This is a genomic window from Bradyrhizobium sp. 157, from assembly GCF_023073815.1.
GTDB lineage: Bacteria > Pseudomonadota > Alphaproteobacteria > Rhizobiales > Xanthobacteraceae > Bradyrhizobium.
Genome location: NZ_JADPKF010000089.1, coordinates 1 through 57,671, shown reverse-complemented (window position 1 = coordinate 57,671; position 57,671 = coordinate 1). Strand labels below are relative to the sequence as shown.

The 57,671-nt window shown below is 60.8% G+C and carries 51 protein-coding genes (1 of these 51 running past the window's edge); 23 read left to right on the top strand and 28 right to left on the bottom strand.

Annotation, left to right across the window (positions count from 1 at the left end; genetic code table 11):
* From IVA95_RS25360 to IVA95_RS25335, 6 genes are all read right to left on the bottom strand, one after another.
* Positions 1 to 478, bottom strand: partial view of a glycosyltransferase gene (locus IVA95_RS25360; protein WP_247512986.1) — the 5' end (the start) only. Its footprint begins 716 nt before the window's first position; the window shows 478 of its 1,194 coding nt (coding positions 1-478); it begins with the start codon at positions 476 to 478; its stop codon lies off the left edge, out of view.
* Between the two features lie 6 nt (positions 479 to 484).
* On the bottom strand, positions 485 to 1,597 hold the full coding sequence (gene rfbB / locus IVA95_RS25355; protein WP_247512985.1) for a dTDP-glucose 4,6-dehydratase: 1,113 nt from the start codon (positions 1,595 to 1,597) through the stop codon (positions 485 to 487).
* A 12-nt stretch (positions 1,598 to 1,609) separates the two neighbouring features.
* Complete coding sequence (locus IVA95_RS25350; RefSeq protein WP_247512984.1) at positions 1,610 to 2,785, bottom strand: hypothetical protein; 1,176 nt, start codon at positions 2,783 to 2,785, stop codon at positions 1,610 to 1,612.
* Positions 2,786 to 2,991: 206 nt separating this feature from the next.
* Positions 2,992 to 3,957, bottom strand: coding sequence for a UDP-glucuronic acid decarboxylase family protein (locus tag IVA95_RS25345; RefSeq protein ID WP_247512983.1), 966 nt, complete (start codon positions 3,955 to 3,957; stop codon positions 2,992 to 2,994).
* Positions 3,958 to 4,142: 185 nt separating this feature from the next.
* Positions 4,143 to 4,892 carry a glycosyltransferase family 2 protein gene (locus IVA95_RS25340; RefSeq protein ID WP_247512982.1) on the bottom strand — a complete coding sequence of 250 codons (750 nt, stop codon included), beginning with the start codon at positions 4,890 to 4,892 and terminating at the stop codon, positions 4,143 to 4,145.
* Between the two features lie 12 nt (positions 4,893 to 4,904).
* Positions 4,905 to 6,311 carry a capsule biosynthesis protein gene (locus IVA95_RS25335; protein WP_247512981.1) on the bottom strand — a complete coding sequence of 469 codons (1,407 nt, stop codon included), beginning with the start codon at positions 6,309 to 6,311 and terminating at the stop codon, positions 4,905 to 4,907.
* A 189-nt stretch (positions 6,312 to 6,500) separates the two neighbouring features.
* Between IVA95_RS25335 and pseG the strand changes: the two genes are divergently transcribed.
* From pseG to IVA95_RS25290, 9 genes are all read left to right on the top strand, one after another.
* Entirely contained in the window at positions 6,501 to 7,613 is a 1,113-nt protein-coding gene (gene pseG, locus IVA95_RS25330; protein WP_247512980.1) for a UDP-2,4-diacetamido-2,4,6-trideoxy-beta-L-altropyranose hydrolase, read from the top strand.
* 186 nt (positions 7,614 to 7,799) lie between these two features.
* Positions 7,800 to 8,450, top strand: coding sequence for a formyltransferase family protein (locus IVA95_RS25325; protein ID WP_247512979.1), 651 nt, complete (start codon positions 7,800 to 7,802; stop codon positions 8,448 to 8,450).
* Positions 8,443 to 9,555 carry a pseudaminic acid synthase gene (pseI, locus tag IVA95_RS25320; protein WP_247512978.1) on the top strand — a complete coding sequence of 371 codons (1,113 nt, stop codon included), beginning with the start codon at positions 8,443 to 8,445 and terminating at the stop codon, positions 9,553 to 9,555. The genes IVA95_RS25325 and pseI overlap by 8 nt, the downstream gene beginning before the upstream one ends.
* Complete coding sequence (locus tag IVA95_RS25315; protein ID WP_247512977.1) at positions 9,548 to 10,954, top strand: surface carbohydrate biosynthesis protein; 1,407 nt, start codon at positions 9,548 to 9,550, stop codon at positions 10,952 to 10,954. Before pseI ends, IVA95_RS25315 begins: the two co-directional genes overlap by 8 nt.
* Positions 10,955 to 10,956: 2 nt before the next feature.
* A complete protein-coding gene (locus IVA95_RS25310) occupies positions 10,957 to 12,468 on the top strand; it encodes an oligosaccharide flippase family protein (RefSeq protein WP_247512976.1) in 1,512 nt (503 codons plus the stop codon).
* 176 nt (positions 12,469 to 12,644) lie between these two features.
* Positions 12,645 to 13,520, top strand: coding sequence for a hypothetical protein (locus IVA95_RS25305; RefSeq protein WP_247512975.1), 876 nt, complete (start codon positions 12,645 to 12,647; stop codon positions 13,518 to 13,520).
* Positions 13,521 to 13,626: 106 nt separating this feature from the next.
* Positions 13,627 to 14,475 carry a class I SAM-dependent methyltransferase gene (locus IVA95_RS25300; RefSeq protein ID WP_247512974.1) on the top strand — a complete coding sequence of 283 codons (849 nt, stop codon included), beginning with the start codon at positions 13,627 to 13,629 and terminating at the stop codon, positions 14,473 to 14,475.
* 84 nt (positions 14,476 to 14,559) lie between these two features.
* Positions 14,560 to 15,981: a DUF6418 domain-containing protein gene (locus IVA95_RS39080; RefSeq protein WP_247512973.1), complete on the top strand. Its 1,422-nt coding sequence runs from the start codon at positions 14,560 to 14,562 to the stop codon at positions 15,979 to 15,981.
* Positions 15,918 to 16,832, top strand: coding sequence for a hypothetical protein (locus IVA95_RS25290; protein WP_247512972.1), 915 nt, complete (start codon positions 15,918 to 15,920; stop codon positions 16,830 to 16,832). Before IVA95_RS39080 ends, IVA95_RS25290 begins: the two co-directional genes overlap by 64 nt.
* Positions 16,833 to 16,932: 100 nt before the next feature.
* Here the strand turns inward: IVA95_RS25290 and IVA95_RS25285 are convergent, their stop codons facing one another.
* Positions 16,933 to 17,619: a class I SAM-dependent methyltransferase gene (locus IVA95_RS25285; RefSeq protein ID WP_247512971.1), complete on the bottom strand. Its 687-nt coding sequence runs from the start codon at positions 17,617 to 17,619 to the stop codon at positions 16,933 to 16,935.
* Between the two features lie 401 nt (positions 17,620 to 18,020).
* Here IVA95_RS25285 and IVA95_RS25280 point away from each other — a divergent pair, with 401 nt between their 5' ends.
* Together IVA95_RS25280 and IVA95_RS25275 are read left to right on the top strand one after the other, a co-directional pair.
* Positions 18,021 to 18,614: an SIS domain-containing protein gene (locus IVA95_RS25280; protein WP_247512970.1), complete on the top strand. Its 594-nt coding sequence runs from the start codon at positions 18,021 to 18,023 to the stop codon at positions 18,612 to 18,614.
* Positions 18,608 to 19,813 carry an HAD-IIIA family hydrolase gene (locus IVA95_RS25275; RefSeq protein ID WP_247512969.1) on the top strand — a complete coding sequence of 402 codons (1,206 nt, stop codon included), beginning with the start codon at positions 18,608 to 18,610 and terminating at the stop codon, positions 19,811 to 19,813. The genes IVA95_RS25280 and IVA95_RS25275 overlap by 7 nt, the downstream gene beginning before the upstream one ends.
* A 7-nt stretch (positions 19,814 to 19,820) precedes the next feature.
* Here the strand turns inward: IVA95_RS25275 and pseF are convergent, their stop codons facing one another.
* Genes pseF through IVA95_RS25225 form a run of 10 tightly spaced genes read right to left on the bottom strand, consistent with a single transcriptional unit; the run spans position 19,821 to position 30,009 of the window.
* Entirely contained in the window at positions 19,821 to 20,513 is a 693-nt protein-coding gene (pseF, locus tag IVA95_RS25270; protein ID WP_247512968.1) for a pseudaminic acid cytidylyltransferase, read from the bottom strand.
* Positions 20,510 to 21,712: a UDP-4-amino-4,6-dideoxy-N-acetyl-beta-L-altrosamine transaminase gene (gene pseC, locus IVA95_RS25265; RefSeq protein WP_247512967.1), complete on the bottom strand. Its 1,203-nt coding sequence runs from the start codon at positions 21,710 to 21,712 to the stop codon at positions 20,510 to 20,512. Before pseC ends, pseF begins: the two co-directional genes overlap by 4 nt.
* Positions 21,709 to 22,710, bottom strand: coding sequence for a UDP-N-acetylglucosamine 4,6-dehydratase (inverting) (gene pseB, locus IVA95_RS25260; protein ID WP_247512966.1), 1,002 nt, complete (start codon positions 22,708 to 22,710; stop codon positions 21,709 to 21,711). Before pseB ends, pseC begins: the two co-directional genes overlap by 4 nt.
* A gap of 55 nt (positions 22,711 to 22,765) precedes the next feature.
* Positions 22,766 to 23,605, bottom strand: a complete 840-nt coding sequence (locus IVA95_RS25255; RefSeq protein ID WP_247512965.1) for an SDR family oxidoreductase — start codon at positions 23,603 to 23,605, stop codon at positions 22,766 to 22,768.
* Between the two features lie 13 nt (positions 23,606 to 23,618).
* Positions 23,619 to 24,380, bottom strand: a complete 762-nt coding sequence (locus IVA95_RS25250; RefSeq protein ID WP_247512964.1) for an SDR family NAD(P)-dependent oxidoreductase — start codon at positions 24,378 to 24,380, stop codon at positions 23,619 to 23,621.
* A complete protein-coding gene (locus IVA95_RS25245; protein ID WP_247512963.1) occupies positions 24,380 to 25,225 on the bottom strand; it encodes a TIM barrel protein in 846 nt (281 codons plus the stop codon). The genes IVA95_RS25250 and IVA95_RS25245 overlap by 1 nt, the downstream gene beginning before the upstream one ends.
* On the bottom strand, positions 25,222 to 25,986 hold the full coding sequence (locus IVA95_RS25240) for an SDR family oxidoreductase (RefSeq protein WP_247512962.1): 765 nt from the start codon (positions 25,984 to 25,986) through the stop codon (positions 25,222 to 25,224). Before IVA95_RS25240 ends, IVA95_RS25245 begins: the two co-directional genes overlap by 4 nt.
* Entirely contained in the window at positions 25,979 to 26,680 is a 702-nt protein-coding gene (locus tag IVA95_RS25235; protein WP_247512961.1) for an acylneuraminate cytidylyltransferase family protein, read from the bottom strand. The genes IVA95_RS25240 and IVA95_RS25235 overlap by 8 nt, the downstream gene beginning before the upstream one ends.
* Positions 26,677 to 28,596, bottom strand: coding sequence for an N-acetylneuraminate synthase family protein (locus IVA95_RS25230; RefSeq protein ID WP_247512960.1), 1,920 nt, complete (start codon positions 28,594 to 28,596; stop codon positions 26,677 to 26,679). The genes IVA95_RS25235 and IVA95_RS25230 overlap by 4 nt, the downstream gene beginning before the upstream one ends.
* A gap of 21 nt (positions 28,597 to 28,617) precedes the next feature.
* On the bottom strand, positions 28,618 to 30,009 hold the full coding sequence (locus IVA95_RS25225; protein WP_247512959.1) for a CBS domain-containing protein: 1,392 nt from the start codon (positions 30,007 to 30,009) through the stop codon (positions 28,618 to 28,620).
* Between the two features lie 244 nt (positions 30,010 to 30,253).
* On the opposite strand from IVA95_RS25225, the gene IVA95_RS25220 reads away from it, so the two are divergent.
* A complete protein-coding gene (locus IVA95_RS25220) occupies positions 30,254 to 32,317 on the top strand; it encodes a hypothetical protein (protein ID WP_247512958.1) in 2,064 nt (687 codons plus the stop codon).
* A 28-nt stretch (positions 32,318 to 32,345) separates the two neighbouring features.
* Here IVA95_RS25220 and IVA95_RS25215 read toward each other — a convergent pair whose 3' ends face one another.
* A complete protein-coding gene (locus tag IVA95_RS25215; protein ID WP_247512957.1) occupies positions 32,346 to 33,299 on the bottom strand; it encodes an NAD-dependent epimerase/dehydratase family protein in 954 nt (317 codons plus the stop codon).
* Positions 33,300 to 33,722: 423 nt separating this feature from the next.
* Here IVA95_RS25215 and IVA95_RS25210 point away from each other — a divergent pair, with 423 nt between their 5' ends.
* The 3 genes from IVA95_RS25210 to IVA95_RS25200 are packed head-to-tail and all read left to right on the top strand — an operon-like array spanning position 33,723 to position 36,358.
* Complete coding sequence (locus IVA95_RS25210; protein ID WP_247512956.1) at positions 33,723 to 34,784, top strand: Gfo/Idh/MocA family oxidoreductase; 1,062 nt, start codon at positions 33,723 to 33,725, stop codon at positions 34,782 to 34,784.
* Positions 34,781 to 35,248, top strand: coding sequence for an acyltransferase (locus tag IVA95_RS25205; RefSeq protein ID WP_247512955.1), 468 nt, complete (start codon positions 34,781 to 34,783; stop codon positions 35,246 to 35,248). Before IVA95_RS25210 ends, IVA95_RS25205 begins: the two co-directional genes overlap by 4 nt.
* Before the next feature lie 12 nt (positions 35,249 to 35,260).
* Positions 35,261 to 36,358, top strand: a complete 1,098-nt coding sequence (locus tag IVA95_RS25200) for a DegT/DnrJ/EryC1/StrS family aminotransferase (protein WP_247512954.1) — start codon at positions 35,261 to 35,263, stop codon at positions 36,356 to 36,358.
* Between the two features lie 4 nt (positions 36,359 to 36,362).
* On the opposite strand, the gene IVA95_RS25195 is transcribed toward IVA95_RS25200, so the two are convergent.
* On the bottom strand, positions 36,363 to 37,586 hold the full coding sequence (locus IVA95_RS25195) for an AMP-binding protein (protein WP_247512953.1): 1,224 nt from the start codon (positions 37,584 to 37,586) through the stop codon (positions 36,363 to 36,365).
* Positions 37,587 to 37,675: 89 nt separating this feature from the next.
* Between IVA95_RS25195 and IVA95_RS25190 the strand changes: the two genes are divergently transcribed.
* A complete protein-coding gene (locus tag IVA95_RS25190) occupies positions 37,676 to 38,836 on the top strand; it encodes an AGE family epimerase/isomerase (RefSeq protein ID WP_247512952.1) in 1,161 nt (386 codons plus the stop codon).
* A gap of 98 nt (positions 38,837 to 38,934) precedes the next feature.
* On the opposite strand, the gene IVA95_RS25185 is transcribed toward IVA95_RS25190, so the two are convergent.
* The 7 genes from IVA95_RS25185 to IVA95_RS25155 all read right to left on the bottom strand — a co-directional run bounded on the left by IVA95_RS25185 (position 38,935) and on the right by IVA95_RS25155 (position 46,110).
* Positions 38,935 to 39,768 carry an ABC transporter ATP-binding protein gene (locus IVA95_RS25185; protein ID WP_247512951.1) on the bottom strand — a complete coding sequence of 278 codons (834 nt, stop codon included), beginning with the start codon at positions 39,766 to 39,768 and terminating at the stop codon, positions 38,935 to 38,937.
* A 134-nt stretch (positions 39,769 to 39,902) separates the two neighbouring features.
* Entirely contained in the window at positions 39,903 to 41,183 is a 1,281-nt protein-coding gene (locus IVA95_RS25180) for an ABC transporter substrate-binding protein (protein WP_247512950.1), read from the bottom strand.
* Between the two features lie 58 nt (positions 41,184 to 41,241).
* Positions 41,242 to 42,315: a branched-chain amino acid ABC transporter permease gene (locus tag IVA95_RS25175; protein ID WP_247512949.1), complete on the bottom strand. Its 1,074-nt coding sequence runs from the start codon at positions 42,313 to 42,315 to the stop codon at positions 41,242 to 41,244.
* Between the two features lie 6 nt (positions 42,316 to 42,321).
* Entirely contained in the window at positions 42,322 to 43,215 is an 894-nt protein-coding gene (locus IVA95_RS25170) for a branched-chain amino acid ABC transporter permease (RefSeq protein WP_247512948.1), read from the bottom strand.
* The gene (locus IVA95_RS25165) at positions 43,212 to 43,364 is read right to left on the bottom strand and encodes a hypothetical protein (RefSeq protein ID WP_247512947.1); all 153 of its coding nucleotides are present in this window, start codon (positions 43,362 to 43,364) and stop codon (positions 43,212 to 43,214) included. Before IVA95_RS25165 ends, IVA95_RS25170 begins: the two co-directional genes overlap by 4 nt.
* On the bottom strand, positions 43,361 to 45,292 hold the full coding sequence (locus IVA95_RS25160; RefSeq protein WP_247512946.1) for a long-chain fatty acid--CoA ligase: 1,932 nt from the start codon (positions 45,290 to 45,292) through the stop codon (positions 43,361 to 43,363). The genes IVA95_RS25165 and IVA95_RS25160 overlap by 4 nt, the downstream gene beginning before the upstream one ends.
* A complete protein-coding gene (locus IVA95_RS25155) occupies positions 45,289 to 46,110 on the bottom strand; it encodes an ABC transporter ATP-binding protein (protein WP_247512945.1) in 822 nt (273 codons plus the stop codon). The genes IVA95_RS25160 and IVA95_RS25155 overlap by 4 nt, the downstream gene beginning before the upstream one ends.
* A gap of 300 nt (positions 46,111 to 46,410) precedes the next feature.
* Here IVA95_RS25155 and IVA95_RS25150 point away from each other — a divergent pair, with 300 nt between their 5' ends.
* Entirely contained in the window at positions 46,411 to 47,085 is a 675-nt protein-coding gene (locus tag IVA95_RS25150; RefSeq protein WP_247512944.1) for a Crp/Fnr family transcriptional regulator, read from the top strand.
* An 89-nt stretch (positions 47,086 to 47,174) separates the two neighbouring features.
* Here IVA95_RS25150 and IVA95_RS25145 read toward each other — a convergent pair whose 3' ends face one another.
* Positions 47,175 to 49,310: a hypothetical protein gene (locus tag IVA95_RS25145; protein WP_247512943.1), complete on the bottom strand. Its 2,136-nt coding sequence runs from the start codon at positions 49,308 to 49,310 to the stop codon at positions 47,175 to 47,177.
* A gap of 312 nt (positions 49,311 to 49,622) precedes the next feature.
* Here IVA95_RS25145 and IVA95_RS25140 point away from each other — a divergent pair, with 312 nt between their 5' ends.
* From IVA95_RS25140 to IVA95_RS25115, 6 genes are all read left to right on the top strand, one after another.
* The gene (locus tag IVA95_RS25140) at positions 49,623 to 50,465 is read left to right on the top strand and encodes an FkbM family methyltransferase (protein WP_247512942.1); all 843 of its coding nucleotides are present in this window, start codon (positions 49,623 to 49,625) and stop codon (positions 50,463 to 50,465) included.
* Positions 50,466 to 50,536: 71 nt separating this feature from the next.
* Entirely contained in the window at positions 50,537 to 52,000 is a 1,464-nt protein-coding gene (locus tag IVA95_RS25135) for a bifunctional class I SAM-dependent methyltransferase/glycosyltransferase family 2 protein (protein ID WP_247512941.1), read from the top strand.
* 5 nt (positions 52,001 to 52,005) lie between these two features.
* The gene (locus tag IVA95_RS25130; RefSeq protein WP_247512940.1) at positions 52,006 to 52,755 is read left to right on the top strand and encodes a class I SAM-dependent methyltransferase; all 750 of its coding nucleotides are present in this window, start codon (positions 52,006 to 52,008) and stop codon (positions 52,753 to 52,755) included.
* Between the two features lie 569 nt (positions 52,756 to 53,324).
* Positions 53,325 to 54,410, top strand: a complete 1,086-nt coding sequence (gene gmd / locus IVA95_RS25125; RefSeq protein WP_247512939.1) for a GDP-mannose 4,6-dehydratase — start codon at positions 53,325 to 53,327, stop codon at positions 54,408 to 54,410.
* Positions 54,391 to 55,344 carry a GDP-L-fucose synthase gene (locus IVA95_RS25120; protein ID WP_276577715.1) on the top strand — a complete coding sequence of 318 codons (954 nt, stop codon included), beginning with the start codon at positions 54,391 to 54,393 and terminating at the stop codon, positions 55,342 to 55,344. Before gmd ends, IVA95_RS25120 begins: the two co-directional genes overlap by 20 nt.
* A 155-nt stretch (positions 55,345 to 55,499) precedes the next feature.
* Positions 55,500 to 56,477, top strand: coding sequence for a tripartite tricarboxylate transporter substrate binding protein (locus IVA95_RS25115; RefSeq protein WP_247512938.1), 978 nt, complete (start codon positions 55,500 to 55,502; stop codon positions 56,475 to 56,477).
* 415 nt (positions 56,478 to 56,892) lie between these two features.
* On the opposite strand, the gene IVA95_RS25110 is transcribed toward IVA95_RS25115, so the two are convergent.
* On the bottom strand, positions 56,893 to 57,486 hold the full coding sequence (locus IVA95_RS25110; protein ID WP_346658043.1) for an anthrone oxygenase family protein: 594 nt from the start codon (positions 57,484 to 57,486) through the stop codon (positions 56,893 to 56,895).
* Positions 57,487 to 57,671: the final 185 nt, after the last annotated feature.

The window sequence follows — 57,671 nt, the reverse complement described above, 5'->3', positions numbered from 1 at the left end:
CCTTGATGCGCCGCATCAGCCCGACATCGACGTGAAAGGTGTCCTGGTTCAGCACCACGTCGGGTTTGAAATCCTCGATCTGGGCCAGCAGGATTGCCTCGGCCTGTGCGTCGAGGCTGGGACTGAGGCCGAACTTGCGGGCCAATGGCCGCAGCATCGGCTTCAACGGCGTCACGGCACGTTGCAGCCAGGCCGGCAGCGAGGTGCTTCCGCTCGTGGTGGTGAGCCCCGCCGTCTTGACCGCCATCCCGTGCTCGCGCGCCCAGGCCGTCTGCAGCCAGGCATTATTGACGTGTATCTCTGCCGCCGAGTGGCCGAGTGCGGAAAAATTCCGCGAGTAGAAATCGGCGACGCCGAACAGGCTGGTGTTTCGCGCCGACATCTGGGCCGCGTAACCGGCGCTTCCTAACCCCGGCTGGCGGCGATACAGCCAACTGAGGAAGCGCGGGTAGTCCGCATTGAGCACGAGGATGCGCATAAATGGCTAGACCGCGCGCCGGAAGCCGTAGTTCTGGTCGATCCATGCCTTGTAGGCGCCGCTCATGACGTCGCGCCACCATGGCTCGTGATCGAGGTACCACTGCACGGTCTGCATCAGTCCGCGCTCGAATCCGACGCTGCAGCGGCTGCCGAGTTCGGTCGCCAGCTTGGAGGCGTCGATCGCATAACGGTGATCGTGGCCGGGACGATCCGTCACGTACGTAATGAGCGTACGGCAGGAGCCGGCGGTTCCGGCCGGACAGGACGGAAAGCGCGAAGCGAGGCGGGAATCGGCCGCGAAGGCGGCATCGATTGTGTCGCAGATCAGGCCAACCACCTCGCGATTGTTGCGCTCGTTGCCGCCGCCGACATTGTAGGTTTCGCCGGTGCGGCCGCGCTCGATCACGTTGATCAAGGCCTCGCAATGGTCGGAAACGTGCAGCCAGTCGCGGACATTGGAGCCGTCGCCATAGACCGGCAGCGGCTTGCCTTCCAGCGCATGGATGATCATCAGCGGGATGAGCTTTTCCGGATGCTGATAGGGGCCGTAATTATTGGAGCAGTTCGTGATCAGCGCCGGCATGCCATAGGTCGCGACGAAGGCGCGGACCAGGTGGTCGCTCGCCGCCTTGCTCGCCGCGTAAGGCGAATTCGGACGGTAGGGCGAGGATTCCGTGAAGGCGGGATCGGTCGAACCGAGCGAGCCGTAGACTTCATCGGTCGAGACGTGAAGAAATCGCGCGGTATCGAGCATCGCCCCCGCGCGCCAGCAATCGAGCGCGGTTTTCAGAAGCGTGAACGTGCCGAGCACGTTGGTTTGCAGAAAGGCTTCCGGATCGCTGATCGAGCGGTCGACATGCGACTCGGCAGCGAGATGCGCGACGCGGGAAAACCTGTGTTCGTCGAACAGGCGCTGCATCAGCGCCGCATCGCCGATATTGCCCTTCACTAACTGGACACTGCGATCGGCAATCAGCGGCTCCAGGCTGCGGACATTGGCCGCATAGGTCATGGCATCGAGGACGGTCAGGCGGTCGGTCGGGCGTGCCGCGCGCCAGGCATGCACCAGGTTTTGGCCGATGAACCCAGCGCCGCCCGTGATCAGAACGCTTTGCATCGAACCCTCCGGTCACGAAGCCGCCGGTTCGATCTTCCGATCGAACATCGTGCGCGGCAGGATGTACCACAGCAGAAACAGGAGCCCGGCACCATGTGTCAATAATGCCGTTGTAAAAGGCACGTTGAGAAAAGTGTGAGGAAGCAGCGCGCTCGAGATCAGCACAAATCTTGGCGGCAATCCGGCAGACACGCGATTGCCGAGCGCGATGACAAGCCCGCACACCAGCGCCACCAGCGGTGCCAGATAGGGGCCGACCGAGGCGACACCTTCCGTCGCAAACAGGGACGCGTTGATGTTGCCGAACCGGTAAGTCTCTTGCATCACGAGCGATAGCTGCTCCTGATAGGGACAATTCATCATCGGCTTCAGGAAGGCTATCTGGCAGAACCACGTCAGCGGATGACTTGCGAAGAAGTCGTTGTAGATATCCATGGCGCTGGATGGAGTCGCCATCATTCGAATATTGACGAGATTGAAATAATACAGCGTATGCTCGTTAAGGAAGCCTCCCATCAGGATCACGCCGAGAAGCATCGGCAGCAAGATCGAAAGGATGGTTGCAGCCCTGGCCTCGAAGATCCTCGAAAGCACCAGGACGACAACGATCCACGCCGTCGAAAACAGCGCAAACTTGCTCAGCGTGATCGGGTAGAACAGCAGCATCAGAATGAGAGGCACCGCAGCCCACCAAGGGCGATTGAGCGCAAGATAACACGCGCAGGCGAACGGCAGCAGCACGCTCGACACAATTCCGGTCAGGTAGCGTATCGGCGCCGGAAAATACAGTTCGTTGCGAAAATCGTAGATCTGCCTGATCGATACCAGCCTGAAATTGTAGAACGACGCAGCGACGATGGTGCCCAGCGCCAGCACCAGAATGAATTTCAGAGAGTACTCGAGGGCGCGAGGCGATAGAGCAAATCTCTGTTTGACGGGCGCATTGATGAGCACGGCCGGAAGCAGAAACAGCACCGCCGAAGCCGCGGCCGAAAGGCCCGCCAGCCGGTGATCGTAATTGAAATTGGAGAAGTTATTGAGCCAGATGAACCCGAGTATCATCGAGAACAGGCTGAAGCCGACGAAGTAACCAAAGCTGAAGCGGCCGAATATGAAAAACAGCGAGACGGTCGAAAAAGCTCCAACCGAAGCGATGGCACAATTTGCCAGCGCAGCGTCGTACGGCATGTACGTCTGCCAACGGGCAACCTCGACAAGCGAAATACAGCAAACGAGGATATGAAGGCATGTCAGCACGTACAGACTGAAGCGCGAGCCTGAAGCCAGCCGAATGCGTTCCATGACGGTGGGAGCAGAACTGCCTTCCGACGAGTGCATCATGGACATCGCGCCGCCACGCGGTGTGATTAAGACAGAAGCCAGCTCTGGCCGACCTACGACAGGTCGAGCGAACGCCTGAAATAAGCGATGGTCTCCTTCAGGCCATCGGCAAGCGCGACCTTCGGTTCCCAATTCAGCAGCGCCTTCGCCTTAGAGAGCTCGGGCTGGCGCTGCCGCGGATCGTCCTGCGGCAGCGGTTTGAAAATGAGTTTGGAACGCGAGTTCGTGTAGCTGATTACCTTCTCGGCCAGTTCCAGAATGGTGAATTCCGAATTGTTGCCGAGATTGATCGGTCCCGTGCATCCTTCGTCCGTCAGCATCAGCCGGGCAATCGCCTCGACGAGATCGTCGACGTAGCAGAACGACCGGCTTTGACCGCCGTCGCCGAACACGGTGATCGGGTCGCCCTTCAGCGCCTGGACGATGAATGATGAAACGACCCGGCCGTCATTGGGCTGCATCCGCGGACCATAGGTATTGAAGATCCGCGCAACCTTGATCGGCAAGGCATGTTGCCGCCAATAGTCGAAAAACAGGGTTTCGGCGCAGCGCTTGCCCTCGTCATAGCACGAGCGAATCCCGATCGGATTGACGTTGCCCCAGTAATCCTCGGTCTGCGGATGGATCAGGGGATCGCCATAGACCTCGCTGGTCGAGGCCTGAAAGATCGGGGCCCGCAGACGCTTGGCAAGGCCGAGCATGTTGATCGCGCCATGCACGCTGGTCTTGGTGGTCTGTACCGGATCGCGCTGATAGTGGATCGGGGAGGCCGGGCAGGCGAGGTTGAAGATCGCGTCGACCTCGATGTAGAGCGGGAACGTCACGTCGTGCCGGATCGCTTCGAACATCGGGTTCGACAGCAAGTGGGCAATGTTCTTGCGGCTGCCGGTGAAGTAATTGTCCGCGCACACCACTTCCGCGCCCGCGGCAAGCAGCCGTTCACTGAGGTGGGATCCGATGAAGCCGGCGCCGCCGGTGACGAGGATGCGGCTGTCTTTGTAGTTGCGGTCAAACGACATCATGGTTCCCGGGTTGCTTCACGTCCTGTGACAGGCTGGCGGAGTGGTATCGGCAACGGCAAAGTTCGCCAATAGCGTTGTCCGGGATCGTGGTATTAAAATACCTTATACCCTAGTAAGTGCTTGAAGGCATCGCTTAGGCAAGAACGACCCCAGGCTGTCCCAGAAAACCCCTTTGACGCTCATCAGAACTCTCGCCGCTTCACCCAAGCGCGGGCGCCCCAATGCGCGAAGCACCAGGCGGATTTGACCGGCGAAAGCTGTTCGACGTTGCGGTAGATATGCCAGACCCAGCCGGCGGAGCGCAGCGGGCGGCTAGAAACCGATGAACCCCGCACGCGGTAGCGGGCAAGATCTTCGTTGAGCCCGTGGGCGACATGTCCGGGCTTGAGGATGCTCAGCCAGAGGCAGAAATCGTCATATGGTTCGTTCTTCATGGCGATGTTGCCGGCAACGTCGCGGTCGACGAGCGCGGTCAACGTGGCGATCGACGTGTTCTTGAGCAACTGCCGATAATTCAGCGAGGCGGGCACCTCGATCAGGCGGCCTGTGACTGATCCCGTCTCATTGATGCGGCGAAACGCCGTGTAGCTCAGTGCCGCTCGTTTCGCCTGCGCGAAGGCGATCTGCCGCTCGAGCTTGGCGGGCAGCCACAGATCGTCGCTGTCGAGAAATGCGATGAAGCGGCCCTGCGCCCGGTCGATTGCCGCCTGGCGGGCGAGCGCCGGGCCTCCGTTGCGGGGCTGACGGATCAGCTTGACGCGGGGGTCGCTCGCCGCATGGTTCTCCACGATGGCCGCCGTCTGGTCCGTCGAGCAGTCGTCGGCGATCAATAGCTCCCAATCCGTCATCGTCTGTGCTTGGACCGATGCAATGGTTTCGCCGATCAGCGGGGCCACGTTCCACGAGGGGGTGATGATCGAAACGAGCGGCATGGAAGGAGCCTTTCAATCCGCGCGGCGCGGTTCGGCGATCGCCGACAGCAACGAAGTGGCAAACGTGTCGAGCTGCTTGGGATCGCTGATATAGAGTTCGCCGGGAAACGATTGCCGCCAGGCGGTTTCGAAATAGGGCGCAGTATCGGCCGGATCGAACGCCGGCGCAGCCAGCGCGTCGCGAAGCCGCTGCGGAACGTCGGCAAGACGATCGACGGCGAACACCAGCGGGCAGGAGCGATAGAACGCATCGCCCATCACCACGACCGGCTTGCCGAGCAGCACCGCTTCGGCACCCGACTTGCTGTTGACCGAGACGATCGCGTCGGCGCGGCCAAGCACCGTGTAGTTGTTGGTCTGCGGCGGCAGCAGAACGAAATTATCGAATCGGCGAGCAAGCGCGAACAGGCGGCCGGCCGGGATCGCGCCGATCTGGGCCGGATGCTCCTTGACGACGAGGGTGTGCGTATCCGGAATGGTGCGCAGCAGGAAATCGATGGTCGCGACCTGGTCCAGATATTCCGGCGAGCGAAGCGTCAGCGCCATGTCGGCCGGTACGTGCAGGGGATAGTAGACGAACGGTCTGTCCGGCATCTCCCGATAGAGTGTGCGAAGCCGCGTCGCGCCAACCGCCATCGTGGCATGGGCGCGGGCATGGCGGAGATTGTGCCCGAACTCCTGATGCTTGCCGAGCGCGAACTGGTCCCAGAGCTTCTCGACCAGGCGGCGTGCGTTGCGCGCGTTGGCGATCTTGTTGAACGCCGCCGAATATTGGTGACGGTCTTTTTGCGGAATCACGATGGATTGCTGCCGCAAGGTTTCGTCGAGATAGGCACGCACTTCGGCGGAGACCGCATCCGCCGGCGTTCGCATTGTATCGGGGGCGGCAAGGCTGTCCGGCGTATAGTAAAGCCTGCCGCGAAAGAACGACGGCTCGATGAACCAGTTGCGGACACCGCGCCTCTTCGCAGCGTAGAAGCAGGCAATGACTGAAAGGAACCCGCCGAGCTCCTGGATCGCAACCGCCTGCCGCCCAGCGGCCGCCAAGCGATCGAGCACGACTTCCATCGCGTTGGTGTAGATCATGAACCGCTTGCGTAAGGCGGCGGTGTCGCGAATACCAAACGTGACGCGCTCGTGGCTGAACAGGAAGTTCGTTCCATTGAGGCCGTAGTCGCCGACCCGCGCAGCGAAGGCGCGCTGGTCCTCGATCGGCGCGCCGCCCTGCAGGCCCGTGCGGTACATGTTGACGACCGAGACGCCCTGTGCCTCCGCCATCTCGGCGCTGCGATCGTCGAATGCGAGCAGTTGCACCTCGTGTCCGGCAGTGCGCAACCGCTGCGCGACCGGAATCCAGAATCGGGTCTGGTATTCGGCCAGCGTCGTGATCAGGATAATGCTGTCGTTATGCGGGGGCATGCCTTGCCGGAATGTTGCTTTGCTGGCGTCCGGGATTATAGAGTGTGGCGCAATGGTTCAAGTGGCGCTTCGGCGCGGCTTGGACCGGACATTGGCCGCTCGTTCGGGAATCGGCGGATAGCACGGCCATCGTGACGCGTCGACCTCTCCCTGCAACCAGACGATCCCAAGATATTCAAGGCCAGTTTGATGAACGCGGTGCAACGGGTCGTAGTCCGCGTCGATGCTTCCATCGAAATGGGTATGGGGCATCTCGTGAGATGCCTCAGTCTAGCCCGCGCTTTGGCCGATAATGGCGCGAGCGTATGCTTCCTGTTGCGCGGTCATGCCGCTGGCCTGGCGCGCCTGATCGAGGATGGCGGACATTCGGTGCGGCTGCTGGCCGATCCCGACCGGCGTCCGGATGCTCCGGCGGCGGACGGAACCGCGCATGCGCACTGGCTGCCGACGAGCTGGCAGAGAGATGCCGAGCAGACATTGGAGGCGATCGATCGCATCGGTCCGATCGATTGGCTCATCGTCGACCACTATGCACTCGACGCGCGGTGGGAGCGCATCCAGCGCAAGGGGGCGCCTCGCATTCTTGCGATCGATGATCTTGCTGATCGGGACCACGATTGCGACATCCTGCTCGATCAGAATCTGGTTCTGAACATGGAGCGCCGTTACCGCGGTCGCTTGCCTCAGACATGCCGGTCGTTGCTGGGGCCGTCCTTTGCCTTGCTGCGCCCGGAATTCGCCGAGCAGCGCAAAGCGCTGATGGAACGCAGCGGCAGGGTGGGCCGCATCCTCGTGTGCTACGGCGGCTCCGATCCCGGCAATGAGACCGCGAAGGCGTTGTCGGCCATCAAAAGCCTGTCGCTCCCTTGGCTTGCCGTCGATGCCGCGATCGGCCTGAGCAATCCGCACACCGAGTCAATTTCGGCTGTTTGCCGGGAAATGCCGCTCTCCGAGTTGCATCATGGTGCGGACAATATGGCCGAACTGATGGCACGCGCGGACCTCGCGATCGGGGCAGGCGGTGTGATGAGCTGGGAGCGCTGCTGTCTCGGGCTGCCGACTATCGCGGTGCATATTGCCGACAATCAAATCGGCGCGTTGACCGCACTCGCCAGTTCCGGCGCGGTCGCCTATCTCGGTTCAGCGTTCTCGGTCGCGGCGGATCAGATGGCGGAAACCATCCGCTCCATGCTGGACGACCCGGCGCGGGTCCGCGCGATGGGAGAGGCGGCACGGGCGCTTGTCGACGGGCTGGGCACCTCCAGGGTGCTGGAGGCGATGAGATCGCTCGACAGCATCTAAAACCGGCCGGTGCCCAAGGCTGGCGGGCGAGGAAAACGTGGCCTTGGGTGATTCGGCAGCGGTCTATAAAGGCCAATTCCAGCGGCGACCGCAGGCGTTCTTAATTGGTGTTTGACCGCATTTTCTATGCTAATTGCGCTCCGGCAGGGTTCCACAATTCCGCGGAATCGCCAGTGATGGTCGATAATGAAGGTTTCAGTTCTCTGCTCGAGCGCGACGCACCCGGTCTATCCGCACCTGGAGCGGTGGGTAAGGCGCGCTGCGGCCAACCATAACGTCGAACTGGTCCGGCAAAAGGGGGAACTGACCGGCGGGGACCTCCTCTTTCTCATCTCTTGCCATGAGATCATCTCGCCTGAGGATCGGCAGAAATACACAGCGACCCTTATCATTCACGCGAGCGATCTTCCGGAAGGGCGTGGCTGGTCCCCGCACATTTGGCAGATACTCGAGGGAAAGAATCGGATCGTCGTGTCCCTGATAGAGGCACAGGACCCGGTCGACACCGGCGCCATCTGGGCGCAGCAGCACCTGGTGCTCGAAGGGCATGAGCTGAGCGATGAGATCAACGAGAGGCTGTTCGCCATAGAGCTTGAATTGATGGACCATGCGCTCGAGATCGTCGGGGCCGGAAAGCCGACGCCGCAGGACGACCGGCCGCCAAGCTATTATCGTCGCCGCACGCCCGAGGACTCCCGGCTCGATCCGTCGCGATCGATCGCCGAGCAATTCGACTTGTTGAGGGTAGCCGATCCGCAGCGCTTTCCGGCATTCTTCGACCTGCGCGGCCATCGCTATCTCTTACGTATTGAAAAAGCCGGAGCATCCGATGAGTGAGACCATCATGATTGCAGGCCGCGCGATCGGCCGTTCGCACCAGCCGTTTATCATCGCGGAAATGTCGGGCAATCACAATCAATCGCTCGACCGCGCGCTGGCAATCGTCGATGCGGCGGCGAAGGCGGGAGCGCATGCGCTGAAACTGCAGACCTATACCGCCGATACGATGACGTTGAACCTCAGCCGCGATGAGTTCTTCATCGATGATCCCAACAGCCTTTGGAAGGGAAGATCGCTCCACAAGCTCTACGAGGAAGCGCACACGCCGTGGGAGTGGCACGCCCCGATCTTCGAACGCGCGCGGTCGCTCGGCATGATTCCGTTTTCGACCCCCTTTGATGCGTCAGCAGTCGATTTTCTCGAGCAGCTTGGCGTGGCCTGTTACAAGATCGCGTCGTTCGAGAACACGGACCTGCCACTTATTCGCAAGGTCGCTGCAACCGGCAAGCCGATGATCATCTCGACCGGCATGGCGACCGTAGCCGACATCGACGAAGCCGTTCGCTGCGCGAGGGAGGCCGGCTGCAAGGACCTGGTGCTGCTCAAGTGCACGAGCACCTATCCGGCCGCGGCCGCCGACACCAACCTGCTGACGATCCCTCATATGCGTGAACTGTTTGGGTGTGAGGTAGGACTGTCGGACCACACTTTCGGCATCGGAGCGGGCGTGGCGAGCATCGCGCTCGGCGCCAGTGTCATCGAGAAGCATTTTACGTTATCGCGCGCCGATGGCGGCGTCGATTCGACGTTCTCGATGGAGCCTGACGAAATGGCGGCGCTGGTGGTCGAGACCGAACGCGCCTGGATGGCGCTGGGCCACGTCTTTTATGGGCTGACTGAGAAGGAGCAGAAGTCGCAAATCTTCCGCCGTTCGCTTTATATAGCCGAGGACCTCGCAGCCGGTGAGGCTCTGACCGAACGCAATTTGCGAATCATTCGTCCGGGCCTGGGCCTGCCGTCGAAATATTTCGAGAGCCTGATTGGCATGCGCGTCGGCCGTGCAGTGCGCCGCGGCACGCCAATGAGTTGGGAGCTTCTGACGGCGGTCGACGATAATGCGGCGCCTTCGCCGCAGGAATTGCCGAGGGGCGCTCGTGCCTGACAAGCCACATGTCTGCCTGATCGTCGATAACCCGCTTCGCGATCTAGAAGGACTGGTCTTGCTTGGTCGGCAGCTCGCTGCCAAGGGAGCGGCTGTCACCCTGGTACCCATGTATGAGCAGGGATTTGACGTACCGGCGCTGCGTCCGGATCTGGTGCTGGTGAACTATACCCGCCCCAACAACGCAGATCTGATCAAGTCCTACAAGCGCGCGGGAATCCTGGTCGGCGTGCTCGATACCGAAGGTATCGGTGGCAAAAATCCGGACCAGTTTGCCGAGATGGTCAAGAGCGTCGGCTGCACCGATCTCGTCGACCTGTATTGCGTCTGGGGACGGGCGCAGCATGCGGCATTCCTGCGTCATGGCACAGTGCCGGCGGCGCTGCTGCACGCGACCGGATGCCCCCGCTACGATTTCTGTGCAGAGCCCTGGCGTGCGGCGCTTCCAAAGCCGTCGATCGAGCCTGGCTACGTGCTCATCAACACCAATTTTCCGGTCGCCAACCCACGCTTCTCCGATAGCTCCTCGGACGAGGAGAACGCGATGGTGCAAGCGGGCTTTTCGCGGGAGTTCGCGCGCCAGTTCATTGTGGATGCCGGCAAGGCCTACCGGTCGGTGCTGGAGACATCGACCAGGCTCGCGAAGCATTTCAAGGACGTCCAGTTCGTGCTGCGGCCGCATCCGTTCGAGAACATCGATTCCTACGATGCGCTCGCCGCGCTACCGAATTTTCACGTACGGCAGGACGGCACGTCGCTGGAGTGGATCAGCGGCGCGCGCCTTTTGGTTCACCAGAATTGCTCCACCGCGATCGAGGCGACAATGCTGAAGGTGGAACCCCTGAGCATGGAGTGGTTCAACACGCCATCCTTGCGGCTCGAAGCCGCGACACGGGTCAGCCGCGGCGCCGGCTCCGAATCCGACCTTATTGAACTGGTACAGCAGGGGCTCGACGGCCGGCTGCCGCCGGTTGCCAGGGACACCGAACAATTTCGGCAACAGATCATCGGCGAACTCTTTACCGCGGTCGATGGCGCGAACTCGTTACGTGTCACGGAGGCGGTTCTCGACGCGATCGCCGCCGCACGTGACGGAAAACGCGGCAAGGGCTCGGCGCTGCCGCAGCCATCGCTTCGTGGCGCTGCGGCGGAAGCGGTGCGGCGCGCCCTCGGCTACAAGGCAAGTTCGGCGCTCCGCCGCAGCTATAGCGCCCCGGAAAACGAGCGCCGCCGCCTCGGCAAGGCATTTGCGCCCGAGATGGTGAATTCGGTGCTGCGGCGCATCTGCGCCGCTTCGGGAGACGGCCGGAATTTCGTCGCACAACGGGTGACGGGTGAGACGCGCCGGATATCGAGGGCGCTGAGCGGCGCAAGTCTGCAGCTAACGGAAGCGGTCTGATCGTGCTCCGGCGATTCGTGCAAAACACAGCTATCTCGGCCGTTGCCTACGCGCTGGCTGGCGTGCTCGGCCTGTTTGCAGTCGGCTTGATTGCAAGGTCGTACGGCTTAGCCGTGCTTGGCCTGATCGTACTTGTGCGTGCGTTCCTGCCGACCGGGTTCTTGGCATTGTTCGATCTCGGCGTGTCGGAGACCACGACCCAGGAGGTGGCCCGAGGGCGCGTTGGCGACTGGGGCGCTGCAAGTGAAAAGGTATCGCTGCTCACGCTAATTGCGGCCGCCGTAGGGATCTTCTCAGGTATCGCAGTTTGGATCGCCGCGGGGTTGCTAGCGACGATTTTCAAGGTTCCCCCCGATCAGGCTGCAGCGTTTGTTGCCATACTTTACGCCACCGCTCTGGTGCTGCCGATTTCTTTCATGGGCCTTATCGCGGAAGGTGCGCTCAAGGGATTTGAGCAGTACGGCTGGTTGCGTCTGACCGAGGTGGGCGGCAACGTAGTGTATGTCGTGACGGTGTATGCGCTGGTATGGAAGGCGGCGCCGTTCGAGTGGATTGCCTATTCCTATCTCGCGGTGACGGTGACCAAATATCTCGTGTTGGCGATCGTCACTTATCGCGCCGCGTTCGATACACCACTCCGGTTTTGTTCATGGACTGCGTCGAGCAGCAAGGATGTCTTTCATCGTTGCTGGCTTATGTTCAGTAACCGGATCGCCGGTACATTTCAGCAAACCCTGGTTCCTCTCGCAATCGGCGTACTTTACGGCCCGGCAGAGGTGGGCACCTTCGACCTGATTACCCGGCTGCCGCGTTTCCTGAAAACGACGATGACGCCGCTTCATTCGGCAATTCTTCCGATTTCTACCCACATCGATGAAGCCTCCGATACTCGGCGACTGCAGATGCTTGGCCGCAACGGCCTGGTGTTGCCGGCAGCGATCGTCGTTCCAGTTCTGGTTGTGGCGGCGCTTTTTTCCGAAGAGATACTGAAGGTGTGGGTTGGGCCGCAGCATAGCAATCAGTGGCCTTGGCTTGCCCTCTCCATGCTGGTTCCAGCCACGACGGTAATGCTGGGCGCAGGGCAGGCGGCGCTGATAGTGAGGTCCGATTTTCTTCGCTTGAATACGCGACTGCTCTATTTGCAGGTCGCATTGCAGTATTTGATAACCGGGCTGGGCCTCGTCTGGTTTCGCGAGCGCGCGTTCATCTTGGGTTGGGTTCTCTCCTACGTCGCTTTTGCACCGCCGATCGCTCACCACATGCTTTCGCATATGAAACTTCCAAGCTCTCTGTTTTGGAAACAGCTTGGAAGACACATTCTGGTGGCTTCAATACTTGCAGGCCTCGTCATCGCTATCAAGGTGTTCGTTGATCCCAGCACTTTGATTTCCCTCGTCATCGTCGGGGGGCTTAGTTGCGTTGTCGCCTGGATGTTGAGCGGGGCCATCATCTTGTCGGGGAGTGATCGCGCGATGTTCGGCAGGTTTGCCCGAGCGATCGATCCGCGCTCCTGACTGCAGAACTCATTGTGTCTCTTGACCGAATCAAGGGGAGGTCCCCGTGTAACGGAGTGGGCTGCTTGCCCGTGCTGGTTGTTTTTGCTATGGAAATGCCCGCATGTCCGGGCCGATAGAGGTCGAACGATGTGTCTTGATCTTCTGGAAAAATTGGGTGCGCCAAGATGGGATTGATGTCCAGAGCGTTGTGGCATGTGAACCGTTCGCCGCTCCGTTATGCGGTCAAATCCGGCGTCAGCGCATGGCATCTCGGCAAGAAGCTCGAACGAAGGCGGCAAGCGCAGCTCCTGAATGTTACCGCGGCCGAAAGCATCAAGGCCGAGGAATTGAATCGCAATGGTTATGCGGTCGTCACCGAGTTGATGGATCCTGCCGTGCAGCAGAAATTCGCCGAAGCCGGCATGACGAGGCTTGGCGACATCGAGAACGCCGAGGCCAAGCAAGCGTCGAACTGGAAGAAATTCTGGGTTCGGCTGCTCGATGCCGAGATGAAGGACGGTAAGCTCAGCGCCGACAATATTTTCGTTCAGTACGCGTTACAGCCCGCAGTGATCAATATTGTCGCAACGGCGCTCGGTGAAATACCCTGGCTCGATTATGTGTTGCTGTCGTATTCGCGTCATACCGGCGAGGAACTGGCGTCCTCGCAACTCTGGCATCGCGACCACGATGACGTCAGGGTGATCAAGCTCTTCAGCTATCTCACCGATGTCGAGGAAGACGGCGATGGACCATTCACGTTCTTGCCGCGGCAGTCGACCGACAAGTTCGGCTTTCCGCTCCTCGGCAGCCATTTCCCCGATGATCGGGTCTTCGACAAGGTTCCGCGAAGCGACATCAAGGTGATGAAGGCGCCTCGGCTTGCGTCGTTCATGGTGGATACCGCGAAATGCCTGCACATGGGGAGCCGGATGGCGCCAGGGCACGGCAGGCTGCTTTACACGGCCACCTTCTTTGCTTTCCCGCGCATGTACCCGGGTGCAAAGAACCGGCCGTTTTCTTCTGCGCCGGATACGTCCGCATTGCAGAAATTGATCTTGGGCCTTTGATCGGCTATCCACGCCGGATCGCCGCCGACAGCGGCCGTCAGCATGCCGATCACCACTTGGGCGTCGGCAATTGCCGAGGGGAAGTTCCGTGAAATTCGAACCTGACGTGACGCCGGCGTCCAGATTGGATTTGTCGCGGGCCTACACCATCGATCTTGCGCGCAGCCTTGGCCGGTTGGCATTAAAGAACGTGCGACGGACAAATGAGGTCGTCGATTCCGAGTACAATTCAGGCGAATGGGACCGGGTGCTCAATCAGCGGGCGTGGCTCGGCGGCCGAACGCTTGAAGAGTTCCTGATTGGGCAGAGCACGGCGCCGCGCCTTGCGAAGGTGGACGGCCGGATCGTCCGGATAGCCACGAAGGATTACTATCGATACCGGATCGGCGCGTTGTCGGAGCTGATCGCCAGACACGCCGGCGAAACGACGTCACTGCTCGAGCTTGGCGCAGGCTATGGCGCAAACCTGTTCTCGTTGAGCCTTGATCCGCATTGGAGCAGGCTGCGTGGTTTCGATATTGCTCCGAATGGCATCGAGGCCGGACGGCAGATCGCGGGTCATTTCCATCTCGACGACCGCGTCAGTTTCGATCGGATCGACCTCACCGACGCCAGCGACCCACATTTCGGCGAACTGGCAGGTGGCACCGTTTTCACGTATTTCTGCATCGAGCAGATTCCCTATGCCGTGGAAGCGGTCATCGAAAACATCATTCGGGCAAGGCCGGCTCGCGTGATCAATATCGAGCCGGGCGTGGACATGCTCAAGCTGTCCAGGCCGCGCGATTTCACCAGCCGGATTTACATTCGATCGATGGACTATCAGACTCGTCTCTTCAAGCTGCTCGATGCACTGGATGCGCAGGGGCGCATCCGCGTTCTGGCCCGGGAGCGCATGGCATTTGCACCCACCTTGCATAATGATGGGCTTTTGTATGCTTGGGAGCCTCGTTGACAGTTTCCTCGGCCCGGACTGAAAAGCAGCAGGCGTGTGGCGCATTGACTTAAGCTGGATCCGTGAATCGGATGGGGTGACGGCGTGACAGCTTCCTGGTGGGCTTCTGGTTCCCCGTTCGCGGCTCTGCTGAGCGTGACTGCGGTTGCCATCTTCCTGACTGCATGTGTGTTCATTGCAGCAAGGCGTCCCGGCCTTGCCCTGATCTTCTTCTTCTTTCTGTTTGCATTTGCCTGGAGGCTCGTCTCCGTCCTCTACATCGATCTGTCCGGGCCGTTATTCTCCGATCAGTTGGTGCGGGATATCGGTCCCGGCACGGCAGCCCTGCCGATGGCAGTATCCCAAGGCCTGGTCGTCATCGCGTTGCTGTTTTCGTTTCGACGCAAGCGGGTGCGGCAACGCGTCGGAGTAGATACGTTAGGGCTGGCGAGCCGCTTACCCCCCGGACGATTTTCGCTCTCTGATCTTGCGTTTTGGCTGGTAACGCTTTTTGTCGCTGCTCTCTGTATGGAGCTGTTGGTGAGCGGTCCGATCCCGCTGTTTGCGGGCCTCGAGCGCTTCGACTACACGCGGCTGCACGGCGGTCCGCTGCATGCCCGTCTGCTGGAATGGGGGCCGATGCTCACGTTCCAGCTTGGGGTCTTCTTTGCGGTTCCCTTGTTGCACGAAAAGTCTGCGGATCGGCGGTTCGGCGTGCTGTTCGGCTCGCTGATCCTGTACCTGTTCCTGGCAGGTCACCGATTCTCGTCTTTTTACGCGTATACCTCGTTCTTCGTCATGCCAATCGGCGTCATCATGGTCGTGCAGGAAGCAAGGTCGCCCTCACAGGGGGGAATGCTCTCAGGCAAAATCCTGCGTTGGCTCGCGGTCGCGGGAACTGCGCTGTCAGTCCTGACCGCCGCCGCTGTAGTTTACTCCTATATCGTCGTGCGCGGTGAGGGAGGAGAGCTGCTCGCGAAACTAACCCAGCGTATTCTGGTCCAGCAGGGCGAGATGTGGTGGATGACCTATGAGCGGGTGTTCCTGCAGGATGACTGGAGCGGACGATTCGCGGCCTACAAATTGTTCGTCGATCCGTTCGATCCGTCCCGCAATTCGACGATGCAACTTTTGATGGAACTTGCCTTGCCTCTCCAGCGCGCTCATTACATCATTGCGCAGGGATCGGCTTACACCGGCGGATGGCCGGAAGTCTTTTTCGAGCTGGGTGGACCGGTCGGCGGATTTGCCCTGGTCGCACTTTCCGCAATCTTATTCTCTGAGTTCATGTTCCTGATGACGCGGTGCATCGTTCAGGAGCGTTTTGCAACGTGCTTTTTCTTGACGCCGATATTGTTCGCGCTGTCGATCATGATTGTTTCGGGGATGGTCAATTCGTTGATCCAGATAACTTTCCTGGTCAAAGTTGTTAGCGCAGTGGTAGTATACGTGACAGAAGACAAGTGGAGGTCGAGCGTGTTATTCTCACGTCCGTCTATCGGCTCGGAAGACAAGGCATTTTCATGAGCGTCTCGCCAAGCAATGTACCCGGCGATCAATACCTTGGTGGGCTGTTCATGTATCTATGGCGGACGATCCGCGAGCACCTGTTTTTGACGGTGCTGCTGCCGCTGGTGGCGATGGCCATCGCATATGTAGCCGCCCTGCAGCTCCCGACGGTCTACACAGCGCAGGGAAGCATTCGGATTGGAAAAGTGGATGGAGTGGAAGCCGTAAGCCCTACGGGCGCGGTTTCCCGGATGAACTCCCTCTCGTTCAAGCAGCGCGTAGTCCAGGCGACGAACTCCGCCGGCGACGCCAATCGACCTGCGCAGTTGATTCTTGGTAACCTGATCGCAAGGCAGGAGACTGCTGATACTGTTGCCGTGAGCGTGCGCGCAGCCACCGCCCGGCAGGCGCGCGACGCCATAGCCGCCGCAGTCAATCTGCTGAATGAGGAGCAGCGCAGAACCCTCGGTCCGCTGGAGGCTGATATCAAGGAGCAGCTTGCGGCCAGTGATACGACCATCGCCAGTCTGGTGCAGACGAGAGATTCGCTATTGGCCCTGGCGAGGGAAGATTCGAGGGGGGCGTCCGGCGATCCGGCCTTCGCAACGCTGCTGAGGGTGTGGTTGTCCGATCTTGCCTCGCGCAACGAGCAGAGGCTGGCTGCCGCGAAGGCCGAGCAACGTGCATTGTCGGCAAGACTTGGCGCATGGAGAAACTATCCTACGGCTCTCCTCGACGAGCCCTACACATCGCCGGGATTTGCGCTCGTCCGCCCCATTACGATCGCGATTCTTGCCGGCGCGGCCGTGTTCCTGATATCTCTACTCGGCGTAATGTTTCGCGGATCAAAAGCTGTTCGTCCGGATTAAAGACCCGTCGCCGATTTGTCCGTCACAACCCTTGAAAGTCATCAAGGACGTTCATCGGGTTTTGCGCCCGAACAACGCTTTGGCTCGGTGACTCGTCGATCTATCCCTGCGGCGCTTGATGAGCCTTAACGGCATACACATTATGGCCAAATATCGAGAGGCCGATCGTTTCAGCCATTGCGCGGGGATAGAATTTCAAGTCCTGAAGTGAAAGAGGAGTAAACTTGAATCGCCTTGGCGACATTCCGGCACGAGCGAACATCGCGGCGATATCGGTTGCCGAGAAGAAATTGATGTGATCTGGCGGCACCCACAGGTGGCGCTTTCTCCAGCTTGGGGAAAGCGCGCGTATATCATTCACATTCGGTGTGATCACCACGAGTATTCCACCTGGATTTAGCGCGGCAGAAGCGATCTCCAGCATGTCGGCGGGCTCCGCTACGTGTTCCAACACATTGTCAATCACGACGGCATCTGCACGTTCATTGCCCTCAAATGTAGTCTGGATGATAGGCACGCCCGCGCGAATGCCAAAATCTGAAAGCCCTCTGGCGGGCTCGTAGCCGATGTACTCAACGGGATCTTCCCGCATGAGGAAGCCGACTTCGCCACGTCCGCAGCCAATTTCGATGACCTTGTTCCCGGGCGAAAGTCGAGACAGCAACAGCCGGCGTATTTGCGAATGACGAGGTCTGAACGCCCAGTCAATTTTGTCGATGTCGATATGATTGGCGGTATCGGCCTCGGGATCGGCCACGAAAATGAAGCTGCAATCACGACAGGTCACGATCTCAAATCTCTCGCCCAGCCGAGTCAGGCTTAGCTTCGGATCGAATTGCGTTCCTTTACAAATCGGACATCGCGAACGGGGATTGCGGAGGGACGGCACGAGAAACTCCCTTAGACCAGCCCGTTCCTATCGGTGTACCGCGGTGTAAGCAAGGGTGAGGTATTTACCGGCACCATGCTGCTGTGCTTAGGTGATCGAAATACCGGTTGGCGGAGCTTTGTTTTGTCCCGATACTTCCACGGGCCGCGTTTTGGCGGGCAGTTGCGAATATGAGCCGTTTGTCTGTCCAGCTACGCGCCGGGAACTTCCCCACATGGCGAGACTTCCGGGCCACCCAGCATCTCAAGTAGCGCCTGTGGAGCCGGATTCATTACTCCTGTCCACCGTCAGGCAATTTCATGACCATCGGGATTGAGAGCACTGCACGTCGGGAAGAGCGGATTCGCCTCGAACTGGATCAGATCGCGGAAAACATGCGGCTGTTGCGCGATGCCGCCGCGACGATCGCGGCTGCTTCCGAAATCATGACACGCTCGCTGCGGTCGGGCGGCAAGATCATGTTCTGTGGCAATGGCGGTTCTGCCGCGGACGCACAGCGCCTGGCGGCGGAATTGATGGGGCGCTACCTGAAGGACAGGGCGCCGCTTCCGGCGCTGGCATTGACCGTGGACACATCCGCACTGACGGCGATTGCCAATGATTATTCGTACGACGAGGTGTTCGCGCGTCAATTGCGAGGGATCGGCCGGCGAGGAGACGTGCTGCTCGGCCTGTCGACCAGCGGGAACAGCAGCAACGTCGTCAGAGCCATCGAGGCTGCCCGCGATCTCGGAACTGGGTCGCTCGCATTGACAGGGCAGCACGGTGGCCGCATAGCCGAGATCGCTGATCACGTGATCCGGGTGCCGGCGACGCGCACCAACTCGATCCAGGAAATGCACATCGTGATCGGACATATGCTGTGCGGCTTCATCGAGGAGGCATTGTGCTGAAGCAGGCCGTCATTCTGGTCGGTGGGCTGGGTACCCGGTTGGGCGAGATGACACGGCTGGTCCCGAAGCCGCTGCTGGAGGTGGCTGGCAAACCGTTCCTGGATTACATCCTCGACGAGCTGTCGCGCTACCCGACCATTCAGGACGTCGTGCTGCTGGCAGGTCATCAGGCGGGGCAGGTGGTCGATCGCTATGACGGCCGACGCTGGCGCGACGCATCGGTCTCGGTCGTGTCGGAGCCGGCACAGATGGGCACCGGCGGGGCGTTGAAACATGCCGCGGACAGGTTGGATGACAAGTTCCTGCTTCTCAACGGCGACTCCTTTTTCGACTTCAACCTGCTCGACGTCGCAGCCGGCCCGGCGCATTCGCCCGCAATCGTACGCGTGGCGCTGAAGAAAGATCTGGCCGGTGATCGCTACGGCCGCGTCCTGCTTGATCGAGACTTCATCAAGACGTTCCTGCCGGCGGGTGCGCAGCCGAACGGGCCGATCAATTCAGGCGTCTATTGCGTCGATCGAAAAATTCTTTCCTTCATCGATGAGCTACCCTGTTCGCTCGAACAGACGATCTTTCCGCGTCTCGCCGAGCAGGGGCAGTTGCGAGCGGCGCTATATGACGGATTCTTCATCGACATCGGCGTGCCCTCCGACTTTGAACGTGCGCAGAGCGAGCTTCCTGCGAGAATGCGTCGCCCCGCGGTTTTCTTCGACCGGGACGGGGTCCTCAACATCGACAAGGCCTATGTGCACAAGATCGAGCATTTCGAGTGGGTGCCGGGTGCGCGGGAGGCGATCAAGCTCTGCAACGATCTCGGCTATCTCACATTCGTGGTGACCAATCAGGCCGGTGTTGCGCGCGGATATTACGGGATCAAGGCGGTTCACGCGCTGCACGACTGGATGAGTCGGGACCTCGCTCAAATCGGCGCGCATATCGATGAATTCCAGTACTGTCCCTATCACGAGGAAGGCGTTGTCGCAGAGTGGCGGCAGGCAAGCGACCGGCGCAAGCCGGCGCCAGGCATGATCCTCGATTGCCTCAAAGGCTGGCCGGTGCGCAAGGAATCGAGCCTGCTTGTCGGCGATATGCCGCACGATCTTCAGGCCGCTGCCGCTGCCGGGATAAAAGGGCACCTTTTCGAGGGCGGTGATCTCTTGTCGTTTATCCGGCCGTTGCTTGACCGGGACGCGGCCTGATCGCTGCTTACGCGCGGTGATCGCTGGCGCGGTACATCAGTTCAGCCCGTTCCCAATCCTCGAGGGTGTCGATGTCCTGGACGAAGTGGCGCGGCAGGATCACGCCGATCGAATGCGGCGCAAACAACGGCATGTCCTGCAGAAAGGCACGCGCCGTCCCCCAATAGAACTGCCCGGCATCGTGATAGGCGTGCTCCAGATCCTGCGATCGTGTCATGCGATGTTCGGGATAGATCGCGTCCACTCGCCCGTTTGGCGCGATCCGCACGGCGCGTTGGATCGGAAACGCGTAACTGGTGACGGAAAATGCAAAGGCGGCATCCGAGCGGGCGAGGGCCTCGTAGCCTTCTGTGATGAAGCGCGCCTGCATCAGCGGCGCGGTAGCATAGAGACAGCACGCATGCGTGACGTCGTTTGACTGCGCGTTAAACCAGGACACGGCATGCTTCACGACGGCGTTGGTGCCGGTGAAATCGTCGGCGATTTCCTTTGGCCGCATGAAGGGCGTCGTGGCACCGAATTGGCGGGCGACGGAGGCGATCTCCTCGTCATCGGTAGAGACGACGATCTGATCGAACAATCCCGTCTGCTGCGCCGCCGCAATCGAGTAGGCGATGATCGGCTTGTCGCAGAACATGCGGATGTTCTTGCGCGGGATCCGCTTGCTGCCGCCTCGCGCCGGGATGACGGCGATCTTCACGAGAGGATCTTCTGCAGCGCCGCGACAACGGTGTCCTGTTGATCATCCGTCATGCTTGAGAACAGCGGCAAAGTAATCGCGTCCTGATAGTAGCTCTCGGCCTCGGGGAACATGCCGGTCTGGAAACCGAGCTTCCGGTAATAAGGCTGGGTATGCACGGGAATGTAGTGCACATTGACGCCAATCCCGGCTGCGCGCAACGCGTCGAACACCTGCCGCCGGCTGAGCTTGATCTCGTTGCGGTGCAGGCGAATGACATAGAGGTGCCAGGCGGAATTCGTGTCGGGATGCTGCCACGGGCATGTCACCGGAAGTTCCGCCAACAGCCCATCGTAGCGTGCCGCAAGTTCGCGCCGGCGCGCGACAAAGGGATCGAGCCGCGCGAGCTGGCTGGTGCCGAGCGCCGACTGAATATCGGTCATGCGATAATTCAGGCCGAGTTCGATCTGCTCGTACATCCAGGGACCATCGCGTTCTTCGTTGACCCGTTCTTGATTGGTCGGCGACTCGCGCTGCTGCGGTTCTTCAGGACGCTGTGCGGGACGGACGATTCCGTGCGTTCGCAGATAGGAGAGGCGTTCGGCGAGTCTGGAATCGTTGGTCAGGGCCATGCCGCCCTCGCCAGTGGTGATGATCTTGACCGGGTGAAAGCTGAAAATGGTCGTATCGCCGTAGTCGCAGGCGCCGACCTTGCGTCCCAGATACTCGCCGCCGACCGCGTGCGAGGCGTCCTCGATGATGCGAAAGCCGTAGCGATCCGCCAGCGAACGGATTTCGCGCATCTCGCAGGACTGGCCGGCGAAATGCACGGGTACCACGATCTTCGGCAGCCGGCCATTCGATGCCGCGATTTCAAGCTTCTCGGCCAGGGCCGAGACGCCCATGTTGTAGGTGCGCGGATCGATGTCGACGAAATCGACGGAGGCGCCGCAGTACAGCGCGCAATTAGCCGATGCCACAAAGGTGTTCGGTGTCGTCCAGAGCGTGTCGCCGGGGCCGAGATCGAGCGCGAGGCAGGCAATGTGCAGCGCTGCCGTCGCATTTGCTACCGCAATCGCGCTGCGGCTGCCGCAATAGGCGGCCATGGCCTGCTCGAATCGAGGGCCGGCCTGACCCTGGGTCAGCCAGTCCGAGCGCAGCACCTCAGTGACTGCCTCAATGTCCTCAGCGGAGATGTCCTGACGTCCATACGGGATCATTGGACCGCAATTCGATTGAATTCCCTGATTTCGGACACATCGAGAAAGTGATCGTTCCGGCCGGAATTGTATTCGAATCCGTCCGACACCGGCTCTCCGCGCTCGCCGACCTGGTTGGTAAGATAGTCGACGTCTTTGCGGAAAAACTTGATGGTGGGCTTCATGACGAAATGATCATGGAAGCGCAGCGTCAGATGCGAGTCGTCGGTCGGGCACATGATCTCATGCAGCTTTTCGCCGGGACGGATGCCGATCACCTTGATCGGAACGTGAGGTGCCATCGCGGCGGCCAGATCGGGGATCCGTACTGACGGGATCATCGGAACGAAGATCTCGCCGCCCGACATCCGCTCGAAGCTCTTGTTGACGAAGTCGACGCCCTGCTGCAGCGATATCCAGAACCGGGTCATGCGCGGGTCGGTGATCGGCAGGTGATCACAGCCTTCCGCCAGCAGCTTGTTGAACAGCGGCACGATCGAGCCGCGGGAGCCGACCACGTTGCCGTAGCGCACGACACTGAAGGCCGTGCGATGTCCGCCAGCCATGTTGTTCGCTGCGATGAACAGCTTGTCGGAAGCGAGCTTGGTCGCGCCGTACAGGTTGATGGGCTGCGCGGCCTTGTCGGTCGACAGCGCGATAACTTTCTCGACGTCAGCCTCTAGTGCGGCCTGAATGACGTTCTCGGCGCCGTGGATGTTGGTCTTGATACATTCCATCGGGTTGTATTCGGCGGCTGGCACCTGTTTCAGCGCGGCCGCATGAATCACGAAGTCGATGCCTTTCATGGCGGTGCGCAGGCGCTCGCCGTCGCGCACATCGCCGATGAAATAGCGCATCGGCGATTGATCGAACTCCTGCTGCATCTCGTATTGCTTCAACTCGTCGCGCGAATAGATCACGAGACGGCGAGGCCTGAATTTCTTCAGGAGATTTCCGACGTATTTACGCCCAAACGAACCAGTGCCGCCTGTAATCAGAATCGACTTATCGTTGAACATGATTGCTTCTGCGTCGGCTCGTGATTGCATGAAAATGAGGGGGAACGCGCGGTGGTTACCACACGCTCCTGCCGCCGTCCATGACCATGTTCTGGCCAGTCATGTAGCTCGATGCATCCGAGCAGAGGAACTGAACGGCGGCGCAATATTCGTCGACCCGGGCCATTCGTCCCATCGGGATCAAACGCGTCAGCCGTTCGACGAAAGCGGGATCCTGGTTGTTGAAGACGCCGCCGGGTGAGATCGCGTTGACGCGAACGCCCCGGTCCGCCCAGTAGGTCGCGAGGTATTTGGTCAGGCCGATCAGGCCATGCTTAATGACGGAGTAGGTCACCGGCTTGACCGGCTGCTCTTCATCGCGCGTGATGTTCGGCTGCCGGTAGAGCCGCTGATCCGGCGCGATCACGCCGAGATCCGACGCGATATTGAGGATCACGCCGCGGCCGCGCCGGGCCATGGCGCCGCCAAACACCTGCGAGCACAGCATCGCGCCGGTCAATCCCACCGCGATTTCCGTCTGCCATTGCGGAACCGGAAAGGCTTCGAACCGTGACGAATGCATCACGCCCGGCGTTGAGGTGACCTTCGGGTCGATCGCGGCGTTGTTGACGAGGATATCAACGGCGATGCCTCGCCCGGCGAGATCATCGCCCGCGGCGCTCACCGATGTTTGCGATGTCACGTCGATCACGATCGGGACAAGATCGGCTTTGGGCGTGACTTCCTTCACGGCAGCGATGGTTGCATCGGCTTGCGTCAGCCCGATGTCGCTGACCACCACCCGCGCGCCGGCATCGACCAGCGCGGCAACATGCTGGCGGCCCAGCAGCCCCCCGGCGCCGGTAACGAGCGCCGTGCGTCCTGTCAGATCGTATCGGGCGGAAGGTGCCGTCATGATGCGCTCCTGTTCAAGCACGCAATTGTCCGCCGTCGGCCACGATCACGGTGCCCGTGATGAACGCGGCGCGGGGGGAGGCAAGAAAAGTGACAATGTCCGCGACCTCTTCGGGCTTGCCGAGGCGGCGCAGCGGCACCTCGCGGACAAGCATCTCATCCACGGCGGCTTTGTTTTCGGCGATCTTGCGTGCCCAGGTGCCATCGGTGCTAAGGATGTTACCGGGCGCGACGGCGTTGATGCGGATGCCCTCGAGCGCGAGCGGCCGGGCGAGGCCGCGCACCGTCGCGTTCAAGGCCGCCTTCGCCGCCGAATAGGTCACCGGCGCGCCGAGCGCAGCAAGCCCGCAGATCGAGGAGACGCAGACGATCGCGCGATCGCCACTGCCGCGGCTCATGAGCGGGCGCGCAGCCTCGATCGTGTTGGTGGCGGCGAACAGGTTGATGTCCATCACTCGCGACCACTCTGCCGCGGTTTCCTTGCCCGGCGGCACCGAGGCGCCGCTGCCGACGTTGCAGACGAGAATGTCGATTCTGCCCCAGTGCTTTTCGACGTCATTGACAAGCGCGAGCGCGGCGGCGGGATCGGTGACGTCGGCGGCATGGAATGAGGCGCCGCGGCCGATCTTGTCTGCGGCCGACTTGATTCCATCGAGACCGCGGGCCGCCATCGCGACCTTGGCCCCTTCGGCGGCGAGTATTTCGGCAATAGCAAAGCCGATGCCGCGGCTGGCGCCGACCACCAATGCGACCCGGCCTTCGATCTCGAGTTTCATCAGCTTGCGTCCTCGATCCAGCGCACGGTCATGTCGCGATATCTGGCCAGCACGCCGGCATGGTCGCAATCGACGGCGCGGGCCGTTTGCAGGATATATTGCCCGCGATAGCCGGACTGCTCGATCAGCCGGATGGTTTTGGCGAGCTCCGCCGCGCCTGTTCCGAGCGGAACGGTGGTGCCGCCAAGTAGCCGGTCCTTCACATGCACGTTGAGAATGCGCGGCGCATAAGCCGATATCTCCTCGGCGGAGTCATAGCCGAGAGCCGCACTGTTGCCGCTGTCGTAATTGATGCCGAACACCTCGCGCGGAAATTTGTCGATGAACTGCGCTAGTGGAGCAGGCGGCAGATCGGATTCGAAGACGATCTTGACGCCTTGCTTCGACAAGGAGGCGGCGCGGTCGAGCAGAACGCGCAGCAAGATCTCCGTCTGGGCATCGCTTTCGATCCTGCCATTGTCGACCAGCGGAATGACGACGAATTCGATGCCAAGCGTGCTGCAGGAGGCGAGCACCAGATCGAGATCGGCCATCAGCGATTTCTGTGTCTCGCCCTCGGTCTTCCAGAATGGCGCCTGCATGAAGCAGTCGCCGGTCAGGCTCACGGCCCTGAGCGCGTGGCGGTACGACAGTTCGAGAATATCTTTCTGTCCGGCGGCGGTGTTGAGCGGGTTTTCGCGCAAGCGGTCCTGGTCGACGGTCCATTCTATCCGCGTCAGGCCGAGCGCATGGGCGCGGGGAAATTCTTCGCGCCATTCGCTCCATGGGAAGGCCTGGATCTTGCCGTCGACCATCGCCGACAGCCGTCCCTGCATGAAGCCGATGCGTTCGAGCGTTGTCGTCACGACTTGTCACCTTCGCTGATCGCCAGACCTTTCGTGGTCCATCCGCCGTCGACGAACAATTCCTGGCCGGTCACGTAGGCTGACGCCGGCGACGCCAGAAAGACTGCGGCGCCCGCGAGGTCGTCCGGGTTGCCCCAGCGTTCCAGCATGGTGTGGCGGCGGCGGTCCTCATGCATCGCCGGATCGGCAAAGCTTTTTGCCGTCATCTCGGTTGCGACATAGCCGGGCGCGAGCGCGTTGACGCGAATGCCGTCGCGCGCATAGTCCGCTGCCAACGCGCGAGTGAGGCCGGCAAGACCTGCCTTGGCCGCGACATAGCCGGGGTTACCAGGAAAGCCGCGCACCGAGTTGATGCTCGTGATGTTGATGATCGAGCCGCCGCCTGCCTTCTTCAAGAGCGGATAGGCGGCAAGGACCGTGGCGTAGACGCCGCTGAGATCGACCGCCAGCGTGTCGCGGAACCTCTGGAGCTCGCTTGTCGTCACGGAGACGGGTAGGCTGATGCCCGCCGCATTGACCAGCACGTCGAGCCGCTCGCCGGCTTTCGAGAGATCATCGAATACAGATTGGATGGCGGCATCATCGGCCAAATCGCATTTGATCGCGGTCACTTGCGCTGGCGCCGTGCCGGTGCGGCTGAGGCCGAATACCTTTGCGCCACTCGCCTGCAGACCGCTTGCGATCGCAGCACCAATGCCGCGCGACGCGCCGGTGACGACGGCGGTCTTGCCTTCCAGGGAAAAGGCGGCGGGATTATGCATAGCCGTAGCTGCGCATGATGGCCGCGCAAAGCTTGATGTCTTCCGGGCGATCGATCTGGAACATTTTATGGCGCTCCATCACATGCATTCCGATCTTGCCGCCGAGCCGGTTATTATGTTCGCGCAGCAGCGAAGGAATTAGAACGTAGAACGAGCCGTTCTCCAAATACCGCTTTTCAATCTGTTGCCGCATCCGCCGGTTGCGGAAATCGTAGTTGATCGGTTCAGGCCCGTTGGCACCAATGCGCCAGTTGAAATAATCCTCGACCTCGCAGACCGAGAGCAGGCTGTCGAGCTGCTCGCGCTCGAAGGTTTCGAGCGCCTGCTCGATATCGCTGGACTCCCGGATCGGCGACGTGGCCTGCAGCGCGACGACGCGGCCGAACGGTCCAAGCTTGCCATCGAGCTGTTCGAGCGCGTGCAGCCATGCCGATTCCGATGAAGCGAGGTCGCCGGAGATACCCTCGGGGCGCCGGACGCCGACGGCGCCGGCGGCCTCGGCGGCGGCAAGGATCTGGTCGCTGTCGGAAGACACCGCGACGACGTCGACACCGCGCGCCGCGGCTGCCTGCATCACGGTCCAGGCAATCAGCGGCTTACCGCACAGGTCGATCAGGTTCTTGTGCGGGATTCCCTTGGAGCCGCCGCGGGCGGCAATCACGGCCAGCGTTCGCCCCGGCGTTGGCCTCATCATATCCGGCCCTCGAGGCGCTCGAGCGCCGTCCAAAATCCTTCGCCCATGTTCTTGTGGCCTTGCCAGATCTCGGGGATGAACGAAGCGCCGGGGGCGTGCTTACGCAGGATCGCGCCGATCTGGTCGAAGTTGATCTCGCCTTCGCCGATCTGCAGGCCTTCACCGTCGAGACCCTTGGCGTCGCCAAAGTGCAGGTGCGCGGTATGAGGGCCGAGCTGCGCGAGACCTTCGGCGAAATCGAAGCCGAAATGATTGGCGGCAAGCTTGGTATGCGAGATGTCGACGCACATCCGCAAGTCATGTTTGGCGCAGAAGTCGGCCGACTCATCCGGAAAGATGAAAATGTTCTGGTGGCGCTGTCCGCCGAAATGCCATGGGAACGGCGCCATGGTCTGCGGAATCAGCTCGACGCCGTCCATGTCGAGCTCCTTCAGGCTCGCGGCAAAGATACTGTAGCGCTCCGCCTTCTGTTCCGGCGGCAGCGGCTCGTCCATGGTGAAGCCGCCGACATTGGCGACGATCGGCGGCCGCTTGGTCCTGGGAAAGAACTTCTTCAATCCGCGCGTGATGTCGATGACGGCCTGGGTCTGCTCCAGCGAATAGCGGCGTAGGCCTTCGTCCGGCGTCGCCAGATCCATCAGCTTGCTGCCGGCAAACAGTTCGGGCGCATGCACGACGAAGCCGAGATCGTAGGTGCCGGACAGGTAGGCGGCCGGATCGCGCTCCATGTCGCTATAGCTGAGATGGAATTCGATAATGTCGGGCTGGCAGATTTCCAGGAAACGTTGCGTATCGTGATAGCGGACCGGTACGCCCCAGGGACGGTCGAAACGATAGCGGCGCGCGGTTGCGGCGCCGTTTTCGAGGTCGCTCTGGAAGAAGTAATCGTCTTTCGCCATAGCGCGGTTGAGGCGGCGGCCGATCAGGGCCGGCATTTTCAGCGGTGAGAGGCCCTGGCCGGGGCTTTTGACGGCGACATCGCTGTCGGCGAGGATGGTGCCGGCCGGAATATCGTGGGCGGCGACCAGGCTCTTGGCGAGGTTCTCGCGGTTGATCAGCTCGCCCTGGCTGAGCGCACGTTCGGCAAGCTTCTCGCCACGCGCCGCCTCCACCTCGCGGATGCCTGCCACGAGTGCCTTGAATTCTTCCGGCTCGAGGCTTGCCGCGTGATCCGGCCCTTCCATCTCGCGATCGAGCGTAATGTGGCGCTCGATCACGACCGCCCCCATCGCGACCGCACCGATCGAAACCGCGATCCCGCGCTCGTGACCGGAATAGCCGACGAGGGAATGAATCTCCCGCAGCGTCTCCATGAAGCGCAGATGAATGTTGTGAAGCGCGGCGGGGTAGGTGCTCTGGCAATGCAGCAGCACATAGCGCGCGGAGCGCTCGTCGAGAAATTTTGCGGCGGCGCGAATTTCATCCGACGTGCTCATGCCGGTCGAGACGATCAGCGCCTTGTCGGTCGCAGCAAGCTTTGCCAGCAGGGGCAGGTTGGTCAGGTCGGCGGAGGCGACCTTGTAGGCCTGAACGCCGAATGTCTCCAGCGTCGCGACGCTGGACGCGTCCCAGGGCGTGCAGAGGTACTGGATATTTTTCGAGGCGCAATAGTCGGCGACGCGGCGTTGCTGCTCGGTGGTCAGTTCGAAGCGGCGCAAGAGATCGAGGGTGTATTCGACGGCGAGGTCGTCGTCCTTTCCGGACAAGCTCGAGGCGCGGTAGACCTCGTCCAGCTTGCGCATCTGGAATTTCGCGCAATCCGCGCCGGCTGCGACCGCGGCGTCGACCAGCGCGATGGCGCGATCGAAGTTACCATTATGGTTGTTGCCGACCTCCGCAATGACGTAGCACGGCTGACTGTTGCCGATCGAACGATTGCCGATCCGAATCGTCGCCGCCTGTTTGGTTGAATTCATGAACCTTCTCGGTGTCTGGTTTTACGCGGCGCCGCTGTTGGCCGGCACTCCGGGAATGCGGGATTTCCAGGTCCGCAGGCCATTTTCCTCGAATGCGATACGGGAGCAGGACAGGCCGTTCTGCTCGAGCGCCGTGATCAGCGGATAGCGCTGGAATGGACGGACGAAGAAGATGAAGTAGCCGCCACCTCCGGCGCCCAGCAGCTTGCCGCCGACCGCACCGTTGGCTTTCGCAAGATCATAGATCGCATCCAGCTCATCGGAACTGATCAGCGAACTCATGCGGCGCTTGGCATGCCAAGCCTCGTCGATCAGGCGGCCGCACTCCAGAAGCTGACCGCGCAGCAAATGATGCCGGATTTTGCGCGTCACTTCCTTCTGCCGGGCCGCGGCCGCGACGGCGTCGCTGGTCTCGTGCTGCTGCTTCTGATCCCGGTGAATCGAACCGGAGTCGTGGTTGGAGCCGGTGTAGCAAAGCACGAGGCTTTCCTCGAGTTCGGCGACGATGTTGGGCTCTAGGCGAAGCGGAACGATGGTGTTCTGCTCCGAGGAAAACTCCATGTGATTGAAGCCGCCGAACACGGTGGCGTACTGGTCCTGCCAGCCGCCGGGAATGTTCAGCATCAACCGTTCGGCCTGAAAGGCCATTTCCGCGATCTCGTGGCGGTCCCATCGATCGGAGCGAAACTCATTGAAGCAGCCGATGATGGCGGAGGACACCACCGCCGAACCGCCGAGGCCGGAGCCGACCGGAAAATCGGCCGACACGTCGAGATCGAAACCGTAGGCCGGCTTGATCAGGCGGATCACCGATTTGATCAGTGCCAGTTCGCCTTCGGTGCCGAGCGCGATGAGATCTTCCGCTTCCACCTTGCAACGGAAATCATGGGAGTAGATTCGGATCCGGTTGTCATTGCGCCGGCGCAATGTCGCATGTGCATACATTGCAATGGTCGCGTTGATGACGGAGCCGCCATCATTGTCGACGAAGTAATGCGTGAGGTCGGTGCCGCCGCCCGAGAAGCTGATTCGAACCGGAGAGCGCGCGCGGGCGAATACTTCGCTCTCTTCACCGAGATTGAACAGATCGCGGCTGAACACGTCCACCAGCCGGCCCTCGGCATCGAGGATCGGAACGACGTGGACCCGCTGGTCGAGCAGTTTAAGGATCTGTTCGCGGGGTGCACCGGCACGCGCCCACACGAAGTTGCGGTTGATGCAGCTCGCTACCTCGCCCTGGATCGATATTCCCGTCAGCAGCCGCCGGCGGATGTCACCGTCGGTGACAGCCCCGATCACGCGGCCCTGGGCGTCACGGGCAAACAGGATCCCCAGCATATTGGCATTGAGCCGCTGGAACGCCTGCTCGATCGTGTCGCTCTCGGCGATGGTAAGGTGGCTCTTGTCTGGCAATTTGGCGGGTCCAAAACGGCAACCGGTTCCGGTTTTGGCCCGGAAACGCCTCTATTTCGGGTCGTTAGATACGGCAGGGGCGCAGTTCGTGCAAGGCTTCCATGGAGCGGTGAATTTCGGCCGAATATACTGGCGCAAACGCGCGGATTGACCTACTTCGACCGCGGTCTGCGTCGCCCGTCCGGCTGGTCCCAAGACGGGGGCCGGGCTAGGGACGGCCCCGGGTCAAAAGCAGGTCAATCGCGTGCAAGCTACTGAACAATCGTCTCGGCGCCTGCTGGCCAAATCGGCAGCCGATTCCAAGCAGCGGTTTGCCACCGATCGACCGAGCCCGATCTATTTCGCGGCTATCTTCGGCTGGACCATGGCGGCGGTATCGGCGGCCTTGCTGGCCATCGTGCGATGGCCGCTGGGAAGCCCGCACTGGTTCGTTTTCGTCAAGGCGTTCCTGTTGTTGGGCGCGGTCATCGGCTGCGCAACTTTGTTCACCGTGCGCCATGTGGAGCGCGGTGGAACAGTCGCGGCGCTCCTCGTTGCCACGATAGCGGTGATTTTCCTGCCCACACTGGCTTGGCTGAACGGGCCTCTGGCCGATGCCATCACGTATCCGCTGTTCATCGCTCTGTTGGTCGCGGGCATCGCGCAAACCGCATCCGCCATGCGCGCCGCGCCCGCCGGCCTCTGGACCTTCGCAATTGCCTGCGGCTGTCTCTTCGGCTTCGGCTATTTCCTGGTAATCAATTCCCGTGCCTACGCATCAATCCTCACGCCTGAACTTGCGCTGACGGGGATCCATCAGCTCGACACGATTTTTCACGCTGCCATCGCCAACATGCTCGTGAAACACGGCGCGCTGAGCACCGGCCTCGATGGATTTGTCCCGATCGAATACCACGTATTGTCTCACATCTGGCTGGGGTGCGTTAGTCTCTGGCTCGGTGTGCCGACGTTGGAAGGGTATGTTGTCGCCGGGCAGGTGATCGCCGTTCCGATGCTTCTGTTCTGCCTGTCGCTCACAATCCATCTGTTTCGACGACCCGCACATGGTCCGGGCAACGGCGCCCTCATCACACTGGGATCTCTGCTGCTTCTCTTCGTGGCGGACCTGTGGGGATGGACGTCCTATCTGGTTTCCGAGTCCTACTGCCTCTCGATGATCTTGTTTCTGCTGAGCTTGCCTTTGTTGGCCGAGATTGCCGATCCCGATCGGCGTGATCGCCTTAGCCTGCAACTTTCAGCGCTCGGCATTGTAGCCTTGCTGACTTTGCTTTCGAAGATTTCGGTTGGTGCAATTCTCGTGAGCGGCGTCGGCTTCCTGCTTTGGCGGCGGATGGGCATGACGCTCCTGGGGCTGATCAAGCTGGCTGTTCCGCTCATCATGCTCCTGATGCTCGCCGTCGCGGTCATTTCCCCAGGTGCGGCCCTGCTGCTGCAGGTGTTCGAACCGTTCGGCTTCATCAGGCAGTATCCGCTCTGCGCCTTGTCGAATATTGCAGCTAATCTGCTGCTGATTGGCGCTGCGTTTCAAGTGTGGCGGCGAGGTTCAGTACGGGACAAGCGATGCGCCGAAGCAGTTGGAGTAATGGCGATCACAGCCATCGCCGTCGCCGTGCTGGTTAATCTCCCCGGCGGGGCCGACTATTATTTCGTGAATGTCGGGACCTGGACGGCAATCGCATTTTTGTGCGCCTACGGCGGCGCCACCTTCGAAAAGATATTCCCAAATCCACTCGCGCCTGGATTTGCACTTGCTGCGATCCTGCTCGTTGCATTGTTGACCGAGGAAAAAAGGAAAAGCGCCTACAGGGTCGGGGCGATGTTCGCCGAACTTCAGGCTCGAGTTCGGCTGGTTACCGGAGATAGCGCTGGCGCGGAGACGACAACCCGTCAACGCCTCATAGCGCTCCTGACACCCGGGCATCCGGCCCGCGCTGCTCTGGCGAACGACGTGAAGCGTACCCCCGGGGAGCAGGCAAGGAATACGTTGTTGGCAATGGGAATTGCGCAGGCCCATCGTGAGGCGGTTTTCGTGCCGCCCGATAATCTGGCTTTCTGGAACATCGCTGTGGAATGCCGTGCAAGTCCCTTCTTCGTTCCCGCAATCCTTGGCGCACCCATGCTGAAAGGACTGAGTCCGCCTGCGCTCAAATGTCCCGGGGAGCCGCACTACGGTTTCGCCAGATACAAGGATGCAGCTTCCGAGCCGTTGAGCGACGAACAACTCTGCGCGCGCGCTGCACGCTGGAATCTCAACACAGTGTTGATACTGTCGACGCCAAGCACTGGCCGGACACTTCGCTGCAGTTGAACGGCCGCCCGGCGACGGTCGCAAGCGCTCAGGATGGCTTCCAGCCGATCGCGAGCAGCTTTTTCGGAGGGGCCACCAGCGGCTGGCCGATCCGCTCCCAAATTGCGCCTTGGCCGATGGCCTGGAGTGACAGTTTGACCCAGCCTTCGGGTACCGGCATCAACCAAGGTCGTCTGCCGAGGCCGGCGCGGTGCCGTGCGATAAGTTCTGCGACCGTCACCGGCGTCGGATCGGATACGATGAAAGTCTCTCCGCGCGCACGGGGGTTGGTTAGCGCGATTGCGACCGCCGAGTTGAAGTTCTGGATCGACAGCACCGATCGTTGCGCAGACAGCGCCCCGAAGGGAAGCGGGATCGGCAGGCGCGAAATCCGATGGACGGTCTTGAAGTTTCCCTTCTCACCTTCGCCGTAAATCACGACGGGCCGCAAGATCGTAAACGAAATGCCAGCCGCACGGATGGCCTGTTCGGCGGCAAACTTGGATCGTCCGTACGCATTATTCGGTGTCGGAAAGTCATCCTCGGTGAGTTCATGGTCCGCAACGGAGCCGGACTGGGCGGCGATCGAGGAAATGAACACCAGGTGCTTTGTCGCGCCGCGCGATATCGCCCGTGCCAGCGCCGATGTCGCACGATGATTGACGCGATCATAGAAGTCGTCGCCGGCGTATTTGTGAGCGATGCCCGCGAGATGAACCACCGCATCGCATTGGTCCAGCAGCGGCTGCCAGTCGAACAATCGCGACAGATCTGGAAGTGGAACGGCGGTGACATCCGGATTGTCAAAGGTGGTGACCGCTCTCGATGCCGCGATCACGCTGTATCCCTGCGCGACGAGGTGCGGAACCAGATGGCGACCGACGAACCCGTCGGCGCCGGTTACGAGCACCCTGGTCTTTTTGTCTCGGCCGCACTGCGAGTCCGACATCGCGTTCGATTGCGCGCCGGCTGTGCTGTGATCAGGTATAGGGCGTGAGTTCATCAGCCCGGGGACACCTTTTCGCCGCTGAGTTTCCTGTTGCATGTAACCCGAAAAGCCAGCTTTGAACATGAAACCGGCCGCTCGGCCCCAATATTGGCTCGCGAATCGCATGGAAGCAACCCACGGTTGATAGAGCCCTCATTAAAAGCGGTTCATAACCGCGTTGGCAGGGAAAATCACGCCAGCGGTTCTGGGAACCGAAGTCCAGTCGAGCCTCGAATCCGTCAGGCGAGGTGAAATCCTCACAGCGAGGCTGACGCCTCGTTGCAGCCTTCCGGGGTTGTTGTCAACGCCTTCAAACGGCCGAAGTCCACGGCCCATGCGGGAGGCGGGGGGCGCGGGGGCTACGCCGCCGTGAAGGGTTGGCTGCGGTCGACCAGGCGGCTAACGTCGATTCTGACGGCTAACGGAACAAGGCTCCCCATGATCAGATTCGGCCTGCTCGGATGCGGGCGTATCGCAAAGCGCCACTCGGAACTTCTGGGCGGCAATCATATCGACGGGGCCAGGCTTGTTGCCGTTTGTGACACCGTTCGCAGCCGGGCCGATTCGATCGCGTCCAGGTTCGGCGTCCCGGCAGCCTATGATATCGATGACTTCCTCGCCAGGCAGGACATCGATGTGGTGGCGGTGCTGACGCCGAGCGGGATGCATCCTGCCCACGTCATCGCCTGCGCGAAGGCCGGAAAGCACGTCGTCGTCGAGAAGCCGATGGCGCTGCGGCTGCAGGATGCCGACGACATGGTCCGCGCCTGCGATGCGGCCGGCATCAAGCTGTTCGTCGTCAAGCAGAATCGCTTCAACGTTCCGGTGGTGAAGGCGCGCGAGGCGCTGGAGGCCGGCCGCTTCGGCCGTCTGATACTTGGCACCGTGCGTGTCCGCTGGTGCCGCGACCAGGCCTATTACGACCAGGATGCCTGGCGTGGCACCTGGGTCTATGACGGTGGCGTGCTCTCGAACCAGGCCAGCCATCACATCGACATGCTGGAATGGTTCTTCGGCGACGTCATCAGCGTTCATGCCCGCGCCGTGACGGCGCTGGCAAAGATCGAGGCCGAGGACACCGCGGTTGCCACGCTGAAGTTCCGCAATGGTGCGCTCGGGATCATCGAGGCGACCACGGCTGCGCGTCCGACCGACCTCGAAGGCTCGCTTTCGATTCTCGGAGAGAAGGGAACGGTCGAAATCGCCGGCTTTGCCGTCAACCAGATCCGGCACTGGCGCTTTGTCGAGGAACTTGCCTCGGACAAGGACGTGGTCGAGAAGTTTTCCGTCAATCCACCGAACGTCTACGGCTTCGGTCACCAGGCCTATTATCAGCACGTGATCGATTGCCTGGTGAACCAGCGCTCGGCGCTGGTCGATGGTCTCGAAGGGCGCAAGAGCCTGGAACTGATTTCGGCGCTTTACGAATCGATCGAGACCGGTGCCGAGGTGCCGCTTCGCTTCGCGCCCCGGCTGGGCCGGCTGGGTGTCGTGCCGTGAACCGGCCGGAGATACATCAGGCCGGCGTGCGCGATGTCGCGTTCGGCGTGCGCGTCAAAATCGTCGAGCCGTGCAATCTCTACGGCTGCAAAATCGGCGACGATTGCTTTGTCGGGCCGTTTACCGAGATCCAGAAGGACGTCGTTATCGGCGCCCGCACGCGGGTGCAGTCTCACGCCTTCATCTGCGAACTGGTCACAATCGGCGAAGATTGTTTTGTCGGCCATGGTGTCATGTTCGTGAACGACACGTTCTCGAGCGGCGGCCCGGCCCGCGGCCACAGGGAGCTATGGCGCGAGACCGTAATCGGCAACCGCGTCTCGATCGGCTCCAACGCCACGATCTTGCCGGTGAGGATCGCCGACGACGTCGTCATCGGCGCAGGCTCTGTTGTGACCAGAGACATCACCGTGCCCGGTGCCTATGCCGGCAATCCGGCGCGCCGGCTGCTGACGGACAAGTAGGAAACACGACCGATGCCGGTGCCTTTTGCGGATCTGCAACTGCAGTATCAAAACATCAAGAGCGAGATCGACGGCGCGATTGCCTCCGTCATCGGTGACAATGCCTTCATTCGCGGGCCCTATGTCGAAGCCTTCGAACGGGAGTTCGCCGCTGCCGTCGACGTCAAGCATTGCGTGTCCTGCGCCAACGGCACCGACGCGCTGTATCTCGCCATGGCCGCGCTGAAGGTCAGGCCGGGCGACGAGGTGATCACCACGGCGCATTCCTGGATCAGCACCTCGGCAATGATCACGCATGCCGGCGCCACCGTGGTGTTCTGCGACACCGACGGCGCGACGTTCACGATCGATCCGGCGGCGATCGAGGCGGCGATAACGCCGCGCACGGTCGGCATTATCCCCGTACATCTGTACGGGCAGCCGGCCGACATGGACGCGATCATGATGATCGCGAACAAGCACAAGCTCTGGGTAATCGAGGACTGCGCGCAGGCGCATCTTGCGCGGTATAAAGGCCAGCAGGTCGGCACGTTCGGGGCCGCCGCAACCTATTCGTTTTATCCAGGCAAGAATCTCGGCGCGATGGGCGATGCTGGCGCCGTCGTCACCAACGACGCCGCGCTCGCCGAGCACATGACGATGCTGGCGCGGCACGGCGGTCTGGTAAAGCATCAGCATCACATCGAAGGCATCAACAGCCGGCTCGACGGCATGCAGGCGGCGATCCTGTCGGCCAAACTGCCGCATCTCGCTGGGTGGACTAAGGCGCGCCAGAACGCGGCCGAGGTTTACGATGCCGGCCTCAACCAAATCGAGAACGTGATCGTGCCGCAGGTCGCGCCGGGCCGAACCCACGTCTATCATCTCTACACGATCAGGCATCCGCGCCGCGATGCATTGGCTGCGCACCTGAACGCCAACGGCGTGCAGACCGCGATCAACTATCCGACGGCGCTGCCGTTCCTTGCCGCCTATGCGCGCTTCGGCCATCGCCCCGAGCAGTTTCCGAATGCGCATCGCGATCAGGGACGCATCCTGTCGCTGCCGATGTTCGCGGAGATCACGCGGGCGCAGCAGGACAAGGTCGTCGATCTGGTTCGCAAGTTCTGAGTGCTTATCGCTCGTCGGCGATCACCTTGCCGTCGTTAGGCAACGTGCCGGCGGCGACCAGTTCGACACTGCCGCCGAGCTTCGTTACCGCGCGCAGTGTTGTCGCGAGTTCGTCCTGAAGATTGCCGCTAGCCGCTGCCGTTTCCGCCTTCAGCGTCATCAGATCGCTCTCGCCGGATCGCGTGACGACGAGGCGTAGTCTTCCGAGTTCGGGATGGCGCTTGCCGATCTCGGCGATCTGCTCGGGGCGGACGAACATGCCCTTGACCTTGGTGGTCTGGTCGGCGCGACCCATCCAACCCTTGATGCGCATGTTGGTGCGTCCGCACGGGCTTGCCCCTGGCAACGCCGCGCTAAGGTCGCCGAGCGCGAGCCGGATCCAGGGATGCTGCGGATCGAGCGAGGTGACGACGATCTCGCCGACGTCGCCGGGCGCCACAGGGTCGCCGGTGCCGGGACGCACGATCTCCATGATGAGATCCTCGTTGACGACCATGCCTTCGCGCGCCGGCGTCTCGAACGCGATCATGCCGAGGTCGGCTGTGCCGAACGCCTGATAGGCGTCGATGCCGCGCGCCTTGACCTCGTCCTGCAGTGATTTCGGAAACGCCGCGCCGGAGACCAGCGCGCGCTTGATCGAGGAGACATCGCGTCCGGCATTCGCGGCGGCGTCGAGCAGCATCTTGAGGAAATCGGGCGTGCCGCTATACCCGACCGGGCGGTAGGCCTCGATCAGTTCAAACTGCTGCTCGGCATTGCCGGGGCCGGCCGGAATCACCGCGCAGCCCAGCGCCCGCGCCGAGGCGTCGAAAATGAAGCCGCCCGGCGTCAGATGATAGCTGAAGGTGTTGAGCACGACGTCGCCAGGCCGGAAGCCCGCCGCGAACAGCGCCCGCGCGCCGCGCCAGGGGTCGGGGTGGACAGGTTCGGGCTCGAAGATCGGACCCGGTGAGGTAAACAGCCGTCCGAACGATCCGAGCGGCCCCGCCACGAACCCGCCGAAAGGCGGCGCGGCCTTGTGCAGGGCAGGAAGTTCCGATTTGCGCAGCACGGGCAGTCTCGCCAACGCGGCCCGGCTGGTCACGGAAGCGGGATCGATGCCCTTCAGTCGCTCGGCATAGGCCGGCGCGGCCAGCGCCTTGCACAAGACGTCCGGAAGCTTTGAAAACAGCTCCGCCTCGCGTATGCCCGGCTCGCGCGTTTCAAGGGCGTCGTAGTGATCGGTCATGGCTGATGCCTCAGGTGAGGGCCGATTGCGTGCCGCCTCTGACGTGCTATCAGACGGCTTCTACCGGTGTTGATGTTCCAGGGAACGCAATGGCTGAAAGAGATACCGCTGCGGCGGCAGACACGCTGGATTCGGCCGATATCGTCGCCAAGTTGAAGCTTCGCATGATCGACCATTGCTTGCCGCTGTGGTCGACCGAGGGGTGGGACGACAGAGCGGGCGGCTTTATCGATCGGCTCAATCCGGACGGCCGTGCAGACCATCTGGCGCCGCGCCGGGTTTTCGTGCAGGCGCGCCAGATCTATTGCTACGCCAAGGCGGCGCAGATGGGCTGGTATCCGAAAGGCCGCGCGATCGCGCTGAAGGGGCTGGAGCACCTGCTGGCGAAGGCGAAAGCCCCCGACGGCAAGCCCGGTTTTGTGCACACGCTGCAGCCTGACGGCGCGGTGCTGGACCCGCTGCGCGATTCCTACGACCACGCCTTCGTGCTGTTGGCGCTGGCAACCGTCTACGCGCTCGATCGCGACGCGCAGATCCGCTCCGAGATCGACGCGCTGTGCCATTTTATCGAGACGCAGTTGCGCTCGCCGCACGGCGGGGTTCATGAAGGTTTGCCGGTATCGATGCCGCGGCGGCAGAACCCGCAGATGCATCTGTTCGAAGCGATGATCGCGGCGTTCGACGCGACGCACGACACGGTGTTCCAGAACAGGGCCGGAAATTTCTTCAGCCTGTTTCTGGCCAACCTCTACGACAAGCAGCGGCAGGTGCTCGGCGAGTATTTCGAGGAGGATTTTTCGAAGATCGAGCCGGTCAGCGTCGAGCCCGGACATCAGGCGGAATGGACGTGGCTGCTGAAAGCTTTTGAGCGCATCACCGGCTGTCCGACCGGGCGCTACCGCGGCGAATTGCTGGCCTCGGCGCTGCGCTATCGCGATGAGGCGACCGGCTGCCTGATCGACGAAGGCGACGCCAACGGCAATATCAGGCGGCATACGCGCCGGCTGTGGCCGCAGACCGAACTCGCCAAGGCGTGGATCGCGCAGGCCGAAGCGGGCGAGGCGGGCGCGGGCGATGAAGCGCGCGCGGCGCTGGCGCGGCTCGAACGGCACTATCTCAGCCATCCCGTCCCGGGCGGCTGGTACGACCAATTCGACCGCGACGGCAACTCGCTGGTCACCACCATCCCTGCGTCTTCGTTCTATCATGTTCTCTGCGCAGTCGCGGAAGCGGAACAGGTGCTCGGCTGAGCGTTTGATTCTTTTGTTTTGACGCGTTCTCTTCACGCGAACCGGGCTCCATCCCCGGATCAAGTCCGAGGACATGCTTCGCTCGAAAACGCTATGGTTCACAGCCACCGCTTTCGCCGCTTGAAGCTTTTGAGGTTCTTGAAACTCTTGCGCTGGTCGCCGGCGCCGCCGAGATAGAACTCCTTGACGTCCTCGTTGTCGCGCAGTTCGTCAGCGGTGCCGTCAAGCACCACCTTGCCCTGTTCCATGATGTAGCCGTGGCTCGCGACCGACAGCGCCGCGCGCGCGTTCTGCTCCACCAGCAGGATGGTGACGCCGAGGTCGCGGTTGATCGCTTTGATGATCCCAAACACTTCCTTGACCAGGAGCGGCGACAGGCCCATCGATGGCTCATCCATCAGGATCATCTTGGGGCGCGCCATCAGCGCGCGGCCGATCGCCAGCATCTGCTGCTCGCCGCCGGAGAGATAGCCGGCGAGCCCGGTGCGCTCCTTCAGCCGCGGGAAATATCTGAATACCATGTCGATGTCGGCGGCGATCTCGTTGTCGGTACGCGTGAAGGCGCCGAGCTTCAGGTTTTCGATCGAGGTCATGTCGGCGATGATGCGGCGGCCTTCCATCACCTGGAAGATGCCGCGGCGGACGATCTTGTCGGGGTCGATGCCGTTGATGCGCTCGCCATCGAACATGATTTCACCGCGGACCACTTCGCCGTCCTCGGTCTTGAGCAGGCCCGAGATCGCCTTCAGCGTCGTCGACTTGCCGGCGCCGTTGGCGCCGAGCAGCGCTACGATTGCGCCCTTCGGCACTTCGAGGCTGAGGCCGCGCAGCACCAGGATGACCTTGTCGTAGACCACCTCGATGTTGTGGACGCTGAGGAGCGGCGCGGCTTGTGGCGCCGCCAGACGATTGAGTTCAGTTGTTTCAGTCATATTGACCTCTCGCTGTCGTCACCCGCGAAAGCGGGTGACCCAGTATTCCAGAGGCGCCGGTGATTGGCCGAGAAGCCGCGGCGTACTGGATCCCCCGCTTTCGCGGGGGATGACGACGTATCGGTTGGCGGGGCTTACCAACCCAGCCACTCGGGCTTGCGCGGCAGGTCGATCGTCTTCGCCTTCTCCATCTTGATGCCGCCGTTCTTGACGAGCTCGTTGAGCGGGGCGTCGGTCGCGCCGGCGACCTTCATGCGATACAGATCGACCTTGAGCGTGCCGCGGTGATCCGTCTCGGTGAAGGTCGAGGGATTGCAGATGCCTTCGCCGCCGGCGGGCACCCAATCCTTCTTCTGATAGAAGCCCTTCTTGACGTTCTCGCCGGTGGCGCCGCCGTTCTTGGCTGCCCATTCGACGGCTTCCTTCATGTAGAGCGCGGTGCAGACGCCGGCGAGGTAGTGCACGGGGCGATAGGTGGTACCGGCTGCGTCCGACATCTTGGAGATTTCCATAAACGTCTTCATGCCAGGCGCGTTGCCGCCCCAGGCGATCGCGGTACGCAGCGGAAACACCACGCCGTCGGCGGCAGCACCGGCAGCCTTGGCGGCATTTTCGTCCATGCCCCATACGTTGCCGAGGAACTGAACGTCGACTCCGGCGGCCTTGCAGGCGTTGAGCACGGAGATGTTGGAGCCCGCGGTATTGCCGAGATAGGCATAATTGGCGCCTGAGCTCTTCAGCGTCAGGCACTGCGCGCTGTAGTCGCCGGGCGTCAATGCGAACACGATCGGCGGCAGCACTTCGAACCCGAGGTCGGTGGCGATGGCTTCACCCGCCGCCTTCGGCGCGTTCGGATAGGGGTGGTTGGCGCCCATGTGCACGTATTTCGGCTTGCCGGACTTGCCCTTGGCTTTCCAGTCCTCGGCGGCCCAGGTCAGCATGCCGCGAAGTGCGTCCGAATAGCTCGGTCCATAGAAGAAGTTGTACGGCGCGGGCTTGGCCTTGCCGCCGGCGCCGGTCGGATCGGAGAGTGCTGCGGCATAGGATGCCGAGATATCCGGAATCTTGTCCTGGGCCAGGAATCCTGTCAGCGCCTCGGTGTCGGCGGTGCCCCAGCCGAGAATGGCGGCGACTTTGTCGGCGCCCGACCATTTCTTGTACTGCGCGATCGCGCGCGGCACCTGATAGCCGTAATCGACCGTATCGAGATTGACCTTGGCGCCATTAATGCCGCCGCTCTTGTTGATCCACGCATAGGTGTCGGCGACACCCTGTCCGAACGGCGTTCCGACGTCCGAAGTTGGTCCTGAATAGTCGGTGAGATGCCCCAGCGCGATCGGCGCCTGGGCCGATGCCGCGGTAGAACCCAACAGCAAAGCAAGCGAGGCTGTGCTCAACAGAGTCTTCATCGTCATGGATATAGTCCTCCCGGTTACTTCTCGAGGTCTTCTCGTTGTTCGTCCCGTTCCGACCTCAATGCGAGAACGGGTAGAGTTTCCAGTATGCCTTGATCTGTCGCCATCGATGCGCAAGTCCATCCGGCTCGAACACCAGAAAGATGATGATGATCAGGCCGATGGCCATCTCGCGCAAGAAAGCGATATTGTTCTTTAATCCCAGAAATTGATCGATCGGACTGTCGCGGAGCGCGACGCTGAGCCATTCCATCGATTCGGGCAGCAGCACCATGAAGGCAGTGCCCATCAGCGTGCCCATGATCGAACCGAGCCCGCCGATGATGATCATCGCAAGAAAGATGATCGAACGATCGATGCCGAAGCCTTCGTTGGAAACCACCTGATTATAATGCGCATAGAGCGCGCCGCCGACGCCGGCAAAGAAGGCGGCGAGGCCAAACGACAGCGTGCGGTACTTGGTCAGGTTGATGCCCATGATCTCGGCGGACAGATAATGGTCGCGCACCGCAACCAATGCGCGCCCGTCGCGCGAACGGATCAGATTGGTGACCAGCAGATAGCAGACGATGACATAGGCCAGCACGACATAGAAATACTGCTTGTCGCCACGCAGCATGTATCCGAAGATCGAAAATGGCTCGGCGCTGGCGGGAACGCTGCCGCCGGTGAACCATTCGGCGCGGGCAAAGAAGTCGAGCAGGATGTATTGCGCCGCCAGCGTCGCGATCGCGAGATAAAGCCCCTTCAGCCGTGCCGCGGGCAGGCCGAAGACCAGGCCGACCGCGGCCGTCACGACGCCTGCGAGCGGAATGCAAAAGAAGACGGGAATGCCGAACCGGTTCGAGAGATAGGCCGAGGTAAAGGCGCCGAAACCGAAGAAGGCGGCGTGGCCGATCGAGATCTGGCCGGTGAAGCCGACGACGATGTTCAGCCCAAGTGCTGCGATGCCGAAGATGCCGATCTGAATCAGCAGGCTGAGAACGTATTCGTTGACGACGTGTGGTGCAAAGCAAATCAGCACGATGCCGGCGATCATGGCGTTGCGGCTGGTCGTAGTCGGAAACACGGTGGTATCCGCCGCATAGCTGGTGCGGAAATCGCCGGCGGGAATGAGGGTCTGGACTGCCATAATTGTTTACACCCGTTCGATGTCTTTGGTGCCGAACAGGCCGTACGGCTTGATCATGAGGATGATGATGAGCGCGTAGAACGGCGCGATCTCGTAGAGATTGCCCCAGTGCAGATATTCGCTGTCGAGAAAGTGCGCGATGTTTTCCAAAAGGCCGATGATGATGCCGCCGAGCACGGCGCCGCCAACGCTGTCGAGGCCGCCGAGGATTGCCGCCGGAAACACCTTGACGCCATAGGCTGAAAGGCCCGCCGATACACCGTTGACGACGGCGACCACGACGCCAGCTACGGCGGAGACGGTCGCCGAGATCGCCCAGGCCATCGCGAACACGCTTTTGACGGAAATGCCGAGCGACTGCGCCACCTGCTGGTTGAAGGCGGTGGCGCGCATCGCCAGACCATATTTGGAGAGGCGGAAGAACCACGCCATGCCGATCATCATCGCCACCGAGACCGCGAGGCTCATCAGATAGACGGTCTGCACCTGCAGGCCGAGGATGTTGATGTTCTGGGTCTGGAAGATGCGCGGGAACGGCTGCAAATTGACGCCGAACATCCATTTCATCAGTGCCGAAAACACGGTCGAGAGCGCGATGGTCACCATGATCACGGAAATGATGGGCTCGCCGATCATCGGGCGCAGGATCACGATCTGGATCGCGATGCCGAACAGGAACATGAACACCAGCGTGATCGGCATGCCCAGATAGAACGGCACCTGATATTTGGTTAGCAGCCACCAGCACACCCAGGCGCCGATCAGCAGCAGTTCGCCCTGCGCGAAGTTCACGACCTGCGTCGCCTTGTAGATCAGCACGAACGACATCGCGACCACGCCGTAGAGCGTGCCGACCACGAGGCCGTTGACGAGGAGCTGGATGAGGAGCTGGGTGTTCATGCGAAGTTACCAGACGCGCAAGCTGTCATCGCCGGGCTTGACCCGGCGATCCATCGCCTGAAGAAGCACTTTTTCCGAAGAAGATGGATGCGCGGGTCAAGCCCGCGCATGATCAGTTTTGCGGCGCCACTGGCAAACATCAGGATCATTCCGCGGCCTCCGCCATCGGCGCAGGGCCGCCGAGATCGACCACGCGGAGCGTAGTGCGGATGCGCTGGGTGGTGCCGTCCTGGAAGCGGATTACGGTGTCGACGGGAATGTCGCTCTTGCCGGCATAGATCGCGTCGATGATATCTGCGTATTTTTCGTTGATAACGCTGCGGCGGACCTTGCGGGTGCGGGTTAATTCGCCGTCGTCGGCATCGAGTTCCTTGTAGAGCAAGAGAAAGCGGGAAATGCGCTGCCCCGGCGGCAGCGTGGCGTTGACGCCCTCGACCTCCTTGCGCAACAGCGTATAGACCTCGGGGCGGGAGGACAGGTCAGTGTAGGTCGTGAACGAGATGCGGTTCTTCTCCGCCCATTTCGAGATGATCGAATAACGAATACAGATCATCGCCGCCAGCGCATCGCGGCCGGCGCCGAGCACCACCGTCTCGGCGATGTAGGGCGAGAATTTTAGCTTATTTTCCAGATATTGCGGCGAGAAGCGCTCACCGCGCGCGGTTTCGGCGAGATCCTTGATGCGGTCGATGACGACGAGCTGGCCATCTCCGTTGAAGTAGCCGGCGTCACCCGAATGCATCCAGCCGTCCTTGACGTCGGCGGCCGACGCTTCCGGATTCTTGTAATAGCCCAGGAACATGTTGGGGTGGCGGACGACGATTTCGCCGACGCCGTTGACATCAGGGTTGTCGACGCGGATCTCGATATTGTCGGCCATCGGCACGCCTGTCGTATCCGGATCGACTTTGCCGGCGGGATGCAGCGTGTAAGCACCCAGCAATTCGGTCTGACCATAGAGCGTGCGCAGCGGCACGCCCATGGCCTGGAAGAACTTGAAGGTGTCGGGGCCGAGCGCGGCGCCGCCGGTCGCGGCCGAGCGCAGCCGTGTGAAGCCGAGGCGGTCGCGTAGGGCGCGGAACAACAACTGATCGGCAAAAATCGAATGCTTGCTTTGGGCGAGCGCGGAGAGGCCCGCCTTCATGCCGATGTCGAACAGCTTTTGTTTCAGCGGCGAAGAGTCCATCACGCCGGCGCGCACATCGGCGGCGATCGATTCCCAGAGCCGCGGCGCGAACAGTACGAAGGTCGGCGCGATCTCGCGGAAATCGTGCATCATGGTCTCGGGCTCTTCGACGAAGTTGACCTTCATCCGGCACAGCAGCCCTTTGCCAAGCGCGTAGACCTGTTCCATGATCCAGGGCAGCGGCAGCACCGAGACGTATTCGTCGTCCGGACCCTTCGGATCGAAGGCCAGATAGGTCGCGCAATGTCTCAGCACGCGGCCAGCCGCCAGCATCGCCAGCTTGGGGTTGGCCGTGGTGCCCGATGTCGTGCAGAGGATCGCGACATCCTCGCCGCGCGTCGCGTCAACCAGGCGGTCGTAGAGGCCCGGCTCCCGCGCGGCGCGGTCGCGCCCCATCGTGGCCAGCTTCTCGGCTTCCATCAGCCGCGGATCGTCGTATTTACGCATGCCGCGCGGATCGGAATAGACGATGTGCTTGAGGTTGGGCGCGCGGTCGGCCAACGCCAGCAGCTTGTCGACCTGTTCTTCATCCTCGGCGAACACCAGTTTGGCCTCGCCGTAGCTGAGCAGGTAGGCCGCTTCCTCGTCCAGCACGTCGCGATAAAGGCCGAGGCTCATGGCGCCGATGGCATGCGTTGCGATTTCGGCGGCCACCCAGTCCGGGCGATTGTCGCCGATGATGCCAATGACGTCGCCGCGTTTAAGACCCAGTTCGACCAGGCCGAGCGCGAAATCGTGGACGCGGGTCTGGTAATCGCTCCAGGTGAAGACGCGCCACAGCCCAAGATCCTTTTCGCGCAGCGCAATCTCGCCGTCGTGCTCCCTGGAGTTGAGGCGCAACAGCTTTGGAAAGGTATCGGCTTGGGCGGCGCGCCCGGCGTAATCCATCATGCCACGCTCTCCCGTGGTGCCGGCGTGTCGTCCGGATCGACCAGAACCTCATCTTCTTCGCCGAGATAGGCGCGCTTCACATGCGGATCGGCGAGCACGGAGGCGGGATCGCCCTCGGCGATCTTGCGGCCGAAATCCAGCACCATGACGCGGTGAGAGATATCCATAACCACGCCCATGTCGTGCTCGATCATCATCACGGTCATGCCGAACTCTTCGTTGAGATCGACGATGTAGCGCGCCATATCCTCCTTCTCTTCGAAGTTCATGCCGGCCATCGGCTCGTCGAGCAGGATGAGTTGCGGCTCCAGCGCCATCGCGCGGGCGAGCTCGACGCGCTTGCGCAAGCCGTAGGGCAGGGTGCCGGCGGTGGCCTTGCGCACCGACTGCAGGTCGAGGAAGTCGATGATTTCCTCCACCTTGCGGCGGTGCTCGAGTTCCTCGCGCCGCGCGCCGGTCAGCCAGTAAAGCGAGCCGGTGATAAAATTGTTCTTCAGGAGGTGGTGCCGCCCGACCATGATGTTGTCGAGCACGCTCATGTGGTGGAACAGCGCCAGGTTCTGGAAAGTGCGGCCGATGCCGAGCCGTGGCCGCGCGTTCGGATTGAGGCCGGTGATGTCCTTGCCGCGGTAGAATAGCTGGCCTTCGGTGGGCTTGTAGCGGCCGGAAATACAATTGACGATCGAGGTCTTGCCGGCGCCGTTCGGGCCGATGATCGAGAACAATTCGCCTTCGTTCACGCCGAACGAGACCTCGGTCAGCGCACGGACGCCACCGAAGCGCAGCGACACGCCGCGCACTTCCAACGTATGAGCCACTCATTCCCTCCAGATAAGGCGCTTGCCGCGCTCTTTATCTATCGTTCGCAACTACACCCGCAATCTTACATCCGGAGTGACCTTCCGGCCATCCGACTACGATGCCGATCACGGCCGGCATTACGCGTGGTAACGCCGCACCCCAACCAGTCGTACCATGGGCACATCCACCGAGGTGGCCCTCCTTAGGGCAATGCGATAGTTTGAAATGTCTTTTGCCTGACAATTCGTCGGGAAATTTTGCCAGGCTGCACTTCTGTTGCAGTGCAGCAAGTATAGGGCGCGACGGTCGATGCGATCATGATTGCTGCGGATTACCTCAAGCGCATCGCGGCCTGGTCGCGCGAACTGAACGAGCGGGAAATCGAAGTCGCCCGTGCCGGCATCGTCGAGAAATCCTACCGCGCCAACGAGCATATCTTCATGCGCGGCGATCGCTTCGACTATTGGACCGGCATCGTCACCGGCCTTGCCCGAATGAGTACCGTATCGAGCGGGGGCAAGGCGGCGACGTTCGCCGGCCTCACGGCGGGCGCCTGGTTCGGCGAAGGCACGGTGCTGAAGAGCGAGCCGCGCCGTTACGACGTGGTGGCATTGCGCGACACCAGGCTGGCGCTGATGGACCGCAGCACCTTCTTTTGGCTGTTCGAGAACAGCGTCGCCTTCAACCGCTTTCTGGTCCGGCAACTCAACGAACGGCTCGGCCAGTTCATCGGCGCGGTGGAACATGGCCGCACGCTCGACGCAACCAGCCGCGTCGCGCGTTCCATTGCCTCGCTGTTCAACCCGATTCTCTATCCGGACATGACGCGCCATCTGGAGATCACGCAGGAAGAAATCGGAGCGCTCTCCGGTATTTCGCGGCAAAACGCCAACCAGTGCCTGAAGCGGCTCGAGAAGGAGGGCTTGCTGCGGCTCGAATATGGCGGCGTCACCATCATCGAACTCGAACGCTTGCGCCAGCATGGCGACTAGTTGCCTAAGAGCCTGATTTCAAACGGCTATGGCGATAGACTTGGCCCAGGGGCCTGCGCGCGGTAGAAGGCCGTCTCGATGCGCAATCTCTATGCGTGCTTTCGTTTGATCACGATGATCCGATCATGAACCGCTACGAGCTTAGCCAAAAGCGCGGCCGGCGGATTGGCAGGGACTGGTACCGCGACGTAGTTCTGATCTCCGATCCCGATCTCGACAGGTGCTTCTGACCACCCGAACTCGTCCTTAATGGCGGCAGGGACCAGGACGAACACGCTTAGATCCAATCTCGTCCGAATCACTTCAGGGTGAGTGTGGAGTAGAGCGTTGAGTTCGATCGAATGAACACCCAGCAGGGTAAACAATCGGCCGAGACCATCGGCGCCAGGCACTGCATCTGCGGCTCGTGGGACATAGGATGTGGCGCCCCTGAAGATGTCGGCTACCTTTGTAAATCTCATCTCCGGACGTCGTTGTCCGTAGGGTTTCAGTCCCTCGGCCACCACGCCGATGCGACTGCGGTCCACGCGCAAGTTGGGCAAGCTGAATTCAACTTGGGATGCGATGGTGTCGAAGTTGGCGGCCTGCTCGAATATCGCGTCACGCGATGCGACCGGTATCCTGCGCCCGTCGTCATCCTGCACGAAAAGACGCGTGAAATACCCCTCGAATACGCCCTGGTTTCCTCGGCCGTAGGAGGTCATCAATTGCTTCGTTTCCCTGAAATAACCGGCGAGCTGGGCATTAATAAACGGTGCGGGCTGCCCGTTGATAGCAACATGGAACGCAAGCAAGGCCGAGAAAGCAACGGCCATTAGCCGAAGAGCGACGCCGCGTTTCCAAAGCGTCTGCAGCAGGACGAGGCTCAGGAGCAAGCTCAGCGGTTCGGAAAAGATGATGTCATGCCCCTGCATTCCCCGGTTGAAAACGACGACGGACAATACGAAGAGAAGAAAAATCACTCCTAGAACTGCAAGCTCGCCATAGTTTGACGATCGCCGCTGACTAACGGCGAGCGCGCCGATCATCACCGCCGGCAGAAGGAAGAGAAGGGGAGTGCTCGTGAACTGCTGCCACAGCGATGCCGGATTGCCGACCAGGTTCGGATCTACCGAACCAAGGAAGGCGACCTTGACGATGGATAACGCGTAAAATGCACCCTTCAACAGATCTGAAAAGACGAACATCAGCAACGGAATCGAAAGAAGAACTCCTAACCCCATCAAGTTCGTAAAGGAGCCGAAGCGATATCCCAAGCTTTCCGGCTTTTTGAAAAACTCGGTCAGCAGCATCGGGATAATCAAGGCCAAACCAGTGACGATGCAAAGCGGCGTGATCGAGAACGATGTTCGAGAGTGATAGACGTGCGCCGGCAAGTCCAGAAAGAATGCGAGGACGATGAAGGCGAGGTATAGAGAGATTGAGGCACCCGCGATTATTCGATTGCTCCGCGGCGACAATCGCCCAAATGCAGACAAGCTACTGTCCCGGAGCATCATCAAGAGTGCAAACAGGGGTACGGCGGCAATGGTGGGAAGAATTTGAATTTTGGTGTTGAACGCCAGCCCGGCGAACATGCCGGAAGCAACCGCCAGAACCGATGATCGCAATGCTCTGTTCGCATCGACGGCAATCAGTGCAACGTACAGACTGCATGAGGCATAGAAGAGGCCGAAAAGGTCGGTCCGAAACAGGATTGTCTGATATGCGAGTGATCGCGATCCTGCAAAGAACAAAAATGCCAAGATCAAGAGCAACGGCCCGGCGCGGGTAACCTTGGCTAGTGCAAGCGCGAGCAACAGCGCGGAGCCGACGGCGAGGAACGCCAGATGGCCGCGAAGAAATTGGATCAGCTCGGCAACGCCGAGCAATGGATTGGCCCAGCTATACATTGCGGTGTAGTCCCGCATATGCACTAGCCCAACTAGTTGGCCGAACCACTGGCTCCAGGACAGCATCAAGTACATGCCGCCCGCCGGATGGGTCACCTGGTCAGGGAGCATGCCGCCCTGGATCAAAAGCGCGTCGAGCGCGGTGACTTGATCCATGTCGTCGGTGGAGTAGTACGGATAGAACGCGGTATTGTGCCGGAAAATCACGAACGAAACCGCTGCCAGAAATGCTATGCAGCACCAGAGCCAAGGTCGCCGCGTCTTGATAATTTGTACTGGCATCTCGCGCACGCGCGACCGCCTTTCGTCGCACTTCTTGGTCTTCGATCCCATCTATAACCGATCCATGCCCGAACCTCGGCCATCGGTCAACTAACGGGAGCTTGCCGCCCCTCCTGCAACAAAAGCGCGTAAGCAGGGAATCGGCCTTCTCGGGGCTGATGAGGGGCGGCGCTGAGCAGGGCGCGTGTTCGTTTACCAATATCGCGCCGCGCCGGGCCTGCTCTGCAACACCAACGATATGTCTACTGACGACCAGTACGACGCCACAACAGTACGTTGCTAAACGCGCTCTATCAATTTACAGGAGGGATCCCTTCGGTTAGGAATAGTCCCCCTTCGACTGCCCAGGAGCGGATTCCATCGATGAAGACGATCCATAAAATCGGCGCCGCGCGCGCGATTTATCGCGCGGTTCACGCCGGTCGCACGCTGCTGGGTCGAACTGATCGAGAGATTTTTGTCAGGGATGGAATCAGTTACGATCTGGACCTTTCGCAGGGAATAGATTTTGCAATCTATCTCGGAGGCATGTTCGAGCCCAGTACCGCGACTGCCTTGAGCAAATTAACGGAACCCTCTTCGCTCGTGCTCGATATTGGGGCCAACATCGGGGCGCACACATTGCGTTTGGCCAAACTGGTCGGTCCGAAGGGCCGGGTTTTAGCATTCGAGCCGACGGATTTTGCGTTCCGCAAGCTTCGACGGAACCTGGATCTCAATCCATTGCTTGCGTCTCGTGTGGATGCGTTTCATTGCTTCTTGACCGCCACGGACGGAACCGTGGTCCCGGATGCCATCTACTCCAGTTGGCCCTTGGTGGCGGAGGCAGGACTGCACCCTAAGCACCTTGGTCGCGAAATGCAGACGGATTCAGCGCAGGCGCGGAGCCTGGACAGCATTCTAGCCGAGCATGCTGACCGAAAAGTGCAGTTGGTAAAGCTTGATGTGGACGGGTTCGAATGTGACGTGCTTCGCGGCGCGCCGTCACTGCTTCGCGATGCTCGCCCGACCTTCGTGATGGAATTGGCGCCCTATGTGCTCGATGAACGGGGCGCCTCGCTAGATCAGCTCCTTTCTTACTTCATTCCCAATGGGTATATCTTCTACCACGAGAGGACGCAGAAGCGCTTGCCTTCGACGGCAAAGGAGTTGCAGGCGCTGGTCGAGAGCGGCGAAAGCATGAACGTCATCGCCCGCGTCACCTGATGCCTGCGCAGCCGTCCGTCGAAAACGTAAGCCGCACTCTAGCAAGGGGCGGTTGTAACTTGGACGCCACAATGAATCCAGCGCAATCCAGTATTTCACCAGCGGTCTGCAATTTGCGAAAGAGGGAATTCCTAAAATACGCCGAGAGCAGCCCGAACGATGGTGATCGTCTCAGCAAGTTCAACGCCGCCTATCGCGAAGACGACCGCAAGTTCATGCGATTCCTGATTCCACCCGGTAAGCGGGTACTGGAACTTGGTTGTGGCCAAGGCGAGTTGCTCGCCGCGCTGAAACCATCCTACGGCGTCGGAATAGACTTCAGCGCCAATACGATTGCCAAGGCCAAGGAGTTGCATCCAGGCCTGCATTTTGTTCTCGGCGACGTGGAAAATCCGGCAACGTTGGCCGGCATAGAGGATCCATTCGATTACATCGTGATCGCCGATACCATCGGGATGTTCGAGGACATCGACGGCACATTGAGACTTGTGCATCACTTGTGCACGCCGTCCACGCGGATCATAATCTCCTATTACTCACATTTGTGGGAGCCGATCCTGAAAGTCGCCGAGCTACTGCGTCTGCGTAGAAGGCGACCGAAGATCAATTATATAGCAACCGTCGATTTCCTGAACCTGATGGATATCGCGGATTTCGAAGTGATTAGCCAGGAGCAGCGCCAATTGATACCGCTGCGTTGGTTCGGAATTGGTTCGTTCGTCAATCGCTTCATCGCGCCGCTGCCGGTGATCAGGCAGTTATGCCTCCGAACCTACCTCGTCGGACGACCGGTCCTGAAGTTTCCGGACCGGAAATATTCGGTGAGCATCGTCATTCCCTGTCGAAACGAGAAAGGCAATATCGAAAGCGCTATACTGCGGATGCCGAGGTTCGCCGCCAAGCAGGAAATTCTGTTCGTGGAAGGAAATTCCAGCGACGGCACGTTCGAAGAGTGCGAGCGGGTACGCGATGCATATAAGGACAACTGGGACATCAAAGTGCTGAAGCAGGATGGAAAGGGTAAGGGCGATGCGGTTCGAAAAGGTTTCGCCAGCGCTACCGGCGACGTGCTGATGATTCTCGATGCAGATCTGACGATGCCTCCTGAAGCACTGCCGAAATATCATTCGTTAATCGAGACCGGCAAGGCAGAATTCGTCAACGGCACCCGTCTGATCTACCCAATGGAAAACGAGGCGATGCGATCGCTCAATCTCATCGCCAACCGCTGCTTTGCCTATCTATTCAGCTATCTCGTAAACACCCGGCTCACCGACACGCTATGCGGCACCAAAGTCCTTTTGCGAAAAGATTACGAAGTGCTGGCGCGGGAGCGCGAATACTTCGGCAACTTCGATCCGTTCGGGGATTTTGATCTGATCTTCGGCGCCGCGAAACAGAATCTGAAAATCGTCGAAACTGCGATCCACTACAGGGCCCGTACTTTTGGCGAAACCCAGATATCTCGATTTCGGGACGGTTGGTTGCTGTTGAGAATGGTTTGGTTCGCCTACCGCAAGCTCAAGGCTATTTGATTGTCATGACGCAGAGCGCAACCAGTTTGAATCAACGCCAGGTCATCCATCGGGAGGTCTGGGCGCGGAAGAAAGCGCTACGCGCCCTCTATCATGACTTTCACCGGCAGCTGTTTGAAAACTGTCCGGCGGGTACCGTTCTCGACATCGGCGGAGGAACGGCTCATATCAAGGAATCTCGCCCCGATGTCGTTTCCGCCGACATCTTATCCTTTCCGGGTATCGACGTGGTCGCCGATGCTCACCGGCTGCCTTTCCGGAATGAAATCTTTGACGGCGTCGTGATGCTCGATGTCCTGCATCATCTGGAACGCCCGATCGAATTCCTCAAGGAGGCGTCGCGCGTCTTGAAGCCCGGCGGGTGTCTAGCGATGATCGAACCGGCGATGACGACAATCGCGCGCAGGTTCTACGATCGGTTTCACGAAGAACCCGTGGACATGAACGCCGATCCATTCGCGCTTGTCGCAATCGATCCCGATCGTGATCCGTTCGACGCCAATCAGGCAATTCCCACATTGTTGTTCGCCACTGCTCCCGCGTGCAGGCGTATCGAACAGACCGTTCCTTCGTTGCGGATACGCACCGTCGAATGGCACAGCCTTTTCGCCTATCCGATGAGCGGCGGATTCCAGAAATGGTCGTTGATTCCGGGCTCACTGGTCGGCCCGATGCTGGCATTTGAACGAAAGGTGCCAGCTCCAGTCCGAAAACATTTAGCATTCCGGATGATGATTGTTCTGCAACGCATATAGCGGTGTCGAAATTATTTCAGATCTCGACCTGAGATTTCGGAAGTTGCCACAGCGTTCAAAATGGGCATCGAGTAGTGATTCATTGGATGGCCAGAGATTCGACTTTCTAAATCGCTGGGAACATTTGGATTTTGCGGCTTCCCTGTGAATTGCCCCTAGCGAGTAAAAATGCGCTATCTACTCCGTTATCAGGCGACTGGCCGCTGCAGATCGCTAAACTTAGGCTCCGGATTGCGAATAGCGTCGAGGCGGCGGACGTCCAAGTTGCACTAGTCAGTGAACTCATGCGCGGAGAATTCGAAGAACACATCTTTGCTTTTCTTCTACCCATCGACGCTTTCGGTCAGCAGTGGACGCGTGGCGAATGAGAAAGGCTGCATGTCAGGCGCCAATGCCGAGCAGGCAAGCGTCCGTTTCGGGTCGAGTTCGAAATCAGCCTTAGACACGGCTCTGGTCGGATGCTATGGCCGTGCGCGGCCGATGGCACGGCCCGTGCGTCTCATTTGGGCTGGGCGATGGAAGCGCGGAACGGCTGTTACTCGCCGCGGATCGGCGTCATTGGAGAAGACATGGCGGCTCAGGATTCACAGCGGCGCGTGGCGCTGATCACGGGCGTTACCGGCCAGGACGGCGCCTATCTGGCCGAATATCTGCTCGGCCTCGGCTACACCGTCCACGGCATCAAGCGGCGGTCGTCGTCGTTCAACACCGCGCGGATCGATCACCTCTACCAGGACCCGCATTCCCGCAACGTGCCGTTCCTGCTGCATTACGGCGACATGACCGACTCGACCAACCTGATCCGGCTGATGCAGCAGATCAGGCCGACCGAGATCTACAACCTCGCCGCCCAGAGCCATGTCGGCGTCAGCTTCGAAAGCCCGGAATATACCGCCAACGCCGACGCCATCGGCGTGCTGCGGCTCTTGGAGGCGATCCGCATCCTCGGCATGGAGAAGGAGACGCGGTTCTATCAGGCCTCGACCTCGGAGCTCTACGGCCTGGTCCAGGAAGTGCCGCAGAAGGAGACCACGCCGTTCTACCCGCGCTCGCCTTACGGCGTCGCCAAACTGTACGGCTACTGGATCACGGTGAACTACCGCGAGGCCTACGGCATGTTTGCCAGTAACGGCATCCTGTTCAACCATGAGAGCCCGATCCGCGGCGAGACCTTTGTCACCCGCAAGATCACCCGCAGCGTCGCCCGCATCGAGGTTGGCCTCGACGAGGCGCTCTATCTCGGCAACCTCGAGGCCAAGCGCGACTGGGGCCATGCGCGCGACTATATCGAGGGCATGCACAAGATCCTGCAGGCCGACGCCCCCGACGATTTCGTGCTGGCGACCGGCGAAACCCGCTCGGTGCGCGAGTTCGTCGAGCTGGCGTTCGCCGAGGTCGGCCGCCGCATCGAATGGCGCGGCCGGGGTGTTGACGAGACCGGCGTCGACGCCACATCCGGCAAGACCGTGGTCCGCATCGATCCCGACTATTTCCGGCCGACCGAGGTCGATCTTCTGGTCGGCGATGCCAGCAAGGCGCGGGAAAAACTCGGCTGGAAGCCGAAGACGTCGGTCACCGAACTGGTCAAGGAAATGGTCGCCAACGATCTGGCAGAAGCGAAGCGGGAGGTCGCCAATGGCAAGCCTGCCGTTTGAGCTGACGAGCAAGACCGTCTACGTCGCCGGGCACCGCGGCATGGTCGGCTCGGCGCTGGTGCGCCGGCTGGCGCGGGAAGACGTCGAGCTGCTGACCGTGCCCCGCAGCGAGGTCGATCTGCGCGATCAGGCCGCGGTCAATGCGTGGTTTGCCGCCAAACGCCCGCAGGTGGTGTTTCTCGCCGCCGCCAAGGTCGGCGGCATCGTCGCCAACAACACGCTGCGCGCCGAATTCCTCTACGACAATCTGGCGATTGCTTCGAACGTGATCCATGCCGCGCATGTCCACGGCGCCGAGAAGCTGATGTTTCTCGGCTCCTCCTGCATCTATCCCAAACTGGCGCCGCAGCCTTTGCGCGAGGACTCGATGCTGACCGGGCCGCTGGAGCCGACCAACGAGCCCTATGCGATCGCCAAGATCGCCGGCATCAAGATGGTGGAGGCCTATCGCAGCCAGTACGGCGCCGACTTCATCAACGTGATGCCGACCAATCTCTACGGCCGCGGCGACAATTATCATCCCGAATACAGCCACGTCGTCGCCGCGCTGATCCGCCGCTTTCACGAAGCCAAGGTTGCCGGCGCGAGCGAGGTCGTGGTTTGGGGCACCGGCACGCCGCGGCGCGAATTCCTCTATGTCGACGACCTCGCGGACGCCTGCATTCATCTGATGAAGACCTATTCGGATAGCGAACTGGTCAATATCGGCACCGGCGAGGACATCACGATCGCCGAATTCGCCCGCGTGGTCGCGGCGACCGTCGGCTATGCCGGCGCGATCGGTTTTGATGCCTCGCGCCCGGACGGCACCCCGCGAAAACTGCTCGATGTCAGCCGGCTGGCCAAACTGGGCTGGCGCGCCAGCACGAAGCTCGAGGACGGCATCCGGCTCGCCTATCAGGCGTTCCTCAGCGAGCGCGCGGTGAGCGGCTAGCTAGCCGAACGAAAGCCCTGTCAGTCCGCGCCAACACGAAAGCATTTCGCCTCTCCCGCACGAAAATCGATACCCAATTTTCCTGATCATGCTCTAGGATGCACGCGCCGAGCGGCCGCAAAGAGCCATCGCCGCGTGTTGTCGGAGGAAGCATGATGAAATATCAACGTCGCCAGTTCTTGCAGCTCGTCGCCGGTGCGGCTGCGCTCCCCGCCACATCAAGCATCGCAAGCGCGCAGGCCTATCCATCGCGCCCGGTTCGCCTCGTGATCGGCTATACGCCCGGCGGCTCGGCGGACCTCACGTCGCGCCTGATGGGGCAATGGCTATCGGAAAAGCTCGGGCAATCCTTCGTCATCGAGAACCGGCCGGGCGGCGGCACCAATATCGCCACCGAGCAGGTGCTGCGCGCCACGCCGGACGGCTACACGCTGCTCTTGGTGGCGCCGGCGAATGCGATCAACGCCACGCTCTATGACAAGCTGCCGTTCGATTTCATGAAGGAGATGGAGCCGATCGCGGGCATCATTCGCTTTCCCAATGTCGTGGTGGTGCATCCCTCGCTGCCGATCAAGTCGATCCCCGAGCTGATCGCCTACGCCAAGGCCAATCCGGGCAAGCTCAACATGGCATCGTCAGGCAACGGGTCGACGATCCACATGTCGGGCGAACTGTTCAAGATGCTGACCGGCATCAACATGCAGCACGTGCCCTATCGCGGTGGCGCGCCGGCGCTCACCGATATGCTTTCCGGCCAGATGCATGTGATGTTCGATAACCTTCCGACCTGCGCCGAGCACGTCAAATCCGGCAAGCTGCGCGGGCTTGCGGTCACCAGCACTACGCGTTCGGACGTGCTGCCGGACCTGCCGCTGGTCGCCGATTTCCTCCCCGGCTACGAGGCGAGCGCCTGGTATGGCCTCGCAGCGCCAAAGGGCACGCCGCCGGAAATCGTCGGCACGCTCAACAAGGCGGTGAACGAAATCCTCGCCGATCCCAAGGTGAAGGCCCGGTTTGCCGAGATCGGCGCCATCCTGCTGCCGGGCTCGCCCGCCGATTTCGGCAAGCTGGTGGCGGACGAAACCGAGAAATGGGGCAAGGTCGTCAAGTTCGCCGGCGCCAAGGTGGATTAGGACCGGCGAGGTAAACCAGCAATGTCTGCTTTCCGGAGGATTGTGTTGCAAAAGTCGTTTTGCCGAAGGTGTCAAAAATTCTGAGGGCCGCAGGCGCGATTTTCGTGTAGAGATCTGAGGGACCTCATCGCCTCATGCTAAACTAATAGGCGACTTCGGTAACGCGATTGAGGTTATCCGAATCGTCGATCGCCTCGCGTTTTAACGTTTCACCAAGAATTCGGACTGATGCAACTTTCGGCTTTTGCAACAGTATCCGGAGGCAAGCAGACGCGGATCAGCAGCGTTGTGATGTCCGCAAGTGACGCGCAACGGACATTCGGTGAGGAGTCCCGGTCAGAGCATCGGGCCGCTGGCTAAGCCAGTCTATTCTTCTTCTGCAACTTGGGCGAAGGTGACAGATCGAGCTTTGCTGTCATACAGTCTCTGGGACGGTCGGTCGCGATATCAGTCCGAAAGCGGCGAAAATCAAAGCGATGCCTGAAGCGATCGCTCGCACTTGATTCCAGAACTGCCATCGCCCTGAATAGCTTTCCCAAACCTCCCGCGCGGCTTCAATGTCTGCCGGAATAGGCGTCACCGCCAACGCCTCGTTCATGGGAACGTTCACAGCCATTGTGAGGAAAACGCCGAAAACCATATAGACCGCAGCCGCGGCCAAGTACCAGAACGCAGCCAAACTTTGACCGGCAAAGCGCATTGCGGCCGCCGTGAGAACCAGAACTACCGGTGTCAGGAAGAATGCGGGAAAGAACACCGCGTTGCGCACTGAGGCATTCATCGCCTTCATGGCGGCGATTGCGACACGGGGATCCGCCTGATCGAGTCCCCACATCGTCGAGCAGACCCAGGCATAGAAGAATCCGAAAATCGCGCCGCAAAAGACAATTGACGCGATCGATAGTGCTACGAGCAATCTAGGCATTGTAGCCTTCCCTAGGGCGGTCTCTAAAGCCAGTGCAACCCCCCAAGCAGAAAAATCATCCGCTGAGCGCGTGACCTTTGTCACGTGAACGAACGACCTTACAATGTCCGTTCTTGAGCGCAGCGCGGACATCACCCAACTAGGTTACGATGTCCGAGAGTGACCCTGGCTGTTCTCTAATTCCGGGCCTGCGGTCAAGACTCTCCACATCCTTGCCGGGTTCATGGTTCTCTCCGCGGTAGGGGCATGCCCTCCGCATGATGGCGTAG

Bases quoted from the DNA above. Each gene is read 5' to 3' on its own strand.
- IVA95_RS25120 (WP_276577715.1), top strand. From the start codon at position 54,391: ATGGCAAGCCTGCCGTTTGAGCTGACGAGCAAGACCGTCTACGTCGCC.
- IVA95_RS25345 (WP_247512983.1), bottom strand. From the start codon at position 3,957: ATGTCGTTTGACCGCAACTACAAAGACAGCCGCATCCTCGTCACCGGC.
- IVA95_RS25195 (WP_247512953.1), bottom strand. From the start codon at position 37,586: ATGACCGATCACTACGACGCCCTTGAAACGCGCGAGCCGGGCATACGC.
- IVA95_RS25335 (WP_247512981.1), bottom strand. From the start codon at position 6,311: ATGCCCCCGCATAACGACAGCATTATCCTGATCACGACGCTGGCCGAA.
- IVA95_RS25180 (WP_247512950.1), bottom strand. From the start codon at position 41,183: ATGACGATGAAGACTCTGTTGAGCACAGCCTCGCTTGCTTTGCTGTTG.
- IVA95_RS25140 (WP_247512942.1), top strand. From the start codon at position 49,623: ATGAAGACGATCCATAAAATCGGCGCCGCGCGCGCGATTTATCGCGCG.
- IVA95_RS25165 (WP_247512947.1), bottom strand. From the start codon at position 43,364: ATGATCCTGATGTTTGCCAGTGGCGCCGCAAAACTGATCATGCGCGGG.
- IVA95_RS25240 (WP_247512962.1), bottom strand. From the start codon at position 25,986: ATGCATAATCCCGCCGCCTTTTCCCTGGAAGGCAAGACCGCCGTCGTC.
- IVA95_RS25200 (WP_247512954.1), top strand. From the start codon at position 35,261: ATGCCGGTGCCTTTTGCGGATCTGCAACTGCAGTATCAAAACATCAAG.
- IVA95_RS25190 (WP_247512952.1), top strand. From the start codon at position 37,676: ATGGCTGAAAGAGATACCGCTGCGGCGGCAGACACGCTGGATTCGGCC.
- pseI (WP_247512978.1), top strand. From the start codon at position 8,443: ATGAGTGAGACCATCATGATTGCAGGCCGCGCGATCGGCCGTTCGCAC.
- pseG (WP_247512980.1), top strand. From the start codon at position 6,501: ATGAACGCGGTGCAACGGGTCGTAGTCCGCGTCGATGCTTCCATCGAA.
- IVA95_RS25230 (WP_247512960.1), bottom strand. From the start codon at position 28,596: ATGAATTCAACCAAACAGGCGGCGACGATTCGGATCGGCAATCGTTCG.
- IVA95_RS25170 (WP_247512948.1), bottom strand. From the start codon at position 43,215: ATGAACACCCAGCTCCTCATCCAGCTCCTCGTCAACGGCCTCGTGGTC.
- IVA95_RS25150 (WP_247512944.1), top strand. From the start codon at position 46,411: ATGATTGCTGCGGATTACCTCAAGCGCATCGCGGCCTGGTCGCGCGAA.
- IVA95_RS25185 (WP_247512951.1), bottom strand. From the start codon at position 39,768: ATGACTGAAACAACTGAACTCAATCGTCTGGCGGCGCCACAAGCCGCG.
- IVA95_RS25255 (WP_247512965.1), bottom strand. From the start codon at position 23,605: ATGACGGCACCTTCCGCCCGATACGATCTGACAGGACGCACGGCGCTC.
- IVA95_RS25250 (WP_247512964.1), bottom strand. From the start codon at position 24,380: ATGAAACTCGAGATCGAAGGCCGGGTCGCATTGGTGGTCGGCGCCAGC.
- pseC (WP_247512967.1), bottom strand. From the start codon at position 21,712: ATGATCCCGTATGGACGTCAGGACATCTCCGCTGAGGACATTGAGGCA.
- IVA95_RS25280 (WP_247512970.1), top strand. From the start codon at position 18,021: ATGACCATCGGGATTGAGAGCACTGCACGTCGGGAAGAGCGGATTCGC.
- IVA95_RS25235 (WP_247512961.1), bottom strand. From the start codon at position 26,680: ATGATGAGGCCAACGCCGGGGCGAACGCTGGCCGTGATTGCCGCCCGC.
- IVA95_RS25115 (WP_247512938.1), top strand. From the start codon at position 55,500: ATGAAATATCAACGTCGCCAGTTCTTGCAGCTCGTCGCCGGTGCGGCT.
- IVA95_RS25305 (WP_247512975.1), top strand. From the start codon at position 12,645: ATGTCCAGAGCGTTGTGGCATGTGAACCGTTCGCCGCTCCGTTATGCG.
- IVA95_RS25325 (WP_247512979.1), top strand. From the start codon at position 7,800: ATGAAGGTTTCAGTTCTCTGCTCGAGCGCGACGCACCCGGTCTATCCG.
- IVA95_RS25145 (WP_247512943.1), bottom strand. From the start codon at position 49,310: ATGGGATCGAAGACCAAGAAGTGCGACGAAAGGCGGTCGCGCGTGCGC.
- IVA95_RS25350 (WP_247512984.1), bottom strand. From the start codon at position 2,785: ATGCCGTACGACGCTGCGCTGGCAAATTGTGCCATCGCTTCGGTTGGA.
- rfbB (WP_247512985.1), bottom strand. From the start codon at position 1,597: ATGCAAAGCGTTCTGATCACGGGCGGCGCTGGGTTCATCGGCCAAAAC.
- IVA95_RS25215 (WP_247512957.1), bottom strand. From the start codon at position 33,299: ATGAACTCACGCCCTATACCTGATCACAGCACAGCCGGCGCGCAATCG.
- IVA95_RS25160 (WP_247512946.1), bottom strand. From the start codon at position 45,292: ATGATGGATTACGCCGGGCGCGCCGCCCAAGCCGATACCTTTCCAAAG.
- IVA95_RS25130 (WP_247512940.1), top strand. From the start codon at position 52,006: ATGACGCAGAGCGCAACCAGTTTGAATCAACGCCAGGTCATCCATCGG.
- IVA95_RS25340 (WP_247512982.1), bottom strand. From the start codon at position 4,892: ATGCCGCTCGTTTCGATCATCACCCCCTCGTGGAACGTGGCCCCGCTG.
- gmd (WP_247512939.1), top strand. From the start codon at position 53,325: ATGGCGGCTCAGGATTCACAGCGGCGCGTGGCGCTGATCACGGGCGTT.
- pseB (WP_247512966.1), bottom strand. From the start codon at position 22,710: ATGTTCAACGATAAGTCGATTCTGATTACAGGCGGCACTGGTTCGTTT.
- IVA95_RS25210 (WP_247512956.1), top strand. From the start codon at position 33,723: ATGATCAGATTCGGCCTGCTCGGATGCGGGCGTATCGCAAAGCGCCAC.
- IVA95_RS25175 (WP_247512949.1), bottom strand. From the start codon at position 42,315: ATGGCAGTCCAGACCCTCATTCCCGCCGGCGATTTCCGCACCAGCTAT.
- IVA95_RS25135 (WP_247512941.1), top strand. From the start codon at position 50,537: ATGAATCCAGCGCAATCCAGTATTTCACCAGCGGTCTGCAATTTGCGA.